The sequence below is a fragment of the Pseudonocardia sp. NPDC046786 genome (assembly GCF_040645415.1).
Classification (GTDB): domain Bacteria; phylum Actinomycetota; class Actinomycetes; order Mycobacteriales; family Pseudonocardiaceae; genus Pseudonocardia; species Pseudonocardia kongjuensis.
Genome location: NZ_JBEYYF010000032.1, coordinates 1 through 57,229, shown reverse-complemented (window position 1 = coordinate 57,229; position 57,229 = coordinate 1). Strand labels below are relative to the sequence as shown.

The window sequence follows — 57,229 nt, the reverse complement described above, 5'->3', positions numbered from 1 at the left end:
GACGATGTCGGTGCGGGCCTCGGCCAGGCCGCGGTTGCGCCCGACCGACGCCCCGCGGCGGGGCTCGCGGACGTAGCGGACCCGCGGCGAGCCGGTCGCCCGGACGGCGTCCCGGGTGAGCTCGTCGTCCGGGTCGTTGTCGACCACGATCACCGACAGCGCCGGATGGTCGGAGGCGAGCACCGCGGCCAGGCAGCGGGCCAGCGAGGCCGGGCGGTTGCGGGTCGCGATCACCACGGTGACCGGGTCCGCCGCGACCGGCGCCGGGGCGATCCGCTCCGGCGGGCCGAGGGTGATCAGGGCGGCCTCCAGGTCGGCGACCGTGGCGCGGCCGGCGCGCAGCGGCACCGTCACCTGACCCTGCGGGGTGCCGCCGACGGTGACCAGCAGCCGGGCGGCGTGGAACCCGGGCCCGACCCGCAGGTCGCGCAGCGGCAGCAGCCGGTCGAGCTCGCCCACCCAGGTCGCGGCGTCCGCGGTCGCACAGTTCCCTGACATGCGACACAGTGTCGTCCCCCGGCGCTGAGACCACACTGAGAGTGGCCGCCGCTGCACCGATCGGAACGCAGCGTCAGCACTGCCGACCGGTTCACCGGTTCCGGTGCACACCGCGGTGTCCGTGCTGGTCCGGACCGCGGACCGGTGATCACCCTCCGGTCAGGTGGGGTGCCCCGGGCCGTTCGGCGCGCCGACGAACGGCCCGGATCACGCGGGGACACGCCGTGCGCCCCGGCTGCTCGGCGTGTCCGGCGCCGGATCGCCGACCCGATCGAGTGATGCCGTCCGCAGATCACGCCAGGGTCGCCGTCGAGCTGCGGTGACGGTGGTCGCGCCAGCCCCGATCGGGTGAACCGATGCTGTCCGTTTCGGTCGACTTCGGATGCTCCTGACCGGTTCGGTCACCGATCCGGCGGCTGCGGCCGTTCGCCGGGCGTGCCCGGCGGCCCCCAGGGGTAGGTTCGGATCATGGCCGAGTCCCGCCCCACCGCGTCCGTGCTGGTCACCGGCAGCGAACTGCTGACCGGCCTCGTCGCCGACGCGAACGGCCCCTTCGTCTCCCGCGCGCTGGGCGATCTCGGGTTCGAGGTGCGCCGGGTGCTGCTGGTCGGGGACCGGTCCGAGGACCTGCGATCCGGCCTGGAGTTCGTCGCCGGGGACGATCTCGTCGTCACCACCGGCGGGCTCGGCCCGACCGCCGACGACCTGACCGCCGAGATCGTCGCCGAGTTCTGCGACGCCCCGATGGCGGTCGACACCGCGCTGCAGGAGCGGATCCACGCCAAGGTCGCCGGCTGGGTCGCCCGGACCGGCTGGGCCGGGCCCGCGCTCGACGATTCGATCGCCAAGCAGGCCCGGGTGCCACGCGGCGCCGCCGTGCTCGAACCGGTCGGCACCGCACCCGGCCTGGCGGTCGCCCGCGCCGGCGGGCCACTGGTCGTCGTCCTGCCGGGTCCGCCGCGCGAGCTCACCGGGATGTGGCCCGCCGCGCTGGCCTCCCCGCCGGTCGCCGAGCTGCTCGCCCGCACCCCGCGGGCGGAGCCGGTGCTGCTGCGCTTCGCCGGGCTGCCCGAGTCCGAGATCGCCGCGACGCTGCGCGCGATCGAGCGCGAGCTGGACACCTCCGGGGTGGAGGTCACGACCTGCCTGCGGCGTTCCGAGCTGGAGGTCGACCTGCACCCGCTGCCCGGCGCCGAGGACACCGCCCGCGAGCTGGCCGGCCGGATCGTGGAAGCCCACCGGCACCGGCTGATCAGCGACGACGGGCGCAGCACCGACGAGCTGCTCGCCGGTGCGCTGCTGGACCGCGGCTGGACGGTTGCGACCGGCGAGTCGTGCACCGGCGGCCTGCTGGCCGGGCGGCTGATCGACCGCGCCGGCTCGTCGGCCTACGTCGCGGGCGGCGTGGTCGCCTACTCGAACGAGGCGAAGACCGCGCAGCTCGGCGTCGATCCGGAGCTGATCGCCGCGCACGGCGCGGTATCGCCGGAGGTCGCCCGGGCGCTGGCCGACGGTGCCCGGGAGCGGTTCGGCGCCGACGTCGGGATCGGGATCACCGGGGTCGCCGGGCCCGGCGGCGGGACCGAGGCCAAGCCGGTCGGCTACGTCTGCTTCTGCGTCACCACCGCCGACGGCCAGGTCCTCGCCCGCGACCCGCAGCTGCCCGGCGGGCGGGCCGACGTCCGGGAGCGGTCGGTGGACCTGGCCATGCACCTGCTGCTGCGGGTCACCGGGGTGACCGGGCCGGGCGCGCACCGCTAGACCGGTGGACGCACGCGTGCCCCGCCCGGAGCGGATCCGGACGGGGCACGCGGCAGCGCTGCGCGACGGGTGTCAGCCCTTCGCGGCGGCGAGGCGCTCGGCGGCGTCCGCCCAGTTGACGACGTTCCACCAGGCCTTCACGTAGTCCGGCTTCACGTTCTTGTACTGCAGGTAGAACGCGTGCTCCCACATGTCGAGCAGCACGATCGGGGTCTGCCCGGCCGGCAGCTGGGACTGCTGGTCGTAGAGCTGGTGGATCAGCAGCTTCCCGCCGAGCTGGTCGTAGCCGAGGATGGCCCAGCCGGAGCCCTGGATGGTGGTGGCGGCGGCGGTGAAGTGGGCCTGGAAGGCGTCGAAGGAGCCGAAGTTCTCGTCGATCGCCGAGGCGAGGTCACCGGTGGGCTTGTCGCCGCCGTCCGGGGACAGGTTCTTCCAGAACGCGGAGTGGTTGACGTGCCCGCCCAGGTTGAACGCGAGGGTCTTCTCCAGGCCGACGATCGCGCCGAAGTCGTTCTTCTCCCGCGCGTCGGCGAGCTTCTCCAGGGTGGCGTTCAGGCCCTGGACGTAGGTGTTGTGGTGCTTGGAGTGGTGCAGCTCCATGATCTCCGGCGCGATGTGCGGGGCGAGCGCGCTGTAGTCGTACGGCAGATCCGGGAGCGTGTACTCGGCCATCGGTTGTCTCCGACCTCCTCGGTGACGGGGCGCGGCGGCTGCCGCGCGGATCTCGTCCACTATGTCTCACGATACGACTACCCGCGACGCCCGGCGCGCACGCATGCATCACCCGAGCAGCTCCAGGAGCTTGCCGACCGTCGCCCAGTTGCGGGTGGTCCCGCCGCCGTCCGGGGCCCCGGAGCGGGTGGCCAGCCGGGCGGCGAGCGTGGACCGCCCCATCCCGTCCGGCAGGTACAGGTGCACGACCCGCCCGACGACGGCGGCGTCCCCCCGCCCGCCGGCGGCCCGCTCGGCGGCCAGCGCGGCGTCCAGCCGCTGCAGGTCGTCGCCGGACGGGGGCGCCGCCCGGAACACCGTGTGCAGCTGGGCCGGTGGCCCGGAACCGGCGAACGGGTTCGACCCGACGACCGCGGCGTACTCGTCCCGGCCGAACACGACCACCGGGCGGGGCACCGCGAAGTCGTCCCGCAGCACCGCCGCCACCGTCGCCGCGATCTCCGCCGGTTCGGCCGGGCTGCCCAGCACCACGTTGCCGGACTGGATCCAGGTGCCGACGTCGGTGAACCCGCGACCGGTCAGCGCGTTGCGCAGGTCGGCCATCGGGACCTTCCCGGTGCCGCCGACGTTGATCCCGCGCAGCAGCGCCACGTGCGTCCGCACGCCTCAGCCCGCCCGCTCGGCGATCCCGGAGTGGGCGGTGCGCAGCTCGTCGGCCGATGCGTCCACCGCGCGGAGGGTAGCGGCACCGCCCGCCCGGCGGCGCGTGATCGGTGCCGGCCCGGCCTGATGGCAGTGCCCGCGGCGCTCCCGTAGCGTCGCGGCGAGCACCGGCGGCAGCCCGTCGCCGGGTGGGAACGAGCGCGCCCGGCGGGCGTCGCGGACGGAGGCGGCATGACACCCCCGGCGACCGGACGACGGGTCGGCGACGGGCTCGCCGTCGGGCCGGATCTCACCGGCGCCGCGGAGGTCGCGACCGCCCAGGCGCTCGGCGCGCTGGACGGGACGCCGCCGGACCTGGTGGTCTTCTTCGTCTGCCCGGGGGCCGGGCCGCAGCTGCCCGCCGAGCAGGTCGAGGCCGCCGGGCTGCGGGTGATGGAGCTGGCCGGCGCGGTCGCCGCGATCGGCGCCACCGCGCACGGGGTGATCGCCGACGCCCGCGGTGTCGAGGGCGAGCCCGCGGTGTCGGTCTGGGCGGCGAGCCTGCCGGGCAGCCGGTTGCGGGCCGTCGCCCCGGTCGCCGAGCGCCGCCCCGGCGCAGGGCCGGACGGCGCCGACGCGATGACCGTGCGCGGCCTGCACAGTCCCGCCACCGACGACTGTGCCGCGATCCTGCTCGCCGACCCGTACGAGTTCCCGATCTCCGGCGTCCTGGACCGGATCAACGACACCCTGCCCGGTTTCCCGGTGATCGGCGGGATGGCCAGCGCCCCGGGCGGGCCCGCGGTGAACCGGCTGTTCGTCGACGGGCGGGTGCACCGGGGCGGCGCGGTCGGTGTGCTGATCGGCGGCGATCCGGCGCCGCGGATCGTGGTCAGCCAGGGCTGCCGGCCGATCGGGCCGCCGATGGTCGTCACCCGGGCCGAGCACAACCGGATCGCCGAGCTGGCCGGCCGCCCGGCGGCCCGCCGGTTGCGCGAGATCGTCGGGGCGCTGCAGCCGGGTGAGCAGCAGCAGGCGCTGCGCGGGCTGCACATCGGCGTCGCCGTCGACGAGCACGCCGGCGAGCTGGGGCGCGGCGACTTCCTGGTCCGGCCGGTACTGGCGGTGAACGCGGAGGAGGGCTCGGTGGTCGCGGGCGACGTCGTCGACGTCGGGACCACCGTGCGCTTCCAGGTCCGCGACGCGATCGGCGCCGCGCAGAACCTCTACGAGCTGCTCGGCCCGGTCCGCCGCTCCGGCCCGGCCGCCGGGGCGCTGCTGTTCTCCTGCAACGGCCGCGGCGCCGGGATGTTCGGCGATCCGGACCACGACGTGCGCGCCGTGCTGACCGGCCTCGACCCGCGGGCCGCCGCCGATCCGGCCCTCGGGCGCCCCGGCCCGGACCGGCCGCGGATCGCCGGGTTCTTCGCCGCCGGGGAGATCGGGCCGATCGGTGGCCGCAACCACCTGCACGGCTTCACCGCGTCGTTGATGGTGGTCTGACGCCGCGGAAGAAGGTGCGCAGCTCCTCGACGTAGGTCTCGGGCTGCTCCAGCGAGGCGAAGTGCCCGCCCACGTCGGGCCGGGAGAAGTGCCGCAGGTCGGTGAACCGGCGCTCCAGCCAGGACCGCGGCAGCTTCACCATCTCGTGCGGGAACTGGGCGACCCCGGTCGGGACGTCGACGTCGTCCATCCGGCGGCGCGCGAAGCTCTCCCAGTACAGCCGCGCCGAGGACGCACCGGCGCCGTTGAGCCAGTACTGCATCACGTTGTCCAGCAGCCGGTCCCGGCTCACCACGTTCTCCGGGTGCCCGGCGCAGTCGGTCCAGTCCCAGAACTTCTCCACGATCCAGGTGCACTGCGCGGCGGGCGAGTCGACCAGCCCGTAGCCGATGGTCTGCGGCCGGGTGGACTGCTCGGCGGAGTAGCCGGCGCCGTAGCGGTCGAAGCTCTTGGAGAACGCGATGTCCGCCTTCTCCTGCTTCGTCAGCGGCAGGTCGAGGTCGTCCGGCTTCGGTGCGAGCGCCATCGTGAGATGGATGCCGTAGAGCATCTCCGGCGCCGCCGTCCCGAGCGCGGAGGTGATCATCGACCCCCAGTCGCCGCCCTGCGCGGCGAACCGCTCGTAGCCGAGCCGGTCCATCAACTGCGCCCACGCCACCGCGATCCGCTCGACGCCCCAGCCCGGTACCGCCGGTTTGCCGGAGAACCCGAAGCCGGGCAGTGTCGGCAGCACGACGTGGAAGGCGTCGGCCGGGTCGGGCGGATCGGTCAGGGCGGGCAGGACGTCCAGGAACTCGACGACCGAGCCCGGCCAGCCGTGCGTGAGCAGCAGCGGCATCGCGCCCGGGTGCGGTGAGCGTGCGTGCACGACGTGCACCTCGACCGCGTCGTCCCCGCCGCCGTCGAGGCCGGTGCGGAACTGCGGCCAGGCGTTGATCTCGGCCTCCACGCGGCGCCAGTCGTAGCGGGTCCGCCAGTAGTCGCAGAGCTCGCGGGCGTAGTCCAGCGGGACGCCCTGGCCCCAGCCCTCGACGGTCGACGGCTCGGGCCAGCGGGTCCGGCCCAGTCGCTCGCGCAGGTCGTCGAGCTCGGCCTCGGGAATCTCGATGCGGAAGTCGCGCACCCCGCCACGGTGGCACGCCGGGGCGCGGGGCGCGGCCTCGGATCGATCACGATGCGGTCAGCGCCGCGCGGGGCCGGGGGTGAGGGGGACGCCGATCAGCTTCTCCGAGGTCTCCCAGATCCGCTGGGCCCCGGCGGCGTCCTCCAGCGTGCTGTAGAGCTTCTGCTCGGCCGGGGCGCCACCGAGGTTGCCCGGCCCGCGCGGCCCGTACAGCCGGCCGCCGCGGGAGTCCGGCGAGGTCGCCGCGAGCAGCGCGGGCAGCCCGGCGGACTCCGCCGTGCCGACCAGGATGCCGCGCCGGGACAGCGCGCCGATGATCCGCCTGCCCACGGTCTGCCGGGCGCGGCCGACCTCCGGGCGCGCGGACAGCAGGTTGGTGGCGGCGACCCCGGGGTGCGACAGGTTGCTGGTGATACCCCAGCCGCCGGCCCGGCTGCGCCGCTCCAGCTCCAGCCCGAACAGCCCGTACGCGATCTTCGACTGGCGGTAGGCGCCCATCCCGTCGTAGGACCGCTCCCAGTTCAGGTCGTCCCAGTTGATCGTCCCGCTGGATGCGGCGATGCTGATCTGCGAGGTCACCCTGGCGTAGCCGGCGCGCAGCAGCGGCAGCAGGTGGGCGACGAGCGCGACGTGCCCGAGGTGGTTGGTGCCGAACTGCAGCTCGAAGCCGTCGGCGGTGGTCTGCCGGTCCGGCGGGGTCATCACGCCGGCGTTGCCGATCAACAGGTGGATCGGGGCGCCCTCGGCGTTCAGCTTCTCGCCCAGCGCCGCCACCGACTCCAGCGAGGACAGGTCCAGCTCGCGCAGGGAGACGTCGGCGCGGGGATGCGCCTGGCGGATGGTGGCGAGTGCCGCCTCGCCCTTGCGCGGGTTGCGGACCGGCAGGACCACCTCGGCGCCCGCCGCGGCGAGCCGGGCGGCGATGCCGAGGCCGACGCCGTCGCTCGCACCGGTGACGACGGCGCGCCGTCCGGTCAGGTCGGGAACGGTGATCTCGGGGGTGCGGCGTGGCATGGGTTCTCCCTGCTCCTCGTGGGCTGTGCCCGGTGGGGTGTGCCATCCACACTGGTCGTGTTGCGCGGGGTTATCCACGGACTGCCGATCCGTGGCTGCGGCGTGCGTCCGGCGGTAGGAACGATTCAGTACCCGAACAGAGGCGGTGGGCCATGATCGACCGGGCCGGGCTGGCGGCGTTCCTGCGGAGCCGCCGGGCGGCGATGCAGCCGGAGGACGTCGGGCTGCCCCGCGGGCGCCGCCGGCGCACCGCGGGGCTGCGCCGGGAGGAGGTCGCGGCGCTCTGCCACATGTCCGCCGACTACTACGCGCGGCTGGAACGGGAGCGCGGGCCGCACCCGTCCGAGCAGATGCTGGCCTCGATCGCGCAGGGCATGCACCTCTCGCTCGACGAGCGGGACCACCTGTTCCGGCTGGCCGGCCAGCACCCGCCGGCCCGCGGGTCCACCAGCGAGCACATCAGCCCCGGGCTGCTGCGGATCCTCGACCGGCTCGCCGACACCCCGGCCGAGATCGTCACCGAGCTGGGGGAGACGCTGCGGCAGACCCCGCTGGGCGTCGCCCTGACCGGCGACGCGGGCCGCTACACCGGCCCGGCCCGCAGCCTCGGCTACCGCTGGTTCACCGATCCGGCGTCGCGGAACATCTACCTGCCGGAGGAGCACGCGCTGATGTCCCGGATGTACGCGTCCGGGCTGCGCGGGGTGGCCGCGCAGCGCGGCCCCGGTTCCCGGGCCGCGCAGTTCGCCGAGCTGCTGCTGACCCGCAGCGCGGAGTTCCGCGAGCTGTGGGAGGCGCACGAGATCGGGGTGTCCCCGCAGGAGGTCAAGCGGCTGGTCCATCCCGAGGTCGGCGTGCTGGAGCTGAACTGCCAGACGTTGCTCGACCCGCACCAGTCGCACCTGCTGTTCGTGTACACGGCCCCGCCGGGCAGCGCGAGCTACGAGAAGCTGCAGCTGCTGTCGGTGCTCGCCGGGCAGTCGCTCGGGCCGTCCGACGCGACCGCCGACCGGCGCCCGTGACCGGGCTCAGCCGCTCCCGGCCGGCCGGCCCAGCGCCCGGCTGATCCCGCGGGCCGCCGCCCGGACGGCGGGCACCCAGGTGTGCGGGTTCGTCCCGTCCGCGGGCACGACGACCGACAGCGCCGCGACGACCGGGCCGTCGCCGGCCCGCACCGGGGCCGCCACCGACAGCGACACCGCCTCGATCTGCCGGTCGGAGACGACGAACCCGCTGGCCCGCGCCCGGGCCAGCAGCGCCCGCACCCCGTCCGGATCGCAGACGGTGTGCGGGGTGAACCGGCGCAGCGGGCGGGCGAGCACCCGCTCGACGTCCTCCGGGTCGGCGTGCGCGAGCAGCGCCAGCCCGACGCCGGTCGCGGTCGAGGGCAGCCGCGATCCCGGCCTGCTGACGATCGAGACGGCGTCCCGGGTGGACAGCCGCTCGACGTAGACGACCTCCGCCGGGTCGTCCTGGTCGAGCACCGCGAGCTGCACGTTGTGCCGGGTGACCTCGTGCAGGTCCTCCAGGAACGGCATCGCGGTCTCGCGCAGCCCGCGGCTGGCCGGGGCGAGGTGCGCGATCTCCCAGAGCCGCAGCCCGATCCGGTAGCGGCCGTCCTCGCCGCGTTCCAGCGCCCGGCCCGCGGTGAGCTCGCCGACCAGCCGGTGCGCCGTGGTCAGCGGCAGCCCTGAGCGGCGCGCGATGTCGCTCAGCGCGAGTGCGGGCGTCGACGCGGTGAAGGCCCCCAGCACGTCGAGCACCCGGGCGGTGACCCCGGACCTGGCCGGACGCGTGCTCATACCGTGCAGTCTTCCGCAGAGCGGAAGCGCGGTCGAGCCGGGTCCGGCGGGTCGGGGACAGTACCGCCCATGACGAGCCCCGCCCCGCGACGACGCGAGACCCGGACCCAGGTCGGCATCATCGGTGCCGGGCCGGCCGGGCTGGTACTGGCCCGGATGCTCGCGCTCGCCGGGATCGACTCGGTCGTCCTGGAGGCCCGCGACCGCGGCTACATCGAGGCCCGGGTCCGCGCCGGCGTCCTGGAGGCACCGTCGGTCGCGCTGCTGCGGGAGCTGGGCGTCGCCGCCCGGCTGGACCGGGAGGGGATGCCGCACACCGGGATCGCGCTGCGGTTCGGCGAGGCCCCCGGCGCGCCCGCGGCCGACCACCGGATCGACTTCGCCGATCTCGTCGGCACCGGGATCACCGTCTACGGGCAGCAGGAGGTCGTGAAGGACCTGCTCGCCGACCGGATCGACGACGCCGGGCTGCCCGTCGAGTTCGAGGTGTCCGGCGTGGCGCTGCACGACCTCACCTCGGATGCGCCGTCGATCACCTACACCGCGGCCGACGGCACCGAGTGCGTGCTGCGCTGCGACGTCGTCGCCGGGTGCGACGGCTTCCACGGCGTCTCCCGGCCCGCCGTCGCGGCGGGCGGGGAGCTGACGGTCGCCGAGCGCGTCTACCCGTTCGGCTGGCTCGGCGTGCTGGCCAGGGCCGCGCCGACCACCGACGAGCTGGTCTACGCCCACCACGACAACGGCTTCGCCCTGTACTCGATGCGCAGTCCCGAGATCACCCGGCTCTACCTGCAGGTCCGCACGGACGCCGACCCGGCGGACTGGCCGGAACGCCGGATCTGGGACGAGCTGCAGACCCGGCTGGCCTGCGACGGGTTCACCCTCAACGAGGGCGAGCTGCTGGAGAAGCCGTCGGTGACACCGATGCGGAGCATGGTCGCGGCGCCGATGCGCCGGGGCAGGCTGTTCCTGGCGGGCGACGCCGCGCACATCGTCCCGCCGACCGGGGCGAAGGGCATGAACCTGGCCATCGCCGACGTCCGGGTGCTCGCCGACGCGATCGCCGGCTTCTACCGGACCGGCTCGGAGACCGGCTTCGACGAGTACTCGGCGACCTGCCTGCGCCGGGTCTGGCGGGCCGAGCACTTCTCCTGGTTCATGACGTCGATGCTGCACCGCTTCGATCCGGACACCGAGGCGGGCGACCCGTTCGGGGTCGGACTGCAGCGTTCCCAGCTGCGCTACACCGCGACCTCCCGTGCCGCGGCGACCAGCCTCGCCGAGAACTACGTCGGCCTGCCGCACGGGGCCCTCTGACCCGGACTCCCACCACGTCCCGCACGAGAGGAATCACCGATGACTCCGCCAGTCCTGCACCCACCGGGCTACCTCCCGGCGCCCGACGGCACGCATCCGCCGCTCGAGTCACCCGGGTACCGGAGCACCGGTCTCCGTGCACCGCAGCAGCAGCCGGTGGTGCTCCCGGACCGGTTGACCGAGGTCACCGGGCCGCTGCTGACCGGACCGGTGCGTCCCGGTGACGACGACCTGACGATCGGTGAGCACGGCGAGGCGCAGGGGCAGCGCATCGTCGTCTTCGGGCGGGTGCTCGACTCCGACGGTCGTCCGCTCCCCGGCACGCTGGTCGAGATCTGGCAGGCCAACGCGGCGGGCCGGTACGCGCACCGGTGGGACAACTGGCCGGCGCCGCTGGACCCGAACTTCACCGGCGGCGGCCGGGTGATCACCGACAAGCTGGGCAACTACTCGTTCACCACGATCAAGCCGGGCGCCTATCCGTGGGGGAACCACCACAACGCGTGGCGGCCGGCGCACATCCACTTCTCGCTGTTCGGACGGGCGTTCACCCAGCGGCTGGTGACCCAGATGTACTTCCCGGACGACCCGCTGTTCGGTCAGGACCCGATCTTCAACTCGGTGCCCGAGCAGGCACGGCACCGCCTGGTGTCGACGTTCGACCTGGATGCCACCCGGCCGGAGTGGGCGCTGGCCTTCCGGTTCGACATCGTCCTGCGCGGCCGGGGACAGACGCCGTTCGAGGAGCCGCACGCATGAGCGCCACGCAGCTGGACCTCACGCCGTCCCAGACCGTCGGCCCGTACCTCTCGCTGGGCCTGCCGTGGCCGGACGGGCCGGACGTCGTCCCGGAGGGGACGCCGGGCGCCGTCGTGATCGGCGGGACGGTCTACGACGGCCAGGGCGCACCCGTCGTCGACGCGGTGATCGAGACCTGGCAGGCGGATCCGGCCGGCCGGTTCGACCATCCCGACGACCCGCGCAGGGCGGCCGCCCGGGAGGGCTCCGAGTACCCCGGTTTCCGCGCGTTCGGGCGGGCCCCGACCGACGACGAGGGCCACTGGAGCGTCCGGACGCTGCTGCCCGGCCCGCTGCCCGGGTTCGGTGACGATCCCGCGCAGGCCCCGCACATCGACGTCTCGGTGTTCGCCAGGGGACTGCTCGACCGGGTCGTCACCCGCATCTACTTCCCGGACTTCGCCGAGGCCAACGCGACCGACCCGGTGCTGGCCGCGGTGCCCGGGGAGCGGCGGCACACGCTGCTCGCGGAGCCCGACGGCGCGGGCCGCTACCGCTTCGACATCCGGCTCCGTGGCGACGGGGAGACGGTCTTCCTGCAGATCTGAGCCGCGTCCGGATGTGACACGACCGGTGGGGTACTCGGCGATGGAATGAGGTGGTCCCTGCGATGACGGGGACCATCCCGTAGCGCGGAGAAGGCCGGTGGACACAGCAGCGATGCCCGGAGCGGGCGACGACGAGCGGACCGAGGGGTGCTCCGTCGCGCGCGTGGCACGCCGGCTGCACCTCCACCTGCTGTTCGTGCAGGTCACGGCACCGCTCCAGCTGTGTCGCCCGGTCGGGTACCGGGCCGCATGACCTGCGGTAGGAGTCGTCACGCGTGCACCACCTCGCGTTGGCGGTCACCTGTCGCCCGTGTCGTCAAGCAGGATGAAAACGCCCACTGTTGACGGTGTCGCAGGAGCGGCCCAGCTTGCGGGCGACCGCGGCCACGGTGGCCTTGTCGATCGCCAAGCGCTGCAACACATACTCCGCGCACGGGCGGGTGGTCGACGCCCTCGCAGGGATCAGCCGGCTGCGGTCGTGGGCGACGACCTCCCGCGCGCAGCCGTCGTGGACACTGGGGTAGTGCGGGACCCGGACTCGTAGCTGCAGCGGGTGCCCGACCACCGGGACGTCAGTGACACGTCGTTCGACGACACGTCGTTCGACGACACGTCGTTCGACGCTGTCGCGGTGGACCCCGACCGGCCCACACACCGGACACGTGTCGGGGCCGTCGGTGAGCAGGTCGCACCACAGCACCGTGGTCTCGTCGTGAACGGCGGCGTCGGTGATCCGTACGCCGAGTTCGACGGTGCGGACGAGCGTGTCGGCCACTCGTTGATGGTGTTCGGCGGAGGAACCTGCATCATCAACTTCTCGAGGCCCACCTCAGCGCAGCGACACGAGCCCACTCTCGCGACCGGTCACGCCCTCACCTGCACTCCATTTCCGGAAGAGCCGGCAATGCCCGCGGGGGTCGGGCCGCGGTGTTGGTGCGTCGCCACCGGAATAGCAGGAATGCTGATATAGCAGATTTTTGTGGAGCAGTGTTGTATATGGCAGATGTTTGAGGCACTATGACTCCACTTCCGCAGTGGTAACGAAGGGGTTACGACGATGTCATCTCCCCCTGCCTGTCAGTGCCCTCCCCTGGTCGCGGTGATCGGGGTATCGAGTGTGGGGAAAGCCGTGGCTGGATCGATGTCTGCAGATCGGCCAGGTCTGCCGACCGCGGATGCTGACGACGTCCGCTCACCGGCCGCCGCCCCGAAGGCGGCCAGGGGGACGTCACTCGACGAGGACGACCGCCGCCCGTGGTCGAAGGCCGTTGCGGCGTGGTCGGCGGATCGTTCGACGACCGGCCGTGCGGTCGGGCGCTCCGCGTTGAGGCGCAACCACCGGGAGATCCTCCGGGACGCTGCGTCGACGGTCACGTCCCTCCACGTGCACGGGGAGCAGAGCGTGACAGCCGACCGGCTGCCGCCCGCGCCGATCGTTCCACGCAGCAGGCCACTCTCGAACCACTCGAGGCTGATGAACCCGGCGTTGTGGCGAATGTGATCAATTCTCCGGTGAGAGTCGTGGATCAGTTCGTGTCCGGGGTGCAGGAGTCGTCGGGCTCGGCGGAGCAAGGAACCGTCGAGCGGGACCAGTCCGCGATCAGGCCGTTCGGGTGCTGGAGGAGTGGACGCCCGGCGCGCGCTGTCTGTGAATGTGCGCAGCGCGTCGCGTACCAGCGGTTCTGCGATGTGTCGTCGTCGCGGCCCCCGGCCGGACGTCGGGTGCTCGCCGGTCGTGGGAGCGATCCCTCGTGGCAGGCACGCGTCCACAGGACCATGTGAAAGGAGATGTCGACGTTGTCGCTGTCAAGCGGGTCGGCCGGGTGGCGACCGTGACCGACGAGCTCGTCTACACGGGGTTCGACCCCGCCGAAGAGGGTCTGCGCGAGGCGCTGACCTCGACCGGGAACGGGTACTTCTGCACGCGCGGCGCGGCCGAGTGGGAGGACGCCGGCGAGGTCCACTACCCGGGCACATACGTCCACGGTGGCTTCAACCGCGAGACCACGATCATGGGTGGACGCCCGGTCCTCAACGAGGACCTGGTCAATCTGCCGAACTGGCTCGTGCTCAAGTTGCGGATCGAAGGTGAGGACGCGATCCGGCTGGAGACGGCCTCGCTGTCGAGCTACCGGCACCGGTACGACGTCCGCAGCGCCGTCGTCGAGCGTGAGCTGCGGTTCAGCGACCAGCAGGGCCGCGAGACGTCGCTGCACAGCCGTCGCTTCGTCAGCATGGCCCACAGCCATCAGGGCGCCATCGAGTGGACGCTCACGGCCCGCAACTGGTCGGGTCGGGTGGAGATCGTCTCCGCACTCGACGGGCGGGTCACGAACGACATGGTGGTGCGGTACCGCGACCTCGAGGGCCGGCACCTGAGCCCGGTGTCACCGCGCACGTTCGGGCCGGAGACCATCGCGCTCAAGTGCATGACCCGCCAGTCGGGCATCTACATCGGACAGGCAGCGCGCACGCGGGTGTTCCGTGGCGGGGAATCGCTCGAGCCACGGCGTGGCCTCTACCAGATGGAGGACTACATCCAGCAGGTGCTCGCGTTCGACGTCGACGAGGGCGTGCCGGTGCGGGTGGAGAAACTCGTCGCACTGTTCACCTCGCACGACAACGCGATCACCGAGCCGCTCTCGGCCGCGGGGCGTCACGTCAACCGCTACCCGGACTTCGCGGAGGCGCTCGCCGAGCACCGGGCGGCCTGGGCGGAGGCATGGGACTTCTGCGACGTGCGTCTGCCGACAGAGCCCCGAACGGAGTTCCTGCTCCGGCTGCACGCCGCGCACCTCTTGCAGGTGGGGTCCTGGCACACCGCACGGCACGACGCGGGGGTGCCTGCCCGCGGCCTGAACGGCGAGGCCTACCGAGGGCACGTGTTCTGGGACGAGCTCTACGTCTACCCGTTCTTCAACTCCCGGCTCCCGGCGGTGACGCGCGGGCTACTCATGTACCGCTACCGTCGGCTGGCCGAGGCAAGGGCGGCCGCGGCGGAGGCAGGCTATCGCGGGGCGATGTTCCCCTGGCAGAGCGGCAGCGACGGGACGGAGGAGACCCAGGTCGTCCACCTGAACCCGCTGTCCGGTCAGTGGGATCCCGACCACAGTCACAACCAGCGCCATGTCAGCGCTGCGATCTTCTACAGCGTCTGGCAGTACTACCAGGCGACCGACGACCTGGAGTTCATCCGGGACTACGGCGCCGAGCTGATGCTCGAGATCGCACGCTTCTGGGCGTCGATCGCGAGGCTGTCGCCGGAGCGGGGTCGCTACGAGATCCATGGTGTGATGGGTCCCGACGAGTTCCACGAGCGCTATCCCGGCGCCGCGGATCCGGGACTGTCCAACAACGCCTACACGAACGTGATGGTCGCCTGGATCGCGCATATCGCCCCGACCGTGCTCGATCTCCTCCCGTCCAGCAGGCGGGCGGCACTGCTCACACGGCTCGGTCTGACGACGGGCGAGCTCGCGCTGTGGCACGACATGGCCCGGCGGATGTTCGTGCCGTTCCACGACGGGGTGATCAGCCAGTTCGAGCGGTACGACCAGCTCGCGGAGCTGGACTGGGAGCGCTACCGCGCGACGTACCGGCGGATCGGGCGGCTGGACCGCATCCTGCGGGCCGAGGGCGACGACCCGGACCGCTATCAGCTGTCCAAGCAGGCCGACACGGTGATGCTCTACTACCTGTTCACCGAGTCGGAACTGCACGAGATCTTCGACCGGCTCGGCTACGCCCACGACGCCGACGTCGCGCGGCGGACGATCGACTACTACGACCGGCGCACATCGCACGGTTCCACGCTGAGTCTCGTCACGTTCGCCGCGGCGCTCGCCGAGCGGAGTCCCGAGGACGCGTGGAACCGGTTCCAGCAGGCGCTGGAGAGTGACGTCGGCGACGTCCAGGGCGGCACCACGAAGGAGGGCATCCACATGGGTGTCATGGCCGGAACGCTGGACCTGGTCCAGCGCGGATTCCTGGGGATCTCCGTCCGGGACGGTGTCCTGCACGTGCGTCCGAGGCTGCTCGAGCGGCTCGAAGGCCTCGTCATGCCGTTCCAGTTCCGCGGCACGTCGCTGCGACTCACGGTGCGCGACGGCCTGCTCGATGTGGCCGCCCTCCCGGAGGGCTTCCGCAACCCGGTCCGCATCGCGGGCCCGGACGGTGCCGTGACGCTGGGCCCAGGAGACCACCACGCGATCGGCCCCGAGCTCGCGACGGCCGGGGGCGCGAACCGATGAGAGGAGACCCGACGGTGCCGAACGGGTTCAGCGGAATGATCTTCGATGTCGACGGGGTGCTGGTCGATTCGCCGCACGAGGTCGCGTGGCGGGAGTCGCTGCGCACGCTGATGAGCGGGGAGTGGGCCGACCTGGCCGGACGGACGTCATGGTCGGTCGACCGGTTCACGCCGCGGACCTACCAGGAGGTGATGAGCGGGAAACCTCGGATGGAGGGCGCACGGGACGCGTTGGCGCACTTCGGTATCCCGGACGCCGACACCCGCGCGGTCCGCTACGCCGAACGCAAGCAGGCCATGGTGGTGGAGCTGATCCACGACGGGCGGTTCCGTGCCTACCCGGACGCGCTGCGGTTCGTGCTCGCTGTGCGGGCCGCCGGCATGCGCATCGCGGCCGCGTCCTCGTCGAAGAACGCCGGGCTGTTCCTCAGCAGGATCCGCCTGGACACGTTCGCGGCGGAGGAGGGGTTCCCCTCCGGGGCGGTCGAAGACGGGACGACCCTGCTCGACGTGTTCGACGTGGACATCTCGGGACGAGACCTCATCAGGGGCAAGCCGGACCCCGAGATCTTCCGGACGGCGGCGGACGAGCTGGGCATCCCGCCTCACGCCTGCGTCGTCGTCGAGGACGCGGTCAGCGGCGTGCAGGCGGCGAAGGCCGCCCGCTGCGCCGCGATCGGGCTGGCCCGGCACGACGACGCGGCGTTGCTCCAGGCCGAGGGAGCGGACCTGGTCGTGACGACCCTCGACGACGTGGATCTCACCGGCCTCGGCCGACTCGAACTGGCCCGCCGAACGTGATGGGAGCGCTACGCGTGCACGACGAGAACAGCGCCGCCCACAGCGACATCGAACGGCTGACCGCGATCCGCACGCCGGACGACTGGACCGACCTGGACACCCGTGCGGTCGACACCGTCCGCGTACTCGCGGCGGACGCCGTGCAGAACGTGGGCAACGGTCATCCCGGCACCGCGATGAGCCTCGCACCGCTCGCCTACGCGCTGTACCAGCGCGTGATGCGACACGACCCCGGCGACCCGGACTGGATCGGCCGCGACCGGTTCGTCCTGTCCTGCGGGCACTCCAGCCTCACCCTGTACCTGCAGCTGTTCCTCTCCGGCTACGGGCTGGAGATCGGAGACATCGCCGCGCTGCGGACGTGGGGGTCGGCGACTCCCGGCCACCCGGAGCACGGGCACACGGCCGGTGTGGAGATCACGACCGGTCCGTTGGGGCAGGGGCTGGCCTCCGCGGTGGGTATGGCGATGGCCGCCCGCCGCGAGCGCGGTCTGTTCGACCCCGACGCCCCGCCCGGGCAGAGCCCGTTCGACCACCACATCTACGTGGTGGCATCGGACGGCGACATCGAGGAGGGCATCACCTCGGAGGCGAGCTCGCTGGCCGGAACGCAGCAGCTGGGCAACCTCACCCTCGTCTACGACGACAACCGGATCTCGATCGAGGGCGACACCGCCGTCGCGCTGTCCGAGGACGTCGCGCTGCGGTACGAGTCATACGGGTGGCACGTCCAGCGAGTCGAGGGCGGCAACAACGTCACCGGTATCCTGGCCGCGCTCGCGGCCGCCCGTGAGGTGACCGACCGGCCGTCGATCATCTTGCTGCGCACGGTCATCGGCTGGCCTGCCCCGACGTTGCAGAACACCGGAGCGGCGCACGGCGCGGCACTGGGCGCCGACGAGGTCGCCGCCGTCAAGTCGTTCCTCGGCTTCGACCCGGAGCGCTCGTTCGTCGTCGAGGACGAGGTATTGGCGCACGCGCGCTCGGTCGCCGATCGCGGCCGAGCCGCCCACGTGGCGTGGCAGGAGGAGTTCGACGACTGGGCGGCGCGCGAGCCGGACCGCAAGGAGTTGCTGGACCGGCTGCGTGCAGGCGCCCTCCCGCACGGATGGGCCAAGGTGCTGCCCCGCTGGGGGGCGGCGCAGGCGGGCGTCGCCACCCGCAAGGCGTCACAGGCGGTGTTGGACGCGCTCACCGACGTTCTCCCGGAGCTGTGGGGCGGGTCGGCCGACCTCGCCGAGAGCAACAACACGACGATGGCCGGCGCGGACTCGTTCGGGCCTGCCTCGATCGGCACCCGGACGTGGACGACCCGGCCCTACGGGCGCACGCTGCACTTCGGCATCCGCGAGCACGCCATGGCCGCGATCCTGAACGGCATCGCACTGCACGGACCGACCCGTCCCTACGGCGGCACGTTCCTCACGTTCAGCGACTACATGCGGGGCGCCGTGCGGTTGGGCGCGCTGATGCGGACGCCGGTCGTCCACGTGTGGACGCACGACTCGATCGGTCTGGGCGAGGACGGTCCCACTCACCAGCCGGTCGAGCACCTCGCCGCGTTGCGGGCGATCCCCGGCCTGGCGGTCGTGCGGCCGGGTGACGCCAACGAGACCTCCCATGCGTGGCGCGCGGCGCTGGAGCGGGCCGACGGCCCGGTCGGGATCGCGCTGACCCGGCAGGCCGTCCCGGTGCTGGCGGGAACGTCGGCCGACGGCGTCGCCCGGGGCGGGTACGTGCTCGCCGACGCCTCGACGGCCGAGCCTCGGGTGATCCTCATGGCCACCGGGTCCGAGCTGCAGATCGCGGTCGACGCCCGGACGGTCCTCGAGGCCGACGGCGTCCCCACCCGCGTGGTGTCGATGCCGTGCTTCGAGTGGTTCGAGGAACAGGACGAGGAGTACCGCGCATCGGTGCTGCCTCCCGAGGTCCGTGCGCGGGTCAGCGTGGAGGCCGGGATCGCGATGCCGTGGTTCCGGTACACCGGCGACGCGGGTGAGCGGATCTCGATCGAGCACTACGGCGCCAGCGCGGACCACCGGACCTTGTTCCGCGAGTTCGGGTTCACCACGGAGGAGGCGGTGGCGGCCGCCCTCCGGAGCATCGCGACGAGCAACCCTGGAGGGACGACGACATGACTGACCGACTCGGGGACCTGGCGGACGCCGGTGTCTCCATCTGGCTGGACGATCTCTCCCGGGAGCGGCTGACCTCCGGGAACCTGCAGTCCCTCGTCGCCGACAGACACGTCGTCGGGGTGACGACCAACCCGACGATCTTCGCGTCGGCGCTGTCCGTCGGGACGGCGTACGACGCGCAGGTACGCGAGCTCAGCGCCCGCAGGTCGTCGGTGGACGACGCGGTCCGCGAGATCACCGTCGCCGACGTGCAGCGGGCCTGCGACTACCTCACCAGTACCTGGGCGGCCACGCGCGGCGTCGACGGGCGGGTGTCGATCGAGGTCGACCCGCGGCTCGCCCACGACACCGCGGGGACGGTCGCCGAGGCGCTCGACCTGTGGAAGGCGGTCGACCGGCCCAACCTGCTGGTCAAGATCCCGGCGACGCGGGAGGGCTTGCCTGCGATCACGCGAGTGATCGCCGACGGCGTGAGCGTGAACGTCACATTGATCTTCTCGGTGGAGCGCTACCGCGAGGTGATCGGTGCCTACCTGGACGGCCTCGACCTGGCCGCCGCCAACGGCCACGACCTGGACACGATCAGCTCCGTGGCGAGCTTCTTCGTCTCGCGCGTCGACACCGAGATCGACCGACGGCTCGACACGCTCGGTGGTGCGGCCGTGGAGCTCAAGGGCAAGGCGGCGATCGCGAACTCGGTGCTGGCCTACGCGGCGTTCCAGGAGGCGTTCTCCGGCAAGCGCTGGGAGGCCCTGCATGCGAACGGCGCGACCGTGCAGCGCCCGTTGTGGGCGTCCACCGGAGTGAAGAACCCCGACTACCCCGACACGCTCTACGTCACCGACCTGGTCGTCGCCGGCACCGTGAACACGATGCCGGAGGCCACGCTCGACGCGTTCGCCGACCACGGGACGGTCCGGGGCGACCGGGTGACCGGCCGGTCAGCGGCGGCGCGGGAGGTGTTCGACGCGGTGACCGATGTGGGCGTCGACCTCGCCGACGTGTTCGCCACGCTGGAGAGCGAGGGCGTCGCGAAGTTCGAGCAGTCGTGGTCCCAGCTGCTGGAGTCGGTACGGACACGGCTCGACGCCGTACGGGACCTGAGATGAACGCACCCGGTGACGAGGCCGGGAGCGTCGTGGTCCCGCACACGGACGCGTTCGAGCAGACGGCCGAGCGCATCCGCACCGATCCGCGCCGGTGCGCGTTCTTCCTGGACTTCGACGGCGTGCTCGCCCCGATCCAGGACGACCCCGGGCTGTCCCGCCCGCTGCCGGAACTCGTCGGGCAGCTGCGCCGGATCGCCTCGACCGTGGGACGGCTGTGCATCGTGTCCGGCAGGCCGGTGTCGTTCCTGGAGTCGGTGCTTCCGGAGCTGGACTGCGACCTGTACGGGGCGTACGGGATGCAGTGGCGGGTCGACGGGGTGGTCGGGAGCCACCCGTCGGTCGCTCGGCACGCGTCGACTCTGGCCGCGGCGGTCGCGGCCGCGCGGGACGTGTTCCCCGACCTGGTGATCGAGGACAAGGGTGTCTCGATGACCGTTCACTACCGCACGCGGCCCACGGCGCAGGAACCCGTCGAGCGGTGGGCGTCCGAGAGGGCCGTGCGGTCGGGGCTGCGGCTGCTGACCGGGCGCATGGTCGTCGAGCTGGCCATGCCGGTCGAGGGCGACAAGGGTGACGTCGTGCGGGCCGGGATCGCCGAGGTCGCCGCGGCGGTCTACGTGGGCGACGACGTCGGTGACCTCCCGGCGTTCCGCGCGATCCACGACGAGGTGGCCCGGCGGCCCGACTTCGACGGGCTCGCGGTCGCGGTGCTCAACGACGCAGCGGTACCGGAGCTGGTCGCACTGAGCCACGTCCGGGTCGACTCACCGCACGAACTGACAGAGCTGCTGACCCGTCTCGTCGGCGGGCATGACGCACAGGACAGCCGCTCACCGCACACCTGGGAGAGACCATGCAACTCGGCATGATCGGTCTGGGCAAGATGGGTGGCAACATGCGTGACCGGTTGCGTGCGGCCGGCCACGAGGTGGTCGGCTTCGACCCCCGCCCCGAGATCAGCGACGTCGACTCGCTGGAGTCGCTCGCCGGTGCCCTGTCCGCCCCGCGCGTGGTCTGGGTCATGGTGCCGTCGGGTGCGGTCACCCGGGACACCGTCCGAGATCTGGCGACGGTCCTCGACGACGGCGACCTGGTCATCGAGGGCGGCAACTCCCGCTACACCGACGACGGGCCGAACGCCGCACTTCTCGACCGGAGTGGGATCCGATACCTCGACTGCGGTGTGTCGGGCGGGGTATGGGGCAGGGACAACGGCTACGGGCTCATGGTGGGGGGCGTTCCGGAGGACATCCAGCGGGCCATGCCGATCTTCGACGCGCTGCGTCCGGACGGGCCGCGTGAGGAGGGCTTCGCGCACGCCGGGCCGGTCGGCGCGGGGCACTTCTCGAAGATGGTGCACAACGGGATCGAGTACGGGCTGATGCAGGCCTACGCCGAGGGCTTCGAGCTGCTCGAGGCGGCGGACCTGGTCGACGACGTACCCGCCGTGCTGCAGGCGTGGTCGCGCGGCACCGTCGTCCGGTCCTGGCTGCTGGACCTGCTTGTCCGTGCACTGTCCGACGATCCGACGCTGGCCGGGCTCGACGACTATGTCGACGACTCGGGGGAGGGCCGCTGGACGATCGAGGAGGCGATCACGCACGCGGTGCCGCTCCCGGTGATCTCGGCGGCCCTGTTCGCCCGGTTCGCATCCCGGCAGGAGTCCTCGCCCGCCATGCGTGCGGTGGCGGCGCTGCGCAGGCAGTTCGGCGGGCACGAGGTCAAGATCGCGGCAGGCCCGACCGGCGCGCCCGGTGAGATCGGGGGACCGGGTGACGCCCCGGACGCTCCCGCGACCGTCGCCGTGTGTGGAGCGGAGCAGCGGGCATGACAGCGTCGTGGCTCGCTCAGGCCGCGCCGGTCACGGCGTCCGGCCCGCGGTTGGTCGGCGCGGCGGTGGTGGGTGTCGCGGTGCTGGTCGTGTTGATCACGTGGGTGAAGCTGCACCCGTTCCTGGGGTTGACCGTGGGGTCGTTGACCGTTGCGGGGATTGCGGGGTTGCCTGCCGGCACGGCGGTCGAGTCGTTCGCGAAGGGGTTCGGCAGCACGGCGGGCAGTGTCGGGACGTTGATCGCGCTGGGCGCGATGTTCGGCAAGCTGTTGGCTGATTCGGGCGGGGCCGACCAGATCGTGGACACGATCATCGGGCGGTCCAGCCCGCGCAGTCTGCCGTGGGCGATGGCTCTGGTCGGTTCGCTGATCGGGCTGCCGATGTTCTTCGAGATCGGTCTGGTGCTGCTGCTTCCGGTGATCCTCCTCGTGGCGCGGCGGTCCGGGCGGTCGTTGATGGCGGTCGGGGCGCCTGCGCTGGCGGGGTTGTCGGTCATGCACGGGTTCGTGCCGCCGCATCCGGGGCCGTTGGTGGCGATCGACGCGCTGGACGCGAACTTGGGGATCACGCTGGGGCTCGGGCTGGGGATCGCGGTCCCGGCGGTGGCGATCGCCGGGCCGATGTTCGCGCGCTACGCCGCGCGTTGGGTGAGTTCGCCCCCGCCGGACCTGTTCACCGGTGGGCCCGGACCTGCAGGTGGTTCGAACTCCGGGTCGACTGCGGTGGAGCAGCGTACGGTCACGCGCCCGCGGTTCGGGGTGACGGTGGCGACCGTGCTGCTGCCGGTGGTGTTGATGATGGGTAAGGCGCTGGCCGAGATCTTCCTGACGGACGGGATGCTGCTGCGCACGGTGCTGGACTTCCTGGGTACGCCGTTGATCGCGTTGCTGATCGCGGTCGGGACGGCGTTGTTCACGTTCGGTCGCGGTGCCGGGATGGGCGCTCGGGCGATCATGGCGTCGGTGGAGAGGTCGCTGCCGCCGATCGCCGGGATCCTGCTGATCGTGGCCGCGGGTGGCGGCTTCAAGCAGACGCTGATCGACACGAAGATCGGGGACCTGATCGCGGCGTTCGTCGTGGACAGCGGGTTGTCGGTGCTGTTGCTGGGGTGGCTGATCGCGGTGTTCATCCGGTTGGCGACCGGTTCGGCGACGGTGGCGACGGTGACTGCGGCCGGGATCCTGGTCCCGTTGATGACCGGCGTGGAGCCTGCCCAGGTGTCGTTGCTGGTGCTGGCGATCGGTGCGGGGTCGCTGTTCTTCTCGCACGTCAACGATGCAGGGTTCTGGATGGTGAAGGAGTACTTCGGGATGACGATCGGTGAGACGATCAGGACGTGGTCGGTGATGGAGACCGTGATCTCGGTGGTCGGTCTCGTGCTCACCATGATGCTCGGCCTCGTCCTGTGACGGGGCCCGAACCCGGCGTGGCGCCGAGCGTGGTGCTGATGGGCGTGTCCGGTTCCGGCAAGTCGACGGTCGCGGCGCTGCTGGCGGGCACGCTCGGCTGGGACTTCGCGGAGGGCGACGCGTTCCATCCGGAGTCCAACGTGGCCAAGATGAGTGCCGGGATCCCGCTGACCGACGACGACCGGTGGCCGTGGCTCGACGCCGTCGCCGCCTGGATCGCCGGGCACGCCGACCGCGGCGCTCCGGCGATCGTCACCTGCTCGGCGCTCAAGCGCGGCTACCGGGAGCGGATCCGCGGCGAGGGAACCGTGTTCGTGCACCTCGCCGGGGACCGGGACACGCTCGAGACGCGGCTCGGCGCCCGCCTCGGTCACTTCATGCCCGCGGCGCTGCTGGACTCGCAGCTGGCCGATCTGGACCCGCTGGAACCGGACGAGAACGGCCTGGAGATCGGGATCGACAGGTCGCCCGCCGAGCAGTGCGAAGAGATCATCGCCGCGCTCCGGCTCGGGGGCGACGGATAAGGGCACTCTCGTGGCGCGCGGCGGGCTGCCTGGGGACCGACGAGCCGTGTCCGGGCGCGGACATCGGGCCCTGGTGCTCCGGCGGTTCGGCCGGGCGGGGCCGGCCCGTTGTTCGGCGCCGTCCCAGGGGGACTGGGCAGGGTTCGCGCCGGGTTGAGACGCGCGGGTCGACCCGTCACCGATGGCACGTACGGCATGCCGCGCCCCTGGGATCCGAGGGTGTCGCCGGTCGGCCCCCGAACCGGGGCCTGCCTGCAATCGGTGGTCGACATCCGCGGTTTGGGGTAGCTGGCGCTATCTCATAGTTCGTACGACGAAGTCTGGCTCGATACAGATGATTTTAGTTGATCCATCTCTTGAAAAGTACTATGAAATTAGTAAGCTACACCTCAGCCGTTGGCGAGCCTGAGAGGTTGCGGCGATGTTCACTCACCCCGGCGGGACACGGCTGTCCGACCCGTTCGCGTTGCGGTTGTCGACCGGCCCGACGGCCTGTGCCGCGGCTGCCGGGTCGGTGACCACGGCACGTGGTCGACGCCGAACCGGACGGGTTCGCTACCACACGACCGGCATGTCGGGCCGGGTAGCACCCCATGCCGCCGACTGAGCGAGTCCGCCCCCACAGCTCCTCCCACTCGAAGCGGGATGGCCGACTGTCGGTCTGGTTCCAGCGCCAGCACGGAGCACGGAATCCGGAGCCGTTCTCCGGCACCACGAATCGAGCGGGGAGCGCCATGGCCAGATGCTGGGGACCCGACCCGGATCCCAGAGCGTGTTCCACCACCGATGCCGGAACGGGACTCCGCAGCGGAACGGACCCGGCGGACCTGATCGCAGGGCTCAGGCCCCCAGCGACGCGGCCGCGCACGACGGTGCGGCGGCGGGAAGCCGGTTCGGCGGGCACGCCGTGCAGCGGGGGTCCGGCCGGCGCACCCCGGCGTCCCCCACCCCCGGCGGCGCCCCCGCCCGACGACGGCCATCGGCGGGCAGCCGCCATCCCGGCGCCGACGGCGCGGTGCCGTCGCCCAACGGGTCACCCCATCTGACGACCGACGGTCGACGATTCAACGGAGAACGTTATGGATGACTGGACGCAAACGATGGGTGCCGGGCCACTGCTCGGCATCGCCGCCGCGTCGATCGCCCTGATCCTGCTGCTCGTGATCAGGTTCAAGATGCACCCCTTCATCGTGCTGATCCTGGTCTCGTTGCTGACCGCGGTCGTCACGGGGCTGCCCCTGTCGGAGCTGTCGGACACCCTCGTCGACAGCTTCAGCGGTACGCTCGGCAGCGTCGCCCTGCTGGTCGGGCTCGGCGCCATGCTCGGGAGCATCGTGGAATCCAGCGGCGGCGCCCGGGTGCTCGCCGAACGTCTGGTGGCCGTGTTCGGCGAGAAGCGCGCGCCGTTCGCGCTCGGAGTCGCGTCACTGATCATGGGCTTCCCCATGTTCTTCGACGCCGGGCTCGTCGTGATGCTCCCGATCGTGTTCGCCGTGGCACGACGGATGGGGGGCGGAAACCTCCTGCTGTACGGACTGGCGTCGGCGACGGCCCTGTCGGTGATGCACGTGTTCGTGCCGCCACACCCGGGCCCGATCACCGCGGCCGAGATCTTCGGAGCAGACCTCGGGCTGGTCCTGCTGTTCGGCCTGATCCTCGCGATGCCGACCTGGCTGGTGTCCGGATACGCCTGGGCCCGCTTCGTGGACCGGCGGATCCCACTCCCGGTGCCGAGCCTGTTCGGACTGTCCGGCGACGACGTTCAACCGGCGAATCCCCCCAGCGCCGGCACCGTGGCCGGGATCATCGCGGTCCCGATGGTGTTGATCTTCCTCAACACCGGGCTCTCCGGGCTGTCCTCGAGCGGTGTCGTCGACGGGGACGCCACCTGGGTCCAGTCGCTCACCCTGATCGGCAACAGCCCGATCGCGCTGCTCATCGCCGTGCTGGTGGCGATGGTGGTGCTCGGGTTCCGGCGCGGGACCGACGGGACCGCTCTGGAGCGGGTGATGGATCGTTCGCTCGGCCCCATCTGCTCGGTCATCCTGATCACCGGTGCCGGTGCCATGTTCGGTGGGGTGTTGCGAGCATCAGGGATCGGTGACGCGCTCTCCGGAACGTTGTCTGCCGTGGGGCTGCCGGTGATCGTGGCCGCCTACGTCATCGCGTTGGTGCTGCGGGTGGCTCAGGGTTCGGCCACGGTCGCGTTGGTCACCGCAGCCGGCCTGGTCGCCCCGGCCGTCGCCGCGGGCGGCTACAACGGCGTCGAGATCGTGTGCATCGTGCTGGCCACCGCGGCGGGGTCGGTGTTCGCAGGCCACGTCAACGACAGTGGGTTCTGGCTGGTCGGGCGTCTGATGGGAATGGACGTCAAGACCACACTCAAGACCTGGACCGTGCAGCAGTCGATCCAGTCCCTGGTCGGCTTCGGGCTGGCGTCGGCGCTGTTCGGGCTCGTACAGCTCGTGTGAGCGCAGCCCCGCACCTCCGCATCAGCTGGATCACAGCCCCGACAGGTGAAGGAGAAACGATGTTCGACGTGAGTGGTCGGCTGGCCCTGGTCACCGGCTCGTCCCGAGGGCTCGGGCGCAGCCTGGCGTTCGCACTCGCCGAAGCGGGGGCGACGGTGGTCGTGCACGGCCGGGACGCCGCCGGTGCGGCCGAGACCGCCGACGCGATCGAGGCGGCATCCGGCATCCGGCCGCCGGTCGCCCTGTTCGACGTCACCGACGCCGGGGCCGTCGAGCGCGGCGTCGCCGCGGTCGTCGCCGAGCACGGTGTGCCGGACATCCTGGTCAACAACGCCGGCGTGCAGCGGCGGGCGCCGTTCTCCGAGTTCGGGATCGAGGACTGGGACGCTGTCGTCACCACGAACCTGTCCAGCGTGTTCTACGTCTCCCGTTTCGTCACCCCCGATATGGTGCGGCGAGGCTCCGGGAAGATCGTCAACATCGCGTCGGTCCAGTCCAAGCTGGCTCGCCAGACGATCGCCCCGTACTCGGCGAGCAAGGGCGGCGTCGCCCAGCTGAGCCGGGGCATGGCCGCCGACCTGGCCCGTCACAACATCCAGGTGAACACGATCTCGCCCGGGTACTTCGCCACCGAGATGAACCGCGCCCTCGTGGAGGACCGGGAGTTCACCGAGTGGGTGGAGCGGCGCACCCCGGCGGGCCGGTGGGGCGTGGTCGAGGAGCTGCGCGGCACCCTGATCTACCTGTGCTCGGCGGCGAGTGACTTCGTGAGCGGTCAGAACATCTTCGTGGACGGCGGAATGACCTCCGTGGTCTGACCGGACGCTTCGTGAGAGGAGTACACCGTGCAATCGATCGTGATCAACGGGAAACTGGACCTCGGTCTCGAAGGCGTGCCGATGCCCGAGCCGGAACCGGGCCAGATCCGGCTCCGGGTCGACTACGTCGGCATCTGCGGCTCGGACCTGCACTACTACTACGAGGGCGCGAACGGGGCGTTCGTCGTCCGGGAACCGCTGGTCCCCGGGCACGAGCTGTCCGGGGAGGTCGACCTGGACCCCGAGGGAACACTCGCGCCAGGGACACCGGTCACGGTGCACCCGGCCCGCTTCGGCACACCGCGGCCGCACATCGAGGACGATCCGCACCTGTGGCCGGGCGGCTCCTACCTCGGTAGTGCATCGACCCGTCCGCACACGCAAGGGGCGATGAGCGAGTACCTCATCGTCGACTCCGGCATGGTCCGCGTCCTGCCGGAGGCCTTGCCGGTGCGGCGTGCCGTGCTCGCCGAGCCGTTGGCGGTCGGTCTGCACGCGGTGTCCCGGGCGGGCTCGGTCGACTCCGCCGAGGTCCTGGTGTCCGGCGCCGGGCCGATCGGGTTGCTCACGGCCGCGGCGGCCCGGATCCGCGGGGCTGCTCGCGTGACGGTCTCCGACGTGCTGCCCGAACCTCTCACCCGGGCTCTGGAGCTGGGGGCGGATGCCGTCATCCGCGTCCCCGAGCAGGATGTCCCGGACGAGCGGTTCGACGTCGTCTTCGAGTGCGCAGGTGCGCCGTCGGCGATCTCGGGCGCGGTTCGCGCCGTCCGCAGGCGTGGGACGGTCGTCCAGATCGGGATGGTGCCGGACCAGCCCCGACCGGTGTGCCTGGCACCGCTGGTCGCCAAGGAAGCCGCCCTGGTCGGGGCGTTCCGGTTCCACCAGGAGATCGACGAAGCGGTACGTGTCCTCGCCGAGCATCCGGAGCTCGAGCAGGTCATCACACATGTGATCCCGGCAGGCGAGGCTGTCGCGGCGTTCGAGACCGCACGGGACGCAGCGGGCAGCGGAAAGGTCGTGATCGACATGCACGGCCACAGGCGAAGCGAGGTTGGACCGACCTCTCCGGCTCAGCGTGTGTGAACCGTCCTGGGTTCGGTGTCGCTTCCTTCCTAGCGGAGGATGTGGATCATTCCCAAGCGCTATCCGCCCGAGCAGCGTTTCCGGGCCGTGAAGGTGGTGCTCGACCACCTTGACGAGTACCGGTCGGTGTACGCGGCGTGCCAAGCGATCGGCCCGAAGGTAGGTGTGGGTGTCGAGTCGCTGCGCCAGTGGACGGTGCAGGCACAGATCGATGCCCAGCAGGCGCCCGGGCCGAGCACGGACGAGCGACAGCGGATCAAGGACCTGGAACGTGAGGTCCGGGATCTGAAAGTGGCCAGCCATGGACTCAACCGGTCAGCGCAACACCCCTGATAGTTGATCATGATAGGGGTGGGGAATGGCACGGTTGGGACGGCCCGGGATGTCGGATGAGGGCCGCACGGACCTGTGGGTCCGGTGGGGCCAGGGTGAGTCGATCAGTGACATCGCCCGGGCGATCGGACGCCCGCCGGGGTCGGTGTTCACGGTGCTCAAGTCCACCGGCGGCTACGTGCCATCACCACGACGCCGTCGCCGGCCGGGGACGCTGACCGCGGCCGAGCGGGAGGAGATCTCGCGGGGCGTGGCCCAGGAGCGCTCGATCCGGGCAATCGCGGCCGGGCTCGGCCGTCCGGCCTCGACGGCGAGCCGGGAGATCGCCCGCAACAAGGGCAGGCGCACATATCGGGCCGTGGATGCCGAGGATCGTGCCTGGCGCCGAGCACGGCGTCCGACGGTGTGCCTGCTCGCTCGCCGTCCGCTGCTGCGCAGCTTCGTCGCTGACAGACTCGGACAGGACCGGTCGCCCGAGCAGATCGGCGGGCACCTGGCCACACACTTCGAGCCGGGCTGCGGGCTGCGGGTGTCGCACGAGACGATCTACAAGTCGCTGTCCGTGCAGGCCCGCGGTGTACTGGCCAAGGACCTGCAGAAACACCTGCGGTCGGCCCGTCCGATCCGGCACAACGTGCACAACACCACCAGTGGTCAGTGGCGCTCGCAGATCCACGACGCGGTCTCGATCCACGACCGGCCCGCGGAGGTGGCTGATCGGGCGGTACCCGGGCACTGGGAGGGGATCTGCCACTCGGGCGCGGCACCACCCAGATCGCCACCGTGGTCGAGCGCACGACCCGGTTCACCGTGCTCGTCGCTCTGGGCGGGCGTGACATGAACACCGTCGCCCATCAGCTGTCCCGGCAGATGGCCCGACTGCCCGAACACGTCCGCACGTCGCTGACCTGGGACCGCGGGATGGAACTGGCCCGGCACACGAGCGTGACCGACCGGACCGGGTTGGACGTCTACTACGCCGACCCGGCCAGCCCCTGGCAGCGCCGCACGAACGAGAACACCAACCGGCTACTGCACCAGTACTTCCCGAAGGGCACCCGCCTCGACCACGTCACCCAGGCCCAACTCGACGATGTCGCTCAGCGGCTCAACACCCGGCCGCGTAAGACTCTCGATTTCGACACCCCGGCTGACAGATTCGGGGCACTGTGTCGAGGGCGGCCGCGGTGTGACTGCACTTGTGCGGATCGATGCCGATCACGATCACCTTGCGTCGTGTCCCTTCCTGGATGCTGTCGAGGAGGAGACCGTGGTCGACACTCCGACTTCCAGCTCTCAGGAAGTGATCACACCTCTGTCGAGTCAGGCCACGGTCGGCGTCGTGTCGAGCCGCAGACCCCCGACGAGCCAGCCCCGCGAGCGGAGCAGCAGGAACCTCACGAGTGAGCCCGACACGACGCCTCCAGCCAGGCTACGACCAGTGATCATCTCGTCCTGCCCGACTGGTGCACTCATCCAAGTCGGAACCTCAAGCACACGACGTCCTGGGTGACGGCGACCGCCTGATCCGGTCAACCGGATGAGGGAAGCTCTGTGCCGGACGCCAGGTGCAGGGCCGTCTCCGTCTCGTCCAGGATTCCCTGCATAGCCTTGCGGGCCACGGCACCGTCTCCCGCCTGGACACTCGCTGCGACCTCACCGTGCAGCTGCACCGCGGATGTCGCGGCGACCTGAGGCATGAGACCGTGCCGGGTCCGCCCGGCCAGCATCTCGATGACGACGTCGGAGAGCGCGCCGAACAGTGGGTTCCCGGAGGCTTGCAGAAGAATCCGATGAAACTCCGCATCGTGCTCTAGATACGCATCGGTATCGGCAGATCGAGCGGTTTTCGACATTCCGATGACTGCCTCCGTGAGAAGGCCGCATTGTTCCGGAGTCGCCGCGGTCGCAGCGAGCTGGGCCGCCAACGGCTCGATCGCGGTACGGAGGGAGCATAGATGGTCTAAGTGGGTGAACCGATCGGGCCCGGCGAGATTCCAGCGAATAATGTCAGAATCCAGTGAGCTCCAGTTCGTCGACGTCTCCACGGTGATCCCGACCCTGCGGCGCACTCGGACCAGCCCTTTCGACTCAAGTACTCGAACAGCTTCCCGAACGACACTCCGAGATACGCCCAATTCGTCCGCAGCGGGGTTGGTGAGTATCGAATGCCCGGCAGGGAGTTCCCCAGATACGATCTCAAGTCCCCACTTCTCGACGAGGCGATCGTGCAGGTTCCCTCGCTCACGGGTTATTCGACTCATCTGAGCATGATATCTCCCTGGTTCAGCGCGGGCAGGGCGCCGGGACGCCTTGCTGATGCCAGGGCCACGGCAAAGATGCGGTGAGCCCTGGCTCTTCGTGATCTTGGTGAGTGGGCGGCGGGCCCCGAACGCGGAAAGTGCCCCGTGCCCAGGTAGGACAGTGGTTGGCCCCGGGTTCGGTGGAGTCGGGTAGCTGGAATTCTGGTCACGTGACCCTGGAGGAGGGTTCGTGGGCAGGCATGGGTATCCGCCGGAGTGCGGACACCGACCCGAGATCGTGGCGCTGCGGGCAATGATCCGCACAGCAGGGCCGGTGGTGACGATCATCGTCGATGACCAGGGACGACAGCACGGGGAACAACACGTCTCCAAGATCATGATCGCGCAGGCGAGATGATCACAGAGCCGAACGCGTCACCCCAACGTGACGTGCCATGACGTCACCGAATCTGTGCCAGAGCCGATGTCCCTACAGCCCCGCCCCTGGCCGACGGTGTGAACCTCGACCTGGCCAGCGTGATCGACTGCTACTCGCGGCGGCCGGTCGGGTGGTCCATCGCCGACCACAGGGGCTCCGAGCTGGTCGTCGACGCGCTCGAAGCCGCTGCTCGCACGCCCGGCTCCTTGGCCGGGGCGACCTTCCCTCCGCTCACGGCTCGGTCTACACCAGCCGCGCCTACGCCCAGGTCTACGACCGGCTCGGAGCCCGCCGGTCGATGGGTGCGGTCGGGTCCATCGCCGACAACGCCCTCGCCGAGTCCTTCAACGCGACCCTGAAACGGGACGTGCTGCCAGCTGGAGCAGGGCGGGAGCGACGACCAGGACGACGGAGCGACGGCCGGGACGACGACGAGCAGGAGGACGGCCGACGAGTCCGCCGCCACCCGGTGAGGTGAACGGCGCGGCACCCCGATCCGGGGCCCGCGCCGCTCGTCGGCGGTCGTCCGTGTCGTCAGCCCCGCACGGCGTGCACGATGCCCCAGGTGAGCTTGCCGGCGGTGCCACCGTCCACCCAGTGCTGCAGACCGGCCTTCATGTTGGCGATGTAGGTGTCGGAGATCGCCGCGGCCAGCTCCTGCTCCCGGGCGACGAGCTCCTCACGGACCCGCCGGTAGTGCGTCGGCAGCTGCTCGGCGTGGTCGTGGAAGGTCACCGCGGTCATCCCGCGCGCCGCCAGGCCGTCGGTGTAGAAGCCCGGCGTGGCCATCGTCGACAGCTGGATCCGGTCCAGGATCGGCTGGATCGAGGACTGGTCGAGCCCGTCGACGGCCATCGGATCGGTGAACACGACCTGACCGCCGGGGCGGAGCACCCGCACGACCTCGTCGAGGACCTTCTCCCGCGCGCCCGAGTGCAGGAACGCGTCCTGCGACCAGACGACGTCGACCGAGGCGTCCTCGACCGGGACGTCCTCGAACGTGCCGGTCGCGACCGTCACCAGCTCCTCGAGGCCCTGCTCCGTGGTGAGTCGCGCGTTGCGGTCGTTCTCCACGGGGGACAGGTTCAGGCAGTGCACCGCCGCGCCGAACCGCTTCGCCAGCTGGCGGGCGGCGCCGCCGTAGCCCGCACCCAGGTCCAGCACCCGGGTGCCGGACCCGATCCCGGCGACCTCGGCCATCTTCGCCACCGTGCGGCGGCTCGCGGCGGCGATCTCCTCGTCCGGGGTCCGGTAGAGGCCGATGTGGATGTCCTCGCCGCCCCAGACCCGTGAGTAGAAGTTGTCGGCGTCCTCGGAGTCGTAGTAGCTGCGGGCCGTGCTCTCCGCTGCCTCTGCGCTGGTCACGGCGCCTTCCCCTCGAGGGACTCCTCCAGGTACGCCTTCTCCGCGATGTGCACGAAGAAGTCCGGCTCGTCGTCGGAGTAGCTGGACTGGAAGTCCCCGTAGGTCTCGATCTTCTGGAAGCCGACCTCATGCATCAGCCGCCGCGTGTAGTCCTTGCGCAGCGGGAACATGTTGAGGTGGTACTCGGAGCCGTCCGAGAACTCGTACCGGAACCGGGCGAGACCGTCGTCGACGTACTCCGGCTCGGCCACGACGCCGTCGCCGCAGTAGTAGTACTGGTGCTTCGACGAGAAGCCGTTGTCCAGGATCGAGTCGTAGTTGCGCTGGTCCAGGATCAGCACACCGTCGTGGCGGAGCATCGCGTAGAACTCGGCGAGCGCCTTGCGGCGGTCCTTCTCCGAGAACAGGTGGGTGAAGGAGTTGCCGAGGCAGATGATCGCGTCGTACTCGCCGTGCACGTCACGGTTGAGCCAGCGCCAGTCGGCCTGCACGACGCGCAGGATGTGCCCGCCGAACTTCATGCCGTTGTCGAACGCCTTGGCCAGCATCTCGGCGCTGCCGTCGGCCGAGACGACGGTCTCGAAGCCCTCCTCCAGCAGCCGGACCGAGTGGAAGCCGGTACCGGTCGCCACGTCGAGGACGCTCCGTACGCCGCGCTTGCGCAGCTGCTCGACGAAGAACTTCCCCTCGCTCTCGTAGCGTGCACGCCAGTCGATCAGCTCGTCCCACTTGTCGACGAACGTCTGCACGTACTCGTGCTTGTAGTGGGTGGACTCCCGGACCTCGGTCGGCTGGTCACCGAACTCCTGGACGGTCCTTCCGAGCTCGGGCAACTCGCTGTCGGTACGGTGGTCGGCCGTCATGTACCGCGTCTCCTCGACAAGTCTTCGGGTGCTGCGGGTCGGCTCGACGGTAGATCGTGGATCGGCCATCTGTCCGGTTCACGGCGGAGGGCTGGATCGGGCCGCGACGTTGTGTTATACGCAACGACCCCCCTCCGGCCTGTGGTTTCAGCCACATTTCCCCGATGCTTCAGGCGTGGTCACCTGTCCGCTCTGCGAGCGGTCCGACCAGTCACGTCGCCGGGTCCTCCGCGCCGCCCTCGCTCGTCGTCGTGCGGCGGGGGAGTGACGGCGTCGCGTTCCGCGACACGCCGCCCCCGTTCTGCACCGCGCAACTCCCATCAATTATGTGACCTCGCTCACTGCATGGATTCGAAGTTCACTCGTTTGCGCCAGTGGAGCCACTCCACGGGAGGTCAGGCGCACCGCACCCTGCATCCATCCGGCACAGCCGTCCGCGGGGTTCGACAGGGTCCTCGGACCTGCGTGCACGGCGTCTCCGCACTACCGTCTCGCGCATGGGGAGCGATCAGGTGGACGGTGAGTTCGTACGGGAGCCCCTCGGGGTCGCCGAGCGCATCACGGCGGACGGCTCCTCACCGTGGCCGGTCGAGGCCGGGCGTTACCGGTTGGTCGGCGCACGGGCCTGCCCCTGGGCGAACCGGGTGATCATCACGCGCCGGCTGCTGGGACTGGAGGACGCGATCTCGCTCGGCATCGCGGGCCCGTTGCACGACGAGCGCAGCTGGCGTTTCCACCTCGATCCCGGCGGCGTCGACCCGGTGCTGGGGATCGAGTACCTGCGCGAGGCCTACGAGGCGGCGATCCCGGGCTACGACGAGGGCGTGACCGTCCCGGCGATGGTCGAGGTGTCGTCCGGGAAGGTCGTCACGAACGAGTACGCCGAACTGGAGCGCGACCTCTCCACCCAGTGGACGGCGTTCCACCGGCCAGGTGCGCCGGACCTGTGGCCGGATCCCGGCGCGATCGAGGAGATCGGCCGCGGCATCTTCCACGACGTCAACAACGGCGTCTACAAGTGCGGGTTCGCATCGAGCCAGGCCGCCTACGAGCGGGCCTACCAGGCACTGTGGACGCGTCTCGATGCGCTGTCCGACCACCTGAGCACACGCCGCTACCTGGTCGGCGACACGATCACCCAGGCCGACATCCGGCTCTGGGTGACGCTGGTCAGGTTCGACGCGGCCTACCACGGCCACTTCAAGTGCAACCGGAACAAGCTGACCGAGCTGCCGGTGCTCTGGGCGTACGCCAGGGACCTGTTCCAGACGCCGGGATTCGGCGACACCATCGACATCGGGCAGATCAAGCAGCACTACTACGGCGTGCACACCTCGGTGAACCCGACCGGCGTCGTGCCGTCGGGGCCCGATACCGTGGGCTGGGTGGCCCCGCACGGCCGGGAGGAACTGGGCGGGCGGCCGTTCGGCGACGGCACCCCGCCCGGCCCGCCGCCGTCCGGGGAACGCGTCCCCGACATCGCCTGACCCCGTCCCGCCGCGCCCGTCCCGCCCGCCCGCCCGAGATGGTGCTGAGGGCTGTGCGCGGGTGCCCGGAACAGCCCTCAGCGCCATCTCGACGCGGGGAGCGGCACCGGGTGCGGCGCGGGGAGCGGCACCGGGAGGGGACCACCCGTCCGTGCCGGGGCGGGCGTCGGGGAGGTGGCGCCGCGGAGCTGTCACGATGGTGGTGATGCGAGGACGACAGCACCCGGTCACCGGGACCCGGCGGCGCCGCGGCGCAGGTGTGCTCACGGCCGCCGTCGTCGGTGCACTGGTCGCCGGCACCGTGGCCGTGACGGCGCCCGCGCTGACCGCGCACGACGGCGGCACCGGGGGAGACCCGGCCGACCCGGACGCGGCACCACAGGCCGTGCCCGCGAGTACCGAGCAGGTCGTCGACACCTGCGCGCCGATGGTGGCGCAGCTGTCGCCGCGGGACCGTCTCGCGCAGCGCCTGATGGTCGGGGTGGACGCCGCCGACCCCGAGGGTGCCGCCGCGATCGTGCGGCAGTCCCAGGTCGGCGGGGTGTTCCTGGGCGGAAATGCCACCGCACTGCTGCAGCAGGGCCGGATGCAGGCGTTGCAGGAGGCGTCCCGCACCCCGCTCGCGGTCGCCGTCGACGAGGAGGGCGGCCGGGTCCAGCGGATCGACGAGCTCGACGGCGACATCCCCAGCGCCCGGCAGATGGCCGCGTCGAACACCCCGGAGGAGGTCGGAGCGATCGCCCGTCAGCGGGCCGAGCAGCTGAAGGCACGCGGGGTCACCTGGAACCTGGCGCCGACGGTCGACGTGTCCGACCAGCCGCGCACGGCCGTCGTCGGCGACCGCGCGTTCTCCGACGACCCCGACACCGTGACCCGCTACGCGCGGGCCTGGGCCGAGGGGCAGCAGGCGGGCGGCGTGTACGGCGTCCTCAAACACTTCCCCGGGCACGGCCACAGCTCCGGCGACTCGCACGAGGGCTCGGTGAGCACCCCGCCGCTGGCCGAGCTGCAGCGCACCGACCTGCGCCCGTACGAGGCGCTGGTCGGCCCCGGGAAGCCGCTCGACGGCCGGGTCGGGGTGATGCTCGGCCACCTCGACGTGCCAGGGCTCACCACCGACGTCCCGACGAGTGTGGAGCCCGCCGCCTACCGGCTGCTGCGCGAGCAGTACCGCTTCGACGGCGTCGTCATGACCGACGACCTGGGTGCGATGAAGGCGATCACCGACCGGTTCGGGCTCGCCGAGTCGACCACCAGGGCACTGGCGGCAGGCGCCGACATCGCGCTGTTCTCGAATGTCACGGACGTCGGCCCGCTGCTCGACGCCGCCGAGCGGGGCCTCGCCGACGGCCGGATCACCGCCGAGGCGAACGACGCCGCCGTCGCCAGGGTGCTGGAGTCGAAGGGACTCTGCAGCCGGGGCTGACGGACCGCCCCGCACACGGCTGCGGCCCCGCATCCCGGGAGGGCCGCGGGCCGCAGCGGGCGGGGGATCAGGACGCCATGTCCAGCCCACCGTTGACGCTGATCACCGAGCCGGTGACGTACCCGGCGCGGTCGTCGACCAGGAACTGGACGGCGCGGGCGATCTCGTCCGCCTGCCCGAGCCTCCCGACCGGCACCTTCGCGAGGATCTTCTCCAGGGCCTTCTCCGGCACCGCGGCCACCATCTCGGTCTCGATGAAGCCGGGCGCGACGCAGTTGACGGTGATGCCCTTGCGCGCCACCTCCTGGGCCAGCGACTTGGAGAAGCCGATCAGGCCGGCCTTCGACGAGGCGTAGTTGGCCTGGCCGATCGAGCCGGTCTGACCGATCACCGACGAGATGTTGACGATCCGGCCGAACTCGTTGCCGCTCATGTGCTCCAGCACGGCCTTGGTCATGTAGAACGCGCCGGACAGGTTGATCCGCAGCACCGCGTGCCAGTCGTCGACGGTGAGCTTGCGGACGGTCTTGTCGACCGTGATGCCGGCGTTGTTGACCAGGTAGTCGACCCGGCCCTTCTGCTCCAGCACCTCGGCGACGACGCGCGAGCAGTCGTCCGGCTCGCCGACGTTGCCCTGGTGCACCGAGACCGACGCGCCCTCGGCGCCCAGCTTCTCCCGCAGCTCCTCGGCGGCCTTGGAGTTCGACGAGTAGCCGGCGGCGACGTGCACGCCCTGCCGGGCCAGCGCGGTGGTGATGGCGGCGCCGATGCCGCGGGCACCGCCGGTGACGATGGCGACGCGCTGGTCCGGGTGGGTGTCGGTGATGGCGGTCATGCCGTTCCTCCTGTGGTGCCGCTCGTGGCGGCGTCGAGAGTGCGCTTCATGCCCCGCTGCACGGCGTCGGCCAGGTAGGGACGCAGCTGGTCCGGGGTGACGATCCGGTGCACCGAGCCGACGCTCTGCGCCCGCTCGATGGAGTGCTTCGTGTCGAACTCGTCCGCGACCTGGCCGAGCTTCTCGGAGCGGACGTCCGGCCGGAGCGTGGCGAGCTCGCCGCGCAGCCGGGCCGCCTCGGCCTCGTCGCCGGCCCCGGTCGCCTCGGCGATCCGGGCCTCCAGGCCGGTGATCCGCTCGTCCTTCGCGGTCCGGTCGTTGACCTCGCTCGCGAAGACGACGGCGGCCGCGGGCGCGCCGCCCAGCACGGAGGCGTACGAGCCGGTGATCGCGGCGACCTCCATGTTGTCGTTCAGCGTCCCGGAGAACACGACGAACGCGCCGCCGTGGTAGCGGGACACCACGCAGAAGACGATGGGACCGTCGAAGTTGACGATGGCCCGGCCGATCTCCGCGCCGTTCTCCAGCTGCAACCCGCGCAGCGACTCCGGTGAGCCGTCGAACCCGGACAGGTTCGCCAGCACCACCAGCGGACGGTTGCCGGACGCCGCGTTGATCGCCCGCGCGCACTTGCGGGACGACCGCGGGAACAGCGTGCCGGCCGTGAACTGGGACGGGCCGTCCACCGGGCTCGGGCCGCGCCGCGGCAGCGGCCGCGACTCGATGCCGATCATGGCGACCGGCTGGCCGCCCAGGTGCCCGTCGAGTACGACGACCGACTCGGCGTCGTGCATGTCCACCCACCGCTCGGAGGTGGGGTGGTCGGAGTCGGCGACGCCGCGCAGCACCGACCGGATGTCGAACGGCTTCTTGCGCTCCCGGTTCGTCTCCGGCGCCCAGATCTCGCCGAGCGTGCTGAACTCGCAGTTCGGCCCCGCGTGCGGGGCGGTCGTGACGTCCCGGGACACCGGGTCGGTGGTCGGCGCGGGCCGCGGGAACCGCTCGCCGGGCAGTGTCCAGGTGTGCGCGTAGTGCGTGAGCAGCACGCCGACCGCGCCGGACAGGTCCGGCGCCCAGTACTGCGCCTGGCCGTTCGGGCCCATGATCCGGTCGTAGCCGCCGATGCCGAAATTGTCCTCGGCGGAGACGCCGCCGGAGAAGTCCAGCGAGTGCTTTCCGGTCAGTACCATGGCCGAGTCCGGCGTCATCACCAGGATGCCCTTGGTGTGCATCAGCATCGTGGCCTCGGCGTTCCAGTAGGGCTGGGCGCCCACGTTGATGCCGGTGACGACGACGTTCAGCTCCCCGCCGTCCTGGGTGAACTCGATGATCCCGCGCAGCACCCGGGAGATCCAGTCCATGTTCTCGGTGCCGGAGTCCATCGCGATCTTCGCGCCGGCCGAGACGGCGAACCACTCGACGGGCACGTCCAGCTCGCGGGCCAGCTCGATCGCGGCGAGCACCCGGCGGCACTCCGGCTCGGCGATCGCGCCGAGCGCGCGGGTCGGGTCGCCGAGCAGCACCACCCGGCGCATGCCCTCCGGGTAGCGCAGGGTCGGCACGGTGACGACGCCGAGCACCAGATTGGCGGTGTTGCCGCCGGGGGCGCGATCGACCGGGTGCGGGCTGCCCGCCTCGTCCAGGTCGTACTCCTGCCAGGAGCCCGGACCGGCGTCGATCGGGGCGGTCAGCAGCGGGACGATCTCGTACGGGTAGACGGCGCCGCGGCGGCGCGCCTTGAGCACCTTCTGGTCGTAGGAGTCGAGCTCGCGCATCGGCTCGGTCGGCGGCTGGTCCAGCCGCACGGTGAGCCCGGCGCCGGGCGGGCGGGACATCCGCAGCAGCATCGACCGCGGGCCGCCCTGGCCGCCGGTGACCGCCGCGTCACCGCTGCGGAACTCGACGAGGACCTGCTCCAGGCCCAGGTTCGCGGTGCGCGGGGCGAGCCGGCGGACGACCGAGTCCAGCTCGGCCAGCGGCACGTCGACCTCCGGCCAGACGTAGAGCTGGATCCGGTTCCAGGAGGTGCGGGCGAGCGTGCGGTCCCCGGCGCGCGCGCTGCGCAGCGAGTTGATGCAGGCGTCGAGCGCCCGCTCGAGCTGCGGCAGCGACCGGATCCGGCCGGTCTCGTCGTCGCGCAGCACGGTGAGCTCGCGGACGTCGGCCATCGCGACCAGCCGGTCGTCGGCGGTGACGTTGCGGCCGACCGCGCGGAACAGGTGCACGTCGGTGGCCGCGGGCAGCCGGGTCAGCTCGAAGTCGCGGAAGCGCCACAGCCGCAGCCGGTCGGCCACCAGCGGGTGCATGCCGCGCAGCGTGCGGTCCTCGACGAGCTCGCCGTCGCCGTCCGGGCGGAAGGTGAACCAGGTGGGCGGCTCGGCGGCGTCACCGGTGCCGGCGCCCGGGTTCGGCCGCACCGCGACCGCGACCCGGTGCAGCGCCGCGGGGACCCGGCCCAGCGCGGCCCGGACCCGCTCCGCGCGGGCGTCCGGGTCGCCGCCGTCGTCGGCCTTGGTGGAGGTGACGTAGAGATCGACCAGCGCGGTCCGGCCGCTGTCCAGCTCGCGGACCCGGCGGCGCAGCTCCTCGGCGGTCGCCAGCGCGCCCTGCGGGTCGTTGTTGTCGATCACCGTGGCGAACAGCGTGCGGTCGTTGCCGAGATGCTGGTAGCGCGCGGTCAGCAGCGGCCGGCCGGCGTGCTCGGCGAGCTCGAGCTCGCGCAGCGGCCGGACCCGGTAGTAGCGCCGCGTCATGACCTCCAGCAGCACCGCGTCGTGCCGGTCGCCGAACACGCCGAGGATCGGCTCGGAGGAGCCGACCAGCGCGTCGATCCGGCGGTTGCGGTCGGCGGTGTCCGGGTCGGCGGCCAGCACGTCCAGGCTCTCCCGGACCTCGCTCAGCACCCGGCTGCGCTCCGCGGCGACCACCGGCGCGTCGAACGCCCGGTAGCGGACCAGCCGGGCGGTGTCGCCGACGACCGGATGCCGCAGCTGGGTGGCGACGACGACCTCGTCGAGCGTTCGCAGGTACTCCTCGCGGGCCGACGCGGACAGCCCGGCGACCGACTCCGGGTGCTGCAGCCGCCAGTTCAGCAGGTTCAGCACGACCGGGACCTGCTGCGGGGCGCGGCGGTGGGCCAGGAACATCCGGTAGAGCGCGGGCCCGAGGTCCGGTCCGGCCGCGATGTCGGTGACGCCGTAGTGCGCCAACGCCCGGCGCAGCTTGGCCTGGAACGACTCCGGCAGCCCCTCGTCGTCGGGATTGCGGCTGCGCAGGTAGGCGTAGAGGTACTCCTGCGGGTTCCGCTCGGTCTCGCCGGTCTCGTCGTCGGTCTCGGAGCGGTTCCGGGACAGCGCGCAGAGGTCGGCGAAGATCCGCAGCACGGTCGTCTCCCCGGCCAGCACCGCCGGGTCGTCGGCCGGGAGGCCCGCCCGGGCGGCGGCGAGCCTGCGCAGCTGCGGCCGGGCCTGGCCCTCGTCGACGTCGAAGCCGAGCACCTGGAACCGGAGCGCGGACAGCGCGTCCGCGGCGGTCCCGGCCGGGTCGCCGGTGTCCCCGGCGGCGCCGAACGCGGACAGTTCCACCCGGTCCCCGGCCGCGGCGACCGCGCCGGCGCCGGCATCGGCCAGCGGCTCCAGCCGGACCAGCTTCGTGCCGCCGTCGACCTGGGTGTTGGCCGGGACGAGTAGCTCGGCGACGGTCCCGTCGAACGGGGCCCGCAGCGAGGTCTCCAGCTTCATCGACTCGACGATGGCGAGCGTGTCGCCCTCGGCGACGGTGTCGCCGGCGGAGACCGGCAGCGCCACCACCATCGCCGGGGCCGGGGCGCGGACGATGCCCGCCTCGCCGCCGGAGATGCGGTGCACGGCGCCGTCGACCTCGACCAGGTAGTCGGACTCCTGGGCGACCGACAGCACGGTCCAGCTCTGCTCATCGACGGTGAGCCGGCGCTCGTAGGCGCCGTTGCGCTCGACGTCGACGTCGACGCTGACACCGTCGAGCTCGACCCGGTAGCGCCCGGCCCGGGTGCGGGCCACCTTCAGCTTGTAGGACTGACCGGCCGCGGTGACGTCGGTCTGGTGCCAGGTCTCGTACCCGACCTCCGGCCGGCCGGCCTCGGCGGACCGGAGCAGCCGGTCCTGCTGGCGGGCGACGTGCCCGTCGTGCGACTGGACGGCGGTGGCCAGCAGCGCCACGTCGAGCCGGCGCGGCGGGGTGTAGCCGGCCGCCATCATGGTGTCCAGCCAGGTCGTCTCGACCTCGCCGGAGCGCAGCTCGTCGCGGTCGAGCAGGTCGAGCAGGAACGCCTTGTTGGTGGAGCCGCCGTCGATCACCGTGGCGGTCTGGCGCAGCGCCCGGGACAGCCGGGCCCGGGCCTCGTCGCGGTCCCGGCCCCAGGCGATCACCTTGGCGATCATGGAGTCGAACTGCGGCGGGATGACGTCGCCCGCGGCGACGCCGGTGTCCACCCGGATGCCCGGTCCGCTCGGCAGGGCGAGGTGCTCGATCCGGCCCGGGGCCGGCGCGAACTCGCGCTCCGGGTCCTCCGCGGTGAGCCGGGCCTCGATCGCCCAGCCCTGCGCGGCGGGCGCCTCGCGTGCGACCTCCGCCAGGGTGCCGCCACCGGCGATGTGCAGCTGGAGCTTCACGATGTCGACCCCGGTGCACGCCTCGGTGACCGGGTGCTCGACCTGCAGCCGGGTGTTGACCTCGAGGAACGAGAGCAGCTTCTCCGCGGGCTGGTACAGGAACTCGACGGTGCCCGCGTTGACGTAGCCCGCGGCCCGGGCCAGGTCGGCGGCGGCGTCGCGGAGCAGCCGCTCCTGCTCGGCGTCGAGCGCGGTGGAGGCGGACTCCTCGATCACCTTCTGGTTGCGCCGCTGCACCGAGCAGTCGCGCACGCCCAGCGTCCACACGTCACCGGTGGCGTCGGCGACGACCTGCACCTCGACGTGCCGGCCGCCGGCCACCGCCCGCTCCATGAACACGGTCGCGTCGCCCGCGGTGCGCGCCGCCTCGGACGCCGCCCGCTCGAACGCCTCGTCGAGCTGCTCCGGCCCCGCCACGAACCGGATGCCGCGGCCGCCGCCGCCCGCGGTCGCCTTCACCATCAGCGGGTAGCCGATGCCCTCGGCCGCCTTGCGCGCCGCGTCCGCGTCCGCGACCGGCCCGCCGGACCACGGCGCCATCGGCACGCCCACCGACTCGGCCAGCTGCTTCGACGCGATCTTGTCCCCGAGCCGGCGCATGACGTCCGCCGACGGGCCGACGAAGGTGATCCCGAGCCGCTCGCACAGCTCGGCGAAGTCGGCCTTCTCCGAGACGAAGCCCCAGCCCGGCCAGACCGCGTCGGCCCGGGACGCGCGTAGCGCGCGCTCCAGCTCGTCGTGGTCGAGGTAGGGGCTCGCGCCCATGTGGTCCGGGTCGTCCGGTCCGATCAGGACGGCCTCGTCGGCCTCCCGGACGTACATCGCGCGGCGGTCGACCGCGGTGTACAGGGCGATGGTGCGCAGGCGCCGGTCGGGCGCGTTCTGGGCGTTCCACTCCCGGACGGCGTTGATCAGTCGCATGGCGGGTTCGCCGCGGTTGACGATGGCGATGCGCGAGAACATGGCGGGTTTCACTGCTCCTGACGTGGGCGCTGCTGCGGCGGCGGTGACGGCGGGTCGGCGGGACGGGCGGGGATCGCCCGCACCGTCCTACCGGTAGGGACCCATCCTCGTCACTCGCCGAACGCGATGCGAACGTCGTCGGACGTCGGGGCCGTCGTGGCCGCCGTGCCGGTCGGCTGCCCCGGCGCGCCTGCCGGGTCGAGGAACACCTCGGGCGCCATCACGGCCGGGTCCACCTCCAGCACGGCGTAGCCGCCGACGGCGCCGGCGCCGAAGCCGGGCGCGAAGACCCGGGTGCGGCCGGCCACCACACCGTCGGCGACGGCGTCGAACATGGCGATCGGGATGGACGCCGCCGAGACGTTGCCCATCGACTCGATGTTGAAGTACAGCTGCTCGGCCGAGAGCCCGGCCTTGGCCGCGAGCTGCAGGATCATCGTCTTGTTGGCCTGGTGCGGGACGATCAGGTCGATCGCGTCGAGCATCGACCCGGTCCCGTCCGGGCCGCTCTCGGCGGACAGCTCGGAGATCATCTGCGCCAGGTAGCGGGAGACCAGCGCCTTGACCTCCGGCCCGTAGACGGTGATGTCGTTGTCGAACTCCGGGTTCGGCCAGATGATCGAGTTGACCTCGGAGGCCGGGCCGGACGCGTAGGTCTGCAGCAGGTCGATGTCGCCCGGCTCGCCGTCCGGCGCGGGGGCGACTACCATCGCGGCCGCCCCGTCGCCGAAGATCATCCGGGAGGTGCGGACGTTGCCGATCTTGTCGGAGAACTTCTCGACGCAGACCAGCAGCACCGGCCGCTGCACCTCCTGCAGCTGGCGGACGGCCTCGGACAGGCCGTAGGGCAGCCCGGCGCAGGCGGCGATGATGTCGGCCGAGCAGTGCGTCTGGAGCAGGCCCAGCTCGCCGGACAGCCAGGTCGACAGCGACGGGATCAACCGCTCGCTGGTGCAGGTCGCGACCAGCACCGCGCCGATCTCCTCGCGCCGGCGGCCGGAGTGCTCCAGCGCGCGCACGGCCGCCGACCAGGCCAGGTCCTCGATGTCGAGCTCGGTGTAGCGGCGCTGGTCGATGCCGGTCTTGGCGGAGATCTCGTCGGCGCTCATCGGTGACCAGGAGAACGCGGTGTTGCGCACGACGTCGGTGTTGGAGCAGACGTGCTCACCCCGGACGACGGCCAGCGCCTCCACCCTGGGCTGCACCCGGAACGCCTCGCGGACCCGGACCGGGGGCAGCGGGGACTCCGGTGTCACCGGCTCGGAGCGGGTGGCGATCCGGCCGCGGCGGACCGGGCGGGCGCCGGTGGCCCGGTCCAGGAACGCCTCGACGTCGCGGTTGCGCGGATGGAACGCGATGACGTGGTCGTCGTCGCCGATCTCGTCGGCGGTGCGCAGCTCGGTGGCGGCGCGGTCCCACGGGTACTGGTTGTGCAGCACCATCGCCCACCGGGTCAGCGCCTCGAGCTCGGGCACCTCGGCGTGCGCGTCGAGGATCTGGTTGAACGAGAAGACCGGGTAGTCCGGGTCGTGCCGCGGCACGACGAAGGTCATCGCGCCCGGGGTGGCGAGGAACTGCTCGACGGTCGGCTTCACCGCGGGCAGCTCGGTGGCGTGGTGGCGGCGGTGGCCGAACACGTCGAAGAGCAGATCGAAGATGCCGCGCTCGGTCTCGTCGTCCCAGGTGGCCGGCAGCGTCTCGAACGCCTCGCGGACCGCGCGGACCTTCTTGTCACCGTCCTCCCACGGGGTGAGCACCGGGAGGAAGACGTCGGCCCGGTGTCGCGGCAGGTCCCGCCAGCGGGTCGGCCGCTTCTCGAACATCGTCATGGAGAACCGGTTGACCCAGAACAGGTTCTGGCTCATGTCCCGGAGCAGCCCGAAGCGGCTCTCGTAGGAGCCCGCGGTGATGCGCTCCAGGATCTCGGTCCCGGTGGGGGCCTTGGCCTCGAAATCGCGGCCGACGATTGCCGTGAATTGGTCGAGATCGTCGATGACCGAGAAATCGAGCTCGGCCAGAAAATTGGCGGGAAAGACCAGACGGTCGTGGTTGTTGACCACGAACGGCTTCATGGGCGACCTCCTGGAGCAGCGCCGGCCGGGCGGGAATCACCAGGCTGGACGCGTGCACTAGCCAGGCGATGGGATCGGATGCGGTGCGTGCAACGGTATCGGCGGACGGTCACGATCGGAATGTGATCCAAGCCCTGGAGTGTGCGCGCTCACGGATAATCGGTCAACTCGGACGGTTACCGGGGAGAATGTTACCGAGTAGTTCTACCGGCAAGTTTTGGATGCATTTCCGGTGAAACGGCAGGTGGGCGGCGGGTGGGTGTCCACAATGGAGGTCCACCGAAGGTCGCCGGGCACCCTCCGCGCACGCACCGGCACGCAGTGCCGGGGAGCGGCGGGAGTGTGCACCGCCACGATGTGGCATCACCCGGGCAGTGGGCCATCCGGTGGGTCCGTTCGGTGGAACGGGGCCGGGGAGATCGGAGTCCCTGATGGACGGTCGGCGGGGATCCGGCTGCCCCGCGGGCCCGGCCGGCCGTCAGTGCCGGCACGCCTCCGGCGTCGTGGCCGCGGCGCGGGTCCCGTACTCCGGCCCGCGGTCCGGCCCGCGGTCCGGCCCGCGGTCCGGCCCGCGGTCCGGCGCTGCCGGCCGCTCCGGGGCGGGCGCGGGCGTGACGGCGACGAGCAGCGTCGCGAGCAGCCCGGCCGCACCGGCCCCGGCGAACGCGATCGTGTAGGCGATGCCGGCCGGCAGGATCCCGTCGTCGAGCACGAACGCCGTCGTCACCGCGGCCACGAAGGCGGTGCAGGCGCTGGTGCCCAGCTGCCGGGCCAGCGTGTTGAGGCTGTTGGCCGCGGCGGTCTCCGAATCCGGCACCGCCCGCATGATCAGCAGCGGGATGGCGGAGTAGGCGAGCGCGGCGCCGATCGCGGTGAGCGTCGCGACCAGCATCAGCAGCCAGATGGTCCCCGGCAGGGTCGCGAACGCCAGGTTCCCGGCTCCGAGCACCAGCGTGCCGAGCACCAGCGTGGTCCGCGGCCCGCGGGCCCGGGACAGCCGCGCCGACGCCGAGGAGAACAGCACCATCGAGCCGCCCATCGGCAGCAGCACCAGGCCGGCGACGAGCAGCGACTGGCCGAAGCCGTAGCCGGTGGCGACCGGTGCCTGCAGCAGCTGGGTGGTCAGCACGAACCCGGCGAACATGGAGAAGCCGACGAGCACCGTCGCCGTGTTGGTCAGCAGTACCGCGGGCCGGGCGGACACCCGCAGGTCGACCAGCGGCGTGCGCGTCCGCAGCTCGTACCGGCCGATCACCGGCGCGAGCACCAGCGCGGCGACGAACAGCCCGATCACCTGCGGCGATGTCCAGCCCCACTCGTTGCCCTTGGAGACCGCGAGCAGCAGGGAGACCAGCAGCGCGCCGATCCCGACGGCGCCGACGGCGTCGAACCGGCCGCCGGTCCGCAGGCCCGACTCGGCCACCAGCCTGCGCACCAGCACGATCTGTACGAGCGCGAGGACCGCCGCGCCGGCGAACAGCCAGCGCCAGCTGGTGAACTGGGCGACCACGCCGGTGATCGGCAGGCCGATCGCGCCGCCGAAGCCGAGTGAGGACGACATCAGCCCCACCCCGGAGCCGACCCGCTCCGGCGGGAGGATGTCGCGCATCAGGCTCATGCCCAGCGCGATCACCCCGAACGCGGTGCCCTGCAGCACCCGGGCGACGAGCAGCAGCTCGATGCCCGGGGCCAGCGCCCCGACCACCGATCCGACCCCGACCAGGACGAGCGCGACCAGCAGCATCCGGCGCTTTCCGAACATGTCGCCGAGCCTGCCGAGCACCGGCGCCGACACCGCGCCCGCCACCAGGTTCGCGGTGATCAGCCAGGACGCCGTCGACGGGGTCACCGACAGCAGCTCCGGGAACCGGGGGAGCAGCGGGACCACCATCGTCTGCAGCAGCGACACCAGCAGGCCGCAGGAGGCGAGCACGGCGATCGCCACCGCCGGGCGGGCGCCCGGGCCGGTGCGTGCGTCCAGGTCCTGAGCGGGGCGGGTTCGGGCCCGGAACACGCGACCTCCGTGGCGGCGAGAAGTGGTGGTGCCCGATCAGATGAGCACGCCACCGTGTCCCGCAGCAACCGAAAGTTTGCATTGCCACCGATCTCACCCGCGTCTCGCCCGTGTCACGGCCGCGTTCCGGACCGCTACCGTGCGGCCTCGTGGAGATCCTCGCCAGCCGCGCCATCCTCCGTCCCGCCGATCCCGCGACGGCCGTCGCCTTCTATCGCGACACCCTGGGCCTGGCGATCTCCCGGGAGTTCCCCGGCGGGACCGTCTTCTTCCTGGGCAGCGGGTTCCTGGAGGTGTCGGCGTCGCCGTCCGGGGCGCCGGACGGCGACCCGGGGACCGATCCGGGTGGGCTGCGGCTGTGGCTGCAGGTCCGCGATCTGGTGGCCACCCACGCCGAGCTGGCGGCCGCGGGCGTCGCCGTGCTGCGCGAGCCGAAGCAGGAGCCGTGGGGCCTGCACGAGATGTGGGTCGCCGACCCGGACGGCACCCGGATCGTGTTCGTCGAGGTGCCGCCCGAGCACCCGATCCGCCGCGACACCCGTGGCGACCGGGCCGGTCAGACGGCCGGGACCGGCTCCGGCGCCGGCGGTCCGGCGTAGGTCGCGGACGGCCGGATCAGCCGACGCTCGGCGGCCTGTTCCAGGACGTGCGCGCACCAGCCGACGATCCGGCTGGTCGCGAAGGTCGGGGTGAACATCCGCCGCGGGATCCCGCAGCCCGCCATCACCACCCCGGCCTGGAACTCGACGTTCGCGTGCAGCGGCCGGTCCGGGCGCAGCCGGGCCAGGGTGTCGGTGATCCGCCGCTCGGCGTCGGCGGCGCGTTCGGGCAGCGGCCCGCCGAGCCGGGCCGCGACGTCGCGCAGCAGCGCCGCGCGCGGGTCCGGGCCGCGGTACACGGCGTGCCCGAACCCCATGATCCGTTCGCCGGCGGCCAGCCGGTCGGCGACCCAGCGCTCGGGTGATCCGCCGGCGTCGCGGTCGATCAGGTCCAGCGACTCCAGCGCCCGGTCCGGTGCCCCGCCGTGCAGCGGTCCGGCGAACGCGCCGATCGCGGCGACCACGCAGGACGCGACGTCGGCGCCGGTCGAGGCGACCACCCGGGCGGTGAACGTCGACGCGTTGAACCCGTGGTCCACGGTGCTCACCAGGTAGGCGTCGACGGCCCGGACGTGCTCCGGGGCCGGTTCGGCACCGGACAGCATCCACAGCCAGTTCGCGGCCGGGCCGAGATCGGCGCGCGGCGGCACCGGTTCCCGCCCCTCGCCGAGCCGGTACAGCGCGGCCAGCACGGTCGGCGTCGCGGCGCACACGGTGAGCACGTCCTCGGCGCCGCGCTCCGGGCCGGTGTCCCACAGCGGGCGCAGCCCGTGCAGCGGGCCGAGCACCGACAGTGCGGTGCGCAGCCCCGCCGCGAGATCGGTGCCGCAGGCGTCGGCGATCGAGGGCAGCAGCGCCTGCAGCGCGTCCGGCAGTGCGCGCCGGGCGGCGATGCGCGCGTCGAACCGGGCCCGCTCGCCGAGGTCCGGGAGCCTGCCCTCGGCGAGCAGGAACCAGACGTCGGTGAACGTGCGGCTGCGGGCGAGCTCGACGGCCGAGTACTGCCGGTAGTGGTAGAAGCCCTCGTCCCCGCGGACGTCGCCGATGCTCGTGCTGGTGACGGCGACCCCGCGCAGGCCCGGGTCGGTGATGGTCATGCGGCGCACGGTCCGCCCCACCTGGACCGATGTCAATATTGATCGAATCAATGTTGATAGCGTCAATCCGTGGACTTCCTGACGGTCGAGGAGACCGCCCAGCGGCTCGGGGTGAAGCGCGACACGGTGTACGCATACGCCAGCCGCGGGCTGCTGACCAGCGTCCGGGGCGCCCGGCGGCGGGGCAGCCGGTTCGCCAGGGCCGAGGTGGAGGCGCTCGCCGCGCGCGGCCGGGAGGCGGGCGAACCGTCCGGCGTGGTCGAGCGGATCCGGACCGGGATCACCCTGGTGGCCGACGGCGGCCCGTGGTTCCGGGGCGTCCCGGCCGCTGGGCTGGCCGCCCGCGCGGACCTGGCGGAGGTCGCCGCGCTGCTGTGGGACGTGCCCGGCCCGGTCCGGTTCGACGCCGATCCGGAGCTGCTCGCGGTGGCCGGTGCGGCACTCGCCGCGCTGCCGGCGCGGGCGCGCAGCACCGACCGGTTCCGGGTCGCGGTGGCCGCGGCCGCCGCCGCCGATCCGCTGCGTGCCGACGTGCGCCCGGCCGCGGTGACCCGGACGGCGGCGACGTTGCTGGGGACGGTGGTCGCCGCGCTGGGCGGGGCCGCGTCCCCGGCTGCACCGGCGGGCCCGCCCGGGCCCGATCCGGCGGTACCGCTGTGGCCCGCACTCGCCCGGGACCCGGCCGCCGATCCCGGCACCGGCCCGGACCACCTCCGGGCCGCCCTGGTGCTGCTCGCCGACCACGGTCTCGCCGCGTCCACGGTCGCCGCCCGGGTCGCCGCGAGCACCCTCGCCGACGTGCACGCCGTCGTCTCGGCCGGGCTCGGGGCGCTCGACGGCCCCCGGCACGGCCTCGCCGGGACGCTCGCCCACCGCTTCCTCGCCGAGGCGCTCGACGATCCGCCCGCCGCGCTGGCCGCCCGGCTGCGGGCGGGGGAGCGGGTCCCCGGGTTCGGGCACTCCGTGTACCGGGGCGCCGATCCCCGGGCCGTCGCGTTGCTCGACCGGCTGCGCACCGATCCGCGGGCGGACCGGGTGCTGGCCTGCGTCGACGCGCTCACCGACGGGATGGCCCGCGGCGACGGCCCGGCACCGAACGTCGATCTCGCGCTGGCTGCGCTGATGCACACCCACGACCTGCGGCCGGACGCCGGTGAGCTGGTGTTCGCCACCGCCCGCACCGTCGGCTGGGTGGCGCACGCCCTGGAGGAGTACGCGGAGCCGGGCCCACGGTTCCGGCCGCTCGGCGTCTACACCGGGCCCCGCCCGCAGACCCCGCAGCGCCCCGGGTGAGCAGAGCAAGGGACGGTTGGCGAGGATGTCGGTCGTGACCCGACGCCGCTCCCTCGCCGACGGCGTCTCCGACACGTTCCTGCAGCTGTGGTCGGAGCGCCGCCCGTGCATCCTCGTCACCACCCGGCGCGACGGCACCCCGCACGCCGTCCCGGTCGGGGTGACCGTCGACGCCGAGGAGCGGCTCGCCCGGGTGATCTGCCGCGGCGGGTCGCAGAAGGCCCGCAACGTCGCCGCGGCGGGTCCCGGTGGCGCCCGGGTCGCGGTCTCCCTCGTCGAGGGCCGCACCTGGTCGACGCTGGAGGGCGTCGCCGTCGTCCGGGACGACCCGGAGGCCGTGCGGGACGCCGAGCGCCGCTACGCCGCCCAGTACAAGGAGCCCCGGCCGAACCCGGAGCGGGTGGTGCTGGAGATCGCCGTCGACCGGGTTCTCGGCAACGCCTGACCGCGCACGCCCGGACACGGGGATACTCGGCACCGTGGACCTGCCGGAGACGACCTTCCTCGGCCACAGCACGCTGCGGCTGCGGATGGGTGGACGCACTGTCCTGACCGATCCGCTGCTGACCGCGGCGGTGGGCCCGCTGCGCCGGATGGTGCCCGCGGTGCACCCGGCCGCGCTCGCCGACGTCGACCTGGTCCTGATCTCGCACCTGCACGCCGACCACCTGCACCTGCGGTCGCTGCGGCTGCTGCCCCGCGGCGCCGAGGTGGTCGTCCCGGCCGGGGCGGCCGGCTGGGTGCGCCGGCGCGGCGTGGCCCGGGTGTCCGGGCTCGCCGTCGGCGAGACCAGGACCTTCGGCGGCCTGCGGGTCACCGGCACCCCGGCCGACCACTCCGGGCACCGCTGGGGCCCGCGGCTCACGCACGGCCCGCAGGCCGACGCGATGGGTCACCTGCTGGAGGCCGACGGGCTGCGGGTCTACGCGGCGGGCGACACCGGGCTCTTCCCCGGGCTCGACGACGTCGCCGCGCAGGGCCCGATCGATCTCGCGGCGCTGCCGGTGTGGGGCTGGGGGCCGAGCCTCGGGCCCGGGCACCTCGACCCGTCGGGCGCGGCCGAGGCGGTCCGCCGGCTCGCCCCGAAGGTCACCCTGCCGGTGCACTGGGGGACGCTCGCCGTGACCGGCCTCTGCTCGGTGCCCGGCCGGATCAGCGGCCGGATGCGCGAGCTGCTGGTGCACCCGCCGCACGAGTTCGCCGCCGCCGTCACCGCGGCCGGACTGCCCACCCGGCCGCTGGTGGTCGAGCCGGGCGCCCGGGGCGGGGCGACGGTGTGAGCGTGCTGCTGGCCGCGCTCGCGACCGCACCGCTCCCGGCCGAGGAGTGGATCGAGGCCGAGCTGACCCCGGACGCCGGCCGGATCGCCTATCTCGTCGTCGGCGGCGGGGTGCTGTTCGGCTCGATCCTGCCGGTCGTGCCGACCGGCGCGATCGTCGGCGCGGCCGCCGCGACGGCGATGACCACCGACGCGCTGTCCCTGCCGCTGGTGCTCGGGCTGGCCTTCGTCGCCGCGCTGGCCGGGGACGTGGTGACCTTCGCCGTCGCCCGCCGGGGCAGCGTCCCGGTGCTCGACGCGGTCGCCGGCGGCCGGTTCGGCGGGGAACGCACCGGGGCGCGGGTGGTCCGGATGCGGGACGCCTTCGCCGAACGCGGCTGGCTGCTGGTGCTGGTCGGCCGGGTCGCCCCCGCCGGACGGGTGCCGACCCTGATCGCCGCCGCCGCGTCCGGGATGGCCTGGGCGAAGCTGCTGCCCGCGGTCGCCGGTGGCGCCCTGCTGTGGACGCTGCTCTACGGCGTGCTCGGCGTGCTGACCGGCAATCTCACCGACTCGCCGCTGGTGGCCGCCGGGCTGGCGGTGGGGCTGGTGGCCGTGGTCGGGACGGTGTCGGCGGTCGTGGGGCGGCTGCGCGCCCGGCGCCGCGACCGTTGTGCCCGGGAGTCGGGGGACCGGGCCGACGCTCCGCGGTGACGGCCGGGAGGCCGGGGCCCGGGACGGGCGAGGACCGGCCGGGCGCGACGGGAGGGATGTGCCGCGCCCGGCCGGAGCGGGTGGGGTCAGTTGCCGTCGCCGAACGGGCTGAACCCGAAGGGCAGCTCGCCGCCCGATCCGTCCGGTGTGCTGCCGTTCTGTGCGTTCGCCGCCGCAGGGGTGTCCTCGACGGTGCCGAGGGTGACCGGGACCTGGCGGGCGTCGTTCCCGGTGCCGACGGTCAGCGTGACCTGCTGGCCCGGGGCGAAGTTGCCGATCCGGGCGATCAGGTCGGCGAAGCTCGACACCGGGTACTCGTCGACCTCGGTCACCACGTCGCCCTCGCGCAGGCCGGCCTGTGCGGCGGCCGACCCGGGCTGGACGGCGGCGATCTCCGCGCCGGCGCCGGTGGTCGCGGCCCGCGAGGCCGCCACCGATCCCTGCACGCCGAGCTGCGGCTTCGTGGCGACGCCGTCGGACATGATCTCCTGGGCGACTCGCTTCGCAGTGTCCACCGGGATCGCGAAGCCCAGCCCGATCGAGCCCTGGCTCTGCCCGGTGGTGGCGATCGCCGAGTTGATCCCGACGACCTGGCCGGCCAGGTTCACCAGCGGGCCGCCGGAGTTGCCCTGGTTGATCGGGGCGTCGGTCTGCAGCCCGTTGTAGACGACCGGGGCCTCGCCGTCGCCGCCCGCGGCGACCGTCCGGTTCAGCGCGCTCACGATGCCTGCGGTGACGGTGCCGGACAGGCCCTGCGGCGATCCGGTCGCGACGACCTGCTCGCCGACCTGGACGCCCGACGACTCGCCGAGCGTCGCCGCGGTCAGCCCGGACGCGCCCTGCAGCCGGATGACCGCGAGATCGTAGCTGGGGGAGGTGCCGACGACGGTCGCCTCGTGCCGGGTGCCGTCGGACAGGGTCACCGTGATCTGGCCGCCCTGGGCCGCGCCGGACACCACGTGGTTGTTGGTGAGCACCTCGCCGTCGGCGGTCAGGATGACGCCGGACCCCTCGGACACGCCCTGCGCGGTGCGGACCTGGATGTCCACCGTGCTCGGGGTGATGGCGGCGGCGGCCCCGGCGATCGAGCCGTCCGCGGCGCGGGCCGGGGTGCCCGGGTCGGCCGCGCTGGCCAGCGTCGGCTGCCCGGAGCCGGACGAGCCGAGCACCGCGTACGCGCCGCCGAAGCCGACCCCGCCGCCGACCAGGCCGGCCGCCAGAGCGAGCGCGACCACGCTGGCACCGAGCCGCTTCGGCGGCTTCGGGGGGTGGCCGCCGTTCGGCGGTGGGAACGGCGGGTACACCGAGGTGGGTGGGCTCCCCGCACCGTGCGCGGGCACGCCCGGCCGGGGGCCGGCTGCCGCCCACTCGGGGGACGGGCTCCGCTGCTCGGTGTCGCTCATCTCGGGTGCCTCCTCTGCGCGGGTGTCGTCGGCGTCGCCGGTGCGCGCGTCGCCGGAACGTCGGCCGGGCCGGGCCGGCCCCGGGCCGCCGTCGGCGGCGGCGCGTCCGTCGGAGCTCCCGCTCGGACCCGGTCCCTGCTCGGTCATGTCAGTACTGTGCGGCCCGACCCTGAGACGAGCCTGTGATCGCGCTGGGAATCGCTGCGGCGTTCGGTGTGATGTCGCGGTAGGCCGCCGCGATCAGGTGCCGCCGGTCACCCGGAGCCCTCGACGAGCTCGACGATCGTGGCGTTCGCGGTGCCGCCGCCCTCGCACATCGTCTGCAGCCCGTAGCGGATGCCGCGGTCGCGCATGTGGTGCACGAGCCGGGTGAGCAGCACGGTGCCGGAGGCGCCCAGCGGGTGCCCGACGGCGATCGCCCCGCCCAGCGGGTTGAGCCGGGCCGGATCGGCGCCGAACTCGGCCTGCCACGCCAGCGGGACGGGCGCGAACGCCTCGTTCACCTCGAAGGCGCCGATGTCGGCGACGCCGAGCCCTGCCCGGCCCAGCACCTTGCGGGTCGCCGGGATCGGCCCGGTCAGCATCCGCAGCGGGTCGGCGCCGGACACCGCGCCCGAGTGGTAGCGCACGATCGGCGTGAGGCCCAGCTCGCGGGCCCGCTGCGGGGTGGTGACCAGCACCGCGGACGCGCCGTCGGAGATCTGCGAGCTGTTCCCGGCGTGGATCACGCCGTCCGCGGCGAACGACGGCGTCAGCCCGGCGAGGGTGCCTGCGGTGGTGCCGCGGCGCAGCCCCTCGTCGGCGTCGAAGCCGGGGGCGCCGGGGACCGCGGCCAGCTGCCGGTCGAACGCGCCGGAGTCGATCGCGGCGGCGGCGAGCTCGTGCGAGCGGGCCGCGTACTCGTCGAGCTCGGTGCGCGAGAGCTTCCAGTCGCGGGCGATCCGCTCGGCGCCGACACCCTGGTTGAAGTCGGCGTTCGGGAACTCGCCGGAGGTCAGGTCGGCCCGGTAGCGCTCGCGGACCAGCGGCCCGTACGGGCGGCCCAGGTCGCGTCCGGCGCCGAGCGGCACCCGGGTCATCGACTCGACGCCCCCGGCGACGACGACGTCGTACTGCCCGGCGAGCACCATCCCGGCAGCGAAGTCGAACGCCGACTGGCTCGACCCGCAGGCCCGGTTGAGCGTGACGCCGGGCACCGTCTCCGGCCAGCCGGCGGCGAGCAGCGCGTACCGGCCGATCTGCGCCGCCTGGTCGCCGACCTGGTTCACACAGCCCCACACCACGTCGTCGACGACGCCGGGATCGATCCCGGTCCGCTGCGCCAGCGCGTCGAGCACGGCCGCCGACAGGTCCACCGGGTGCACCTCGGCCAGCGATCCGTTCCGCTTCCCGATCGGCGTGCGGACGGCCTCGCAGACGACGGCCTCGGGCATGGCGGGTCCTCCTCGGTCACCGGCGACGCGGGTTCGTTCGCGACGCTAAGCCATCCGGGCCGGTCCGTGTGAGAGGGCGGTCACAGGACCGGGGGTCGAGCGGATCTGGATCGGTGCGGTAACGTCCGCCGGGTACGCGAAGGGGAGTAGCTCCCAACGCTGCGCTCGACATACTGGGCGCGCCCTCGGTGGCGGCCCCGGGTGCGGCGGCCTGACCACCACCAGGCGAGCGAGACCTTCGATCCGGCAGTGCCGGATCGAGGATCCCCACTACCTCGATCCGGCGCGAGATCGAGGGATGGACATGGACGGTTTCCTGGTCGCGTTCGCGGTCGGTTTCGGTGTCATCTTCGTGGCCGAGCTCGGCGACAAGTCGCAGCTCATGGCCCTCACGTTCGCGACCCGCTTCAAGGCGATCCCGGTGCTCATCGGGATCACGATCGCCACCTCGGTGACCCACCTGGTCTCGGTGGCCGTCGGCGTCGGCCTGGGCGCGTCGCTCCCGACCGGCTGGATCTCACTGGTCGCGGCGGTCGCCTTCATCGGCTTCGGCGCGTGGACCCTGCGCGGGGACTCGCTCACCGACGACGAGGAACGCAAGGCCAAGCGGGCCGGCGGCTCGGCGGTGGTCGCCGCGTCGGTCGCGTTCTTCCTGGCCGAGCTGGGCGACAAGACCATGCTGGCCACCATCACGCTGGCCACCCAGTACAACTGGTTCGGCGTCTGGCTGGGCTCCACGCTGGGCATGGTCGCCGCCGACGCGATGGCGATCGTGGTCGGCCGCAAGCTCGGCCAGCGGCTGCCGGAGCGGGTCATCTCGATCGGCGCCGCGCTGATGTTCTTCGTCTTCGGTACCTGGCTGTTCGTCGAGGCGGTGCCCGAGGTGTGGGGGCCGGACGCCTGGTCGGACGCCGCGGCGCTGATCGACGACCGGGTCGCCGGCTGGGCCGCGGTCCTGCTCGGCGTGCTCGGGGTCGGGATCACCGTCTGGCTCCGGGGCCGTGCGCACCGGGCCCGCGGCGAGCGCCGGCTGGAGGTCGTCCGCACCCCGGGCAGCCCGGCCTGGTGGGCCCGGCTGCTGCTGCTCGTCGCCGCGCTGCTCGGCTTCGGTGCCCCGCTGCTGGTCGCGCTCGGCGTGCTGGAGCCGATCGCGGTGCTGGCCCGGCCGGGTGTCGCCGTCGTCGGGGCCGGGCTGCTGCTGCTCGGGTTCGCGGTGGTCGCGATCGCGACACTGCAGCTCGGCACGGTGTGGCGGCGGTCGGCGACGGAGGCGGGTGCGGCGGCGGCCGGCGGCACCGATCCCGGCTCTGCTGCCGCCGCCGCTGCACGCCGGCCGGTCCTCGCGACCGGCGGTCTGCACAGCCGGGTGCGCAATCCCGCGCTGACCGGCCTGATCGTGGGCTGCGCCGGGATGCTGTTCATCTCGCCGACGCTGCTCGGCGTGCTGGCCGGGGTGCTGATCCTGGTCGCGGTGCAGATCCAGGCCCGCGCGGTGTACGAGCCGGGACTGGGCAGCGCGCTGGGCGCGGAGTACGACGCCTACCGCAGCCGTACCGGCCGCTTCCTGCCCCGGTTGCGCGGGCGCGAGGAGCCGGATGCGGAGCACGACCCGGATCGCAGCCGGACGCACTGAGCCCGTCGATCGTGAGCCGCAGATTCACTCGGTACACCGTACGTAAATGACGGTACGGTGTACCGGGTGAAGCGAAGGGGGCTGTCATGACCATCCTGGTGACCGGCGCGACGGGGAACATCGGACGTCTCGTCGTCGACCATCTGCTGGCGCGCGGCGCCGGTCCGGTGCGGGCGCTGACCGTCGATCCGGTGCGCGCCGCGCTGCCGGACGGCGTGCAGGTCGTCCGCGGGTCGGTCCGGCAGCCGTCGACGCTGGACGGCGTGTTCGACGGCGTCCGCGCCATGTACCTGGCCCCGGTGGAGGAAACGGCCGCCGAGGTGGTCGACCGGGCCACGGCGGCGGGCGTCGAGCACGTGGTGGACCTGTCCGGGGAGCCGGAGAGCTGGTGGGGATCGGTCACCGGCGCGGTGGAGGCGGGCGCCCGGGAGTGGACGCACCTGTGGCCTGCCGACTTCGTGGAGAACGTGCGTGTCTGGTACCCGCAGATCCGGGCGACCGGCGTCGTGCGGGAACCGTGGCCGAACCTGGCGAGCACGCCGACCGCGATGACCGACATCGCCGAGGTGGCGGCCGTCGCGCTCACCGAGGACGGCTATGCAGGTCGCGCGCTCACCCTCACCGGGCCGGAACGGGTGAGCCGGGTGCAGGCGGTGGCCGCACTCGCCGCGGCCACCGGCGTCCCGATCGCGTTCGAGCAGGTGAGCGAGGAGGCGGCGGTCGCGGCGCTGGAGCCCTCGGCCGGCCGGGAGACCGCCGAGTTCCTGGTGCACACCATCCTCGGGCTCCTGCGGGACGTCGAACCGGCCCCCAGCGGCGTCGTCGAGGAGGTCACCGGCCGCCCCGGCACCACGGTGGCGGCCTGGGCCCAGGCGCACGCGGACCAGGTCCGGGCCGCCATCAGCTGATCACGCGTTGTGGAGCGTGGCGCCCACCTGGCGGGCGCCACCCGACCCAACCCGTGTAAAACGGGGCCAGGTCGGGGACCGGCAGGCGTGC

General features: G+C 72.6%; 45 protein-coding genes and 2 pseudogenes. 30 read left to right on the top strand and 17 right to left on the bottom strand.

What is annotated here, in order from left to right; genetic code table 11:
- The coding region (locus tag ABZ881_RS27785) for a glycosyltransferase family A protein (protein WP_358488646.1) at positions 1–498 on the bottom strand (498 nt) is incomplete at its 3' end.
- Positions 499–966: 468 nt separating this feature from the next.
- On the opposite strand from ABZ881_RS27785, the gene ABZ881_RS27780 reads away from it, so the two are divergent.
- The gene (locus ABZ881_RS27780) at positions 967–2,259 is read left to right on the top strand and encodes a competence/damage-inducible protein A (protein ID WP_358488645.1); all 1,293 of its coding nucleotides are present in this window, start codon (positions 967–969) and stop codon (positions 2,257–2,259) included.
- A gap of 72 nt (positions 2,260–2,331) precedes the next feature.
- Here the strand turns inward: ABZ881_RS27780 and ABZ881_RS27775 are convergent, their stop codons facing one another.
- Together ABZ881_RS27775 and ABZ881_RS27770 are read right to left on the bottom strand one after the other, a co-directional pair.
- Complete coding sequence (locus ABZ881_RS27775) at positions 2,332–2,931, bottom strand: superoxide dismutase (RefSeq protein WP_358488644.1); 600 nt, start codon at positions 2,929–2,931, stop codon at positions 2,332–2,334.
- Positions 2,932–3,039: 108 nt separating this feature from the next.
- Positions 3,040–3,594, bottom strand: a complete 555-nt coding sequence (locus ABZ881_RS27770) for a DUF1697 domain-containing protein (protein WP_358488643.1) — start codon at positions 3,592–3,594, stop codon at positions 3,040–3,042.
- 231 nt (positions 3,595–3,825) lie between these two features.
- Here ABZ881_RS27770 and ABZ881_RS27765 point away from each other — a divergent pair, with 231 nt between their 5' ends.
- Complete coding sequence (locus ABZ881_RS27765; protein ID WP_358488642.1) at positions 3,826–5,076, top strand: FIST N-terminal domain-containing protein; 1,251 nt, start codon at positions 3,826–3,828, stop codon at positions 5,074–5,076.
- On the opposite strand, the gene ABZ881_RS27760 is transcribed toward ABZ881_RS27765, so the two are convergent.
- Both ABZ881_RS27760 and ABZ881_RS27755 read right to left on the bottom strand, forming a co-directional pair.
- Positions 5,051–6,199, bottom strand: coding sequence for an epoxide hydrolase family protein (locus ABZ881_RS27760; RefSeq protein WP_358488641.1), 1,149 nt, complete (start codon positions 6,197–6,199; stop codon positions 5,051–5,053). The two genes, ABZ881_RS27765 and ABZ881_RS27760, sit on opposite strands and share 26 nt — an antisense overlap.
- A 57-nt stretch (positions 6,200–6,256) precedes the next feature.
- Positions 6,257–7,213 carry an SDR family oxidoreductase gene (locus ABZ881_RS27755; protein ID WP_358488640.1) on the bottom strand — a complete coding sequence of 319 codons (957 nt, stop codon included), beginning with the start codon at positions 7,211–7,213 and terminating at the stop codon, positions 6,257–6,259.
- Positions 7,214–7,365: 152 nt separating this feature from the next.
- Here ABZ881_RS27755 and ABZ881_RS27750 point away from each other — a divergent pair, with 152 nt between their 5' ends.
- Positions 7,366–8,235 carry a helix-turn-helix transcriptional regulator gene (locus ABZ881_RS27750; RefSeq protein ID WP_358488638.1) on the top strand — a complete coding sequence of 290 codons (870 nt, stop codon included), beginning with the start codon at positions 7,366–7,368 and terminating at the stop codon, positions 8,233–8,235.
- 6 nt (positions 8,236–8,241) lie between these two features.
- Here the strand turns inward: ABZ881_RS27750 and ABZ881_RS27745 are convergent, their stop codons facing one another.
- Complete coding sequence (locus ABZ881_RS27745) at positions 8,242–9,015, bottom strand: IclR family transcriptional regulator (protein ID WP_358488637.1); 774 nt, start codon at positions 9,013–9,015, stop codon at positions 8,242–8,244.
- Positions 9,016–9,084: 69 nt separating this feature from the next.
- Here ABZ881_RS27745 and ABZ881_RS27740 point away from each other — a divergent pair, with 69 nt between their 5' ends.
- From ABZ881_RS27740 to pcaG, 3 genes are read left to right on the top strand one after another with little or no spacing between them, the layout of a single operon-like run.
- The gene (locus ABZ881_RS27740) at positions 9,085–10,332 is read left to right on the top strand and encodes a 4-hydroxybenzoate 3-monooxygenase (protein WP_358488636.1); all 1,248 of its coding nucleotides are present in this window, start codon (positions 9,085–9,087) and stop codon (positions 10,330–10,332) included.
- 39 nt (positions 10,333–10,371) lie between these two features.
- Positions 10,372–11,091 (top strand): protocatechuate 3,4-dioxygenase subunit beta, encoded by a 720-nt coding sequence (pcaH, locus tag ABZ881_RS27735; RefSeq protein ID WP_358488635.1) that lies wholly within the window; start codon positions 10,372–10,374, stop codon positions 11,089–11,091.
- Entirely contained in the window at positions 11,088–11,678 is a 591-nt protein-coding gene (pcaG, locus tag ABZ881_RS27730) for a protocatechuate 3,4-dioxygenase subunit alpha (protein ID WP_358488633.1), read from the top strand. The genes pcaH and pcaG overlap by 4 nt, the downstream gene beginning before the upstream one ends.
- Positions 11,679–11,994: 316 nt before the next feature.
- On the opposite strand, the gene ABZ881_RS27725 is transcribed toward pcaG, so the two are convergent.
- Complete coding sequence (locus tag ABZ881_RS27725) at positions 11,995–12,453, bottom strand: hypothetical protein (protein ID WP_358488632.1); 459 nt, start codon at positions 12,451–12,453, stop codon at positions 11,995–11,997.
- A gap of 1,057 nt (positions 12,454–13,510) precedes the next feature.
- Here ABZ881_RS27725 and ABZ881_RS27720 point away from each other — a divergent pair.
- The 13 genes and pseudogenes from ABZ881_RS27720 to ABZ881_RS27660 form a co-directional block, all read left to right on the top strand.
- On the top strand, positions 13,511–15,928 hold the full coding sequence (locus ABZ881_RS27720) for a glycosyl hydrolase family 65 protein (RefSeq protein ID WP_358488630.1): 2,418 nt from the start codon (positions 13,511–13,513) through the stop codon (positions 15,926–15,928).
- Positions 15,929–15,942: 14 nt separating this feature from the next.
- The gene (locus ABZ881_RS27715; RefSeq protein ID WP_358488629.1) at positions 15,943–16,728 is read left to right on the top strand and encodes an HAD-IA family hydrolase; all 786 of its coding nucleotides are present in this window, start codon (positions 15,943–15,945) and stop codon (positions 16,726–16,728) included.
- 47 nt (positions 16,729–16,775) lie between these two features.
- Positions 16,776–18,866: a transketolase gene (gene tkt, locus ABZ881_RS27710; protein WP_358488647.1), complete on the top strand. Its 2,091-nt coding sequence runs from the start codon at positions 16,776–16,778 to the stop codon at positions 18,864–18,866.
- Entirely contained in the window at positions 18,863–19,975 is a 1,113-nt protein-coding gene (gene tal, locus ABZ881_RS27705) for a transaldolase (protein ID WP_358488628.1), read from the top strand. The genes tkt and tal overlap by 4 nt, the downstream gene beginning before the upstream one ends.
- On the top strand, positions 19,972–20,844 hold the full coding sequence (gene otsB, locus ABZ881_RS27700; RefSeq protein WP_358488627.1) for a trehalose-phosphatase: 873 nt from the start codon (positions 19,972–19,974) through the stop codon (positions 20,842–20,844). The genes tal and otsB overlap by 4 nt, the downstream gene beginning before the upstream one ends.
- Complete coding sequence (gnd, locus tag ABZ881_RS27695; protein ID WP_358488626.1) at positions 20,829–21,806, top strand: phosphogluconate dehydrogenase (NAD(+)-dependent, decarboxylating); 978 nt, start codon at positions 20,829–20,831, stop codon at positions 21,804–21,806. Before otsB ends, gnd begins: the two co-directional genes overlap by 16 nt.
- Positions 21,803–23,215 (top strand): gluconate:H+ symporter, encoded by a 1,413-nt coding sequence (locus ABZ881_RS27690; protein ID WP_358488624.1) that lies wholly within the window; start codon positions 21,803–21,805, stop codon positions 23,213–23,215. Before gnd ends, ABZ881_RS27690 begins: the two co-directional genes overlap by 4 nt.
- Positions 23,212–23,739, top strand: coding sequence for a gluconokinase (locus tag ABZ881_RS27685; RefSeq protein WP_358488623.1), 528 nt, complete (start codon positions 23,212–23,214; stop codon positions 23,737–23,739). Before ABZ881_RS27690 ends, ABZ881_RS27685 begins: the two co-directional genes overlap by 4 nt.
- A 1,079-nt stretch (positions 23,740–24,818) precedes the next feature.
- Positions 24,819–26,210 (top strand): GntP family permease, encoded by a 1,392-nt coding sequence (locus ABZ881_RS27680; RefSeq protein WP_358488622.1) that lies wholly within the window; start codon positions 24,819–24,821, stop codon positions 26,208–26,210.
- 59 nt (positions 26,211–26,269) lie between these two features.
- Entirely contained in the window at positions 26,270–27,028 is a 759-nt protein-coding gene (locus ABZ881_RS27675) for an SDR family oxidoreductase (RefSeq protein ID WP_358488620.1), read from the top strand.
- A gap of 27 nt (positions 27,029–27,055) precedes the next feature.
- A complete protein-coding gene (locus tag ABZ881_RS27670; RefSeq protein ID WP_358488619.1) occupies positions 27,056–28,111 on the top strand; it encodes a zinc-binding dehydrogenase in 1,056 nt (351 codons plus the stop codon).
- 39 nt (positions 28,112–28,150) lie between these two features.
- Complete coding sequence (locus ABZ881_RS27665; protein ID WP_358488618.1) at positions 28,151–28,444, top strand: transposase; 294 nt, start codon at positions 28,151–28,153, stop codon at positions 28,442–28,444.
- Positions 28,445–28,469: 25 nt separating this feature from the next.
- Positions 28,470–29,605: pseudogene (locus tag ABZ881_RS27660) on the top strand (IS30 family transposase); the annotation flags it as partial.
- 371 nt (positions 29,606–29,976) lie between these two features.
- Here the strand turns inward: ABZ881_RS27660 and ABZ881_RS27655 are convergent.
- Positions 29,977–30,708 carry an FCD domain-containing protein gene (locus tag ABZ881_RS27655; RefSeq protein WP_358488616.1) on the bottom strand — a complete coding sequence of 244 codons (732 nt, stop codon included), beginning with the start codon at positions 30,706–30,708 and terminating at the stop codon, positions 29,977–29,979.
- A gap of 229 nt (positions 30,709–30,937) precedes the next feature.
- Here ABZ881_RS27655 and ABZ881_RS27650 point away from each other — a divergent pair, with 229 nt between their 5' ends.
- Positions 30,938–31,105, top strand: coding sequence for a hypothetical protein (locus ABZ881_RS27650; RefSeq protein WP_358488615.1), 168 nt, complete (start codon positions 30,938–30,940; stop codon positions 31,103–31,105).
- Positions 31,106–31,170: 65 nt separating this feature from the next.
- Positions 31,171–31,499 (top strand): annotated as a pseudogene (locus ABZ881_RS27645) (DDE-type integrase/transposase/recombinase); the annotation flags it as partial.
- Positions 31,500–31,660: 161 nt separating this feature from the next.
- Here the strand turns inward: ABZ881_RS27645 and ABZ881_RS27640 are convergent.
- Both ABZ881_RS27640 and ABZ881_RS27635 read right to left on the bottom strand, forming a co-directional pair.
- The gene (locus tag ABZ881_RS27640; RefSeq protein ID WP_358488613.1) at positions 31,661–32,491 is read right to left on the bottom strand and encodes a methyltransferase domain-containing protein; all 831 of its coding nucleotides are present in this window, start codon (positions 32,489–32,491) and stop codon (positions 31,661–31,663) included.
- Positions 32,488–33,354 (bottom strand): class I SAM-dependent methyltransferase, encoded by an 867-nt coding sequence (locus ABZ881_RS27635; protein ID WP_358488612.1) that lies wholly within the window; start codon positions 33,352–33,354, stop codon positions 32,488–32,490. Before ABZ881_RS27635 ends, ABZ881_RS27640 begins: the two co-directional genes overlap by 4 nt.
- Positions 33,355–33,851: 497 nt before the next feature.
- On the opposite strand from ABZ881_RS27635, the gene ABZ881_RS27630 reads away from it, so the two are divergent.
- Both ABZ881_RS27630 and ABZ881_RS27625 read left to right on the top strand, forming a co-directional pair.
- The gene (locus ABZ881_RS27630; RefSeq protein ID WP_358488611.1) at positions 33,852–34,841 is read left to right on the top strand and encodes a glutathione S-transferase C-terminal domain-containing protein; all 990 of its coding nucleotides are present in this window, start codon (positions 33,852–33,854) and stop codon (positions 34,839–34,841) included.
- A gap of 205 nt (positions 34,842–35,046) precedes the next feature.
- Positions 35,047–36,267 (top strand): glycoside hydrolase family 3 N-terminal domain-containing protein, encoded by a 1,221-nt coding sequence (locus ABZ881_RS27625; RefSeq protein WP_358488609.1) that lies wholly within the window; start codon positions 35,047–35,049, stop codon positions 36,265–36,267.
- Positions 36,268–36,334: 67 nt separating this feature from the next.
- Here ABZ881_RS27625 and ABZ881_RS27620 read toward each other — a convergent pair whose 3' ends face one another.
- From ABZ881_RS27620 to ABZ881_RS27605, 4 genes are all read right to left on the bottom strand, one after another.
- On the bottom strand, positions 36,335–37,102 hold the full coding sequence (locus ABZ881_RS27620) for a beta-ketoacyl-ACP reductase (RefSeq protein WP_358488608.1): 768 nt from the start codon (positions 37,100–37,102) through the stop codon (positions 36,335–36,337).
- Positions 37,099–42,714 (bottom strand): biotin carboxylase N-terminal domain-containing protein, encoded by a 5,616-nt coding sequence (locus tag ABZ881_RS27615; protein ID WP_358488607.1) that lies wholly within the window; start codon positions 42,712–42,714, stop codon positions 37,099–37,101. The genes ABZ881_RS27620 and ABZ881_RS27615 overlap by 4 nt, the downstream gene beginning before the upstream one ends.
- A 110-nt stretch (positions 42,715–42,824) precedes the next feature.
- Positions 42,825–44,786 (bottom strand): 3-oxoacyl-[acyl-carrier-protein] synthase III C-terminal domain-containing protein, encoded by a 1,962-nt coding sequence (locus ABZ881_RS27610; RefSeq protein ID WP_358488606.1) that lies wholly within the window; start codon positions 44,784–44,786, stop codon positions 42,825–42,827.
- A 478-nt stretch (positions 44,787–45,264) separates the two neighbouring features.
- On the bottom strand, positions 45,265–46,800 hold the full coding sequence (locus tag ABZ881_RS27605; RefSeq protein ID WP_358488604.1) for an MFS transporter: 1,536 nt from the start codon (positions 46,798–46,800) through the stop codon (positions 45,265–45,267).
- Between the two features lie 149 nt (positions 46,801–46,949).
- Here ABZ881_RS27605 and ABZ881_RS27600 point away from each other — a divergent pair, with 149 nt between their 5' ends.
- Complete coding sequence (locus tag ABZ881_RS27600) at positions 46,950–47,399, top strand: VOC family protein (protein WP_358488603.1); 450 nt, start codon at positions 46,950–46,952, stop codon at positions 47,397–47,399.
- On the opposite strand, the gene ABZ881_RS27595 is transcribed toward ABZ881_RS27600, so the two are convergent.
- Positions 47,357–48,496 (bottom strand): citrate/2-methylcitrate synthase, encoded by a 1,140-nt coding sequence (locus ABZ881_RS27595; protein ID WP_358488601.1) that lies wholly within the window; start codon positions 48,494–48,496, stop codon positions 47,357–47,359. The genes ABZ881_RS27600 and ABZ881_RS27595 overlap by 43 nt on opposite strands.
- Before the next feature lie 69 nt (positions 48,497–48,565).
- Here ABZ881_RS27595 and ABZ881_RS27590 point away from each other — a divergent pair, with 69 nt between their 5' ends.
- From ABZ881_RS27590 to ABZ881_RS27575, 4 genes are read left to right on the top strand one after another with little or no spacing between them, the layout of a single operon-like run.
- Complete coding sequence (locus tag ABZ881_RS27590; protein WP_358488600.1) at positions 48,566–49,789, top strand: citrate synthase; 1,224 nt, start codon at positions 48,566–48,568, stop codon at positions 49,787–49,789.
- A gap of 34 nt (positions 49,790–49,823) precedes the next feature.
- The gene (locus tag ABZ881_RS27585; protein ID WP_358488599.1) at positions 49,824–50,234 is read left to right on the top strand and encodes a TIGR03618 family F420-dependent PPOX class oxidoreductase; all 411 of its coding nucleotides are present in this window, start codon (positions 49,824–49,826) and stop codon (positions 50,232–50,234) included.
- Between the two features lie 34 nt (positions 50,235–50,268).
- Complete coding sequence (locus tag ABZ881_RS27580) at positions 50,269–51,069, top strand: MBL fold metallo-hydrolase (RefSeq protein WP_358488598.1); 801 nt, start codon at positions 50,269–50,271, stop codon at positions 51,067–51,069.
- Positions 51,066–51,761: a DedA family protein gene (locus tag ABZ881_RS27575; protein ID WP_358488597.1), complete on the top strand. Its 696-nt coding sequence runs from the start codon at positions 51,066–51,068 to the stop codon at positions 51,759–51,761. The genes ABZ881_RS27580 and ABZ881_RS27575 overlap by 4 nt, the downstream gene beginning before the upstream one ends.
- 86 nt (positions 51,762–51,847) lie before the next feature.
- Here ABZ881_RS27575 and ABZ881_RS27570 read toward each other — a convergent pair whose 3' ends face one another.
- Together ABZ881_RS27570 and ABZ881_RS27565 are read right to left on the bottom strand one after the other, a co-directional pair.
- Entirely contained in the window at positions 51,848–53,311 is a 1,464-nt protein-coding gene (locus ABZ881_RS27570; RefSeq protein WP_358488596.1) for a trypsin-like peptidase domain-containing protein, read from the bottom strand.
- Positions 53,312–53,418: 107 nt separating this feature from the next.
- Entirely contained in the window at positions 53,419–54,597 is a 1,179-nt protein-coding gene (locus tag ABZ881_RS27565; RefSeq protein ID WP_358488594.1) for a thiolase family protein, read from the bottom strand.
- 304 nt (positions 54,598–54,901) lie between these two features.
- Here ABZ881_RS27565 and ABZ881_RS27560 point away from each other — a divergent pair, with 304 nt between their 5' ends.
- Positions 54,902–56,230, top strand: coding sequence for a TMEM165/GDT1 family protein (locus tag ABZ881_RS27560; RefSeq protein WP_358488593.1), 1,329 nt, complete (start codon positions 54,902–54,904; stop codon positions 56,228–56,230).
- An 86-nt stretch (positions 56,231–56,316) separates the two neighbouring features.
- On the top strand, positions 56,317–57,138 hold the full coding sequence (locus ABZ881_RS27555) for an NAD(P)H-binding protein (protein WP_358488592.1): 822 nt from the start codon (positions 56,317–56,319) through the stop codon (positions 57,136–57,138).
- Positions 57,139–57,229 lie beyond the last annotated feature (91 nt).

Coding starts and splice junctions, on each gene's coding strand:
- ABZ881_RS27625 (WP_358488609.1), top strand. CDS start 35,047: ATGCGAGGACGACAGCACCCGGTCACCGGGACCCGGCGGCGCCGCGGC.
- ABZ881_RS27630 (WP_358488611.1), top strand. CDS start 33,852: ATGGGGAGCGATCAGGTGGACGGTGAGTTCGTACGGGAGCCCCTCGGG.
- ABZ881_RS27610 (WP_358488606.1), bottom strand. CDS start 44,786: ATGAAGCCGTTCGTGGTCAACAACCACGACCGTCTGGTCTTTCCCGCC.
- ABZ881_RS27555 (WP_358488592.1), top strand. CDS start 56,317: ATGACCATCCTGGTGACCGGCGCGACGGGGAACATCGGACGTCTCGTC.
- ABZ881_RS27665 (WP_358488618.1), top strand. CDS start 28,151: ATGTGGATCATTCCCAAGCGCTATCCGCCCGAGCAGCGTTTCCGGGCC.
- ABZ881_RS27775 (WP_358488644.1), bottom strand. CDS start 2,931: ATGGCCGAGTACACGCTCCCGGATCTGCCGTACGACTACAGCGCGCTC.
- ABZ881_RS27615 (WP_358488607.1), bottom strand. CDS start 42,714: ATGTTCTCGCGCATCGCCATCGTCAACCGCGGCGAACCCGCCATGCGA.
- ABZ881_RS27635 (WP_358488612.1), bottom strand. CDS start 33,354: ATGACGGCCGACCACCGTACCGACAGCGAGTTGCCCGAGCTCGGAAGG.
- pcaG (WP_358488633.1), top strand. CDS start 11,088: ATGAGCGCCACGCAGCTGGACCTCACGCCGTCCCAGACCGTCGGCCCG.
- ABZ881_RS27595 (WP_358488601.1), bottom strand. CDS start 48,496: ATGACCATCACCGACCCGGGCCTGCGCGGGGTCGCCGTCACCAGCACG.
- pcaH (WP_358488635.1), top strand. CDS start 10,372: ATGACTCCGCCAGTCCTGCACCCACCGGGCTACCTCCCGGCGCCCGAC.
- ABZ881_RS27750 (WP_358488638.1), top strand. CDS start 7,366: ATGATCGACCGGGCCGGGCTGGCGGCGTTCCTGCGGAGCCGCCGGGCG.
- ABZ881_RS27570 (WP_358488596.1), bottom strand. CDS start 53,311: ATGACCGAGCAGGGACCGGGTCCGAGCGGGAGCTCCGACGGACGCGCC.
- gnd (WP_358488626.1), top strand. CDS start 20,829: ATGCAACTCGGCATGATCGGTCTGGGCAAGATGGGTGGCAACATGCGT.
- ABZ881_RS27620 (WP_358488608.1), bottom strand. CDS start 37,102: ATGACCGCCATCACCGACACCCACCCGGACCAGCGCGTCGCCATCGTC.
- ABZ881_RS27755 (WP_358488640.1), bottom strand. CDS start 7,213: ATGCCACGCCGCACCCCCGAGATCACCGTTCCCGACCTGACCGGACGG.
- ABZ881_RS27565 (WP_358488594.1), bottom strand. CDS start 54,597: ATGCCCGAGGCCGTCGTCTGCGAGGCCGTCCGCACGCCGATCGGGAAG.
- ABZ881_RS27765 (WP_358488642.1), top strand. CDS start 3,826: ATGACACCCCCGGCGACCGGACGACGGGTCGGCGACGGGCTCGCCGTC.
- ABZ881_RS27740 (WP_358488636.1), top strand. CDS start 9,085: ATGACGAGCCCCGCCCCGCGACGACGCGAGACCCGGACCCAGGTCGGC.
- ABZ881_RS27675 (WP_358488620.1), top strand. CDS start 26,270: ATGTTCGACGTGAGTGGTCGGCTGGCCCTGGTCACCGGCTCGTCCCGA.
- ABZ881_RS27655 (WP_358488616.1), bottom strand. CDS start 30,708: ATGAGTCGAATAACCCGTGAGCGAGGGAACCTGCACGATCGCCTCGTC.
- ABZ881_RS27745 (WP_358488637.1), bottom strand. CDS start 9,015: ATGAGCACGCGTCCGGCCAGGTCCGGGGTCACCGCCCGGGTGCTCGAC.
- ABZ881_RS27780 (WP_358488645.1), top strand. CDS start 967: ATGGCCGAGTCCCGCCCCACCGCGTCCGTGCTGGTCACCGGCAGCGAA.
- ABZ881_RS27560 (WP_358488593.1), top strand. CDS start 54,902: ATGGACGGTTTCCTGGTCGCGTTCGCGGTCGGTTTCGGTGTCATCTTC.
- otsB (WP_358488627.1), top strand. CDS start 19,972: ATGAACGCACCCGGTGACGAGGCCGGGAGCGTCGTGGTCCCGCACACG.
- ABZ881_RS27690 (WP_358488624.1), top strand. CDS start 21,803: ATGACAGCGTCGTGGCTCGCTCAGGCCGCGCCGGTCACGGCGTCCGGC.
- ABZ881_RS27680 (WP_358488622.1), top strand. CDS start 24,819: ATGGATGACTGGACGCAAACGATGGGTGCCGGGCCACTGCTCGGCATC.
- tal (WP_358488628.1), top strand. CDS start 18,863: ATGACTGACCGACTCGGGGACCTGGCGGACGCCGGTGTCTCCATCTGG.